The organism is Pseudomonas mediterranea CFBP 5447, from assembly GCF_000774145.1.
GTDB classification, from domain to species: Bacteria; Pseudomonadota; Gammaproteobacteria; order Pseudomonadales; family Pseudomonadaceae; genus Aquipseudomonas; species Aquipseudomonas mediterranea.
The window spans coordinates 1-57,671 of sequence record NZ_KN322985.1 but is presented as its reverse complement, the minus strand read 5'-3'; the positions used below and the strand labels follow the sequence as shown (position 1 = coordinate 57,671).

Genomic DNA, 57,671 nt, shown 5'->3' with positions numbered 1-57,671 from the left:
CGACTGCGGATCATCGTGGGCTTCGCCGGGCCAGGTGGAAATCAGGTAGTAGTTCAGCGCCGGGCGGCAGGTGGCGCAGCCGTTCGGGGTGCGCCAGTTCAGGTAGTTCATGGTGCCGGCGATGGTCAGCAGGTGCTCGTCGCGGATCGCCTGGCGGATCTGGCCGTGGTTGAGGTCGCTGCAGCCGCAGATGGCTTTTTCGCTTTTCGGTTTGACGTCGGCCGCGCCGCCGACGGTGTTGATGAGGATCTGCTCGACCAGACCGGCGCAGGAGCCGCAGGAACTGGCGGCCTTGGTGTGTTTTTTCACGTCATCGACGCTGAACAGGCCGTGCTCCTGGATCGCCTTGACGATGGTGCCCTTGCACACGCCGTTGCAGCCGCAGACTTCGGCGGAATCGGCCATGCTCATGGCTTTGTCCTGGCCCTGGTGGCCGACGTCGCCCAAGGCATTTTCACCGAACATCAGGTGATCGCGGATTTCGCCGATGGCGGCGTTCTCACGAATCTGGCGGAAATACCAGCCGCCATCTGCCGTATCGCCGTACAGGCAGGCGCCGACCAGCACGTCATCCTTGATCACCAGTTTCTTGTAGACGCCACCGATGGGGTCGGACAGGGTGATGGTCTCGGTGCCTTCGCCGCCCATGAAGTCGCCGGCGGAGAACAGGTCGATGCCGGTAACCTTGAGCTTGGTCGAGGTCACCGAGCCTTTATAGGTGGCAAAGCCCAGTTGCGCGAGGTGGTTGGCGCAGACCTTGGCCTGTTCGAACAGCGGGGCCACCAGGCCATAGGCGGTGCCGCGGTGGTTGGCGCACTCACCGATGGCGTAGATGCGTGGGTCATAGGTCTGCATGGTGTCGTTGACCAGGATCCCGCGGCTGCAGGGGATGCCGGCTTTTTCCGCCAGTTCGACGTTGGGGCGGATGCCGGCCGCCATCACCACCAGATCGGCGGGAATGATGTCGCCGTTCTTGAACTGCACGGAACCGACCCGGCCATTGCCGGCGTCGTGGAGGGCCTGGGTCTGCTCGTTGAGGCGGAATTTCAGGCCACGGTCTTCCAGGGCGGTTTGCAGCAGTTGACCGCTGGTTTTGTCCAGTTGGCGCTCCAGCAACCATTCACCGAGGTGCACCACGGTCACGTCCATGCCCCGTAGCTTCAGGCCGTTGGCGGCTTCCAGGCCCAGCAGGCCGCCGCCGATCACCACGGCATGCTTGTGGGTCTTGGCGGTTTCGATCATCGCCTGGGTGTCGGCGATGTCACGGTAGCCGATCACACCATCGAGCGTGTGGCCGGGGATCGGCAGGATGAATGGCGTGGAGCCGGTGGCGATCAGCAGGCGATCGTACTCGGCCTCGGTGCCGTCTTCGGCAATGACCCGGCGCTTGACCCTATCGATCTCCACCACTTTGCGATTGAGCAGCAGGCTGATGTGGTTGTCCTGGTACCAGCTCAAGTCGTTGAGGACGATTTCTTCGAAGGTTTGCTCGCCGGCGAGCACGGGGGAGAGCAGGATGCGGTTGTAGTTGGTGTGGGGCTCGGCGCCGAACACCGTGATGTCGTACAGCTCGTTGCTCAGCTTGAGCAGTTCCTCGAGGGTTCGAACCCCGGCCATGCCATTGCCGATCATCACCAGTTTGAGTTTTTTCATCAGGGTTCTCCGCAAGCCCAGGCCCGGTTTCGTCACGTTTCATCACGGCGATCGGACTGGCTCGGCAATTTTCGAAAACAAAAAAAGGCGTCCCGCTAGTGTGCTAGCGAGGACGCCTTTGTCCTGGTCCCGTTCTCTCGGGAAGCACCGCCTTCATCGTTGGAGGCGTTGCCTTATGTCTGTTGAGAGAGGCTATGCAGCGGTTGTGCCAAGTGGCTCCGGGGCGCGGTTTTATTGAGGGGAGGGGCCTATACAGGCGCTGGAGGGGGATTTGTTGCACTGAATCAAAGCGTGTTGCACGGTAATGGCGCGTGGGCCGATAGAGGGGAGTGGCCGACAGGCCGCCATCGCGAGCGGGCTCGCTCCCACAATGGATCGAAGGCGCGCACAAGGTAGGTGTACACAGCAGAACCTTGTGGGAGCGAGCCTGCTCGCGATGGGCGCAACCGGATCTCAGCTGTGGAACACCAGAAACAGCAGCACGATGTTCACCACCAACGACACCAACGCCAAGGTCCGCCAGACTTTCAGCGGCTCGCGCTCCAGCAACGGCCGGGGCCTGACGCTCAAGCTGCGGCGCTCGCCCTGTTCCAGCAACAACAGCCATTCCTCGGCGGTTTCAAAGCGCTCGTCCGGATCCGCCGCAACGGCGCGCTCCAGGCTTTGTCCGAGCCATTCGGGCAGGTCCGGCCGATAGCGGCTGGCGCTGACCGGCACGCCAAAGCGCGGTCGCTGGAAGGCCTCGACTTCGCCGTAGGGATAATGCCCGGTCAGCAGGAAATACAGGGTCACACCGACGGCATACAAGTCCTGTTGCGCCGTCGGTGCGACACCGCCGAAGGCTTCCGGTGCGATATAGCTGGGTGTGCCCGGCAACACGTTGGCCTGGTCTTCGGACAGGCCAGGGCAGTACGCCAACCCGAAATCCAATAGCCGCAGTTCGCCGTCGTCGCCCAGGTGCAGGTTTTCCGGCTTGATGTCGCGGTGGTAGATCTGCCGTCGATGCAACAACCCCACCGCCCGCACCAGCCCCTGCGCCAGGTCCAGCCATTGTGCCAAGGGCAAGGCGCCGGTCTGGTGGAACAGCTCGGCCAGGGTCATGCCCGGATATTCGCGCATCACGTAATACAGATGTTGACGCTGGGGAACGCCGTGGACCTCCGGAAACTGCCTGCCAGCGACCCGTTTGAGAAACCATTCTTCCGACAGCAATGCCTGGCCGGCGCGGCTGTCGTCCCGCAGCTGCACCGGCAGGGTTTTCAGCAGCCATGGCTGGCCCTGGCCGTCGTGTACCCGGTAGAGCAGCGATTGCTGGCTCTGGCCGAGCAGCCCTTCGACCTGCCAGCCTTCGAACATCTGGCCTGGCTTCAGCGCCGGTGGAAGAGGCCACTGCTGCAGTTGGATCAGCGCATCGCCGATGCTCGCTTCGCCCAGGGCATCGACCCGTACCAGCAAGGCACTGGCGTTGTCCTGGCTGCCGGCCAGGTGAGCGGCGTTGACCAGTGTCTGGGCGGCGAGGTTCAGGTCCGGCTGGTCCCGAAGGATGCCGGCAATGGCCGTGTCCCCCAGGACCGCCCAGACGCCATCGCTGAGCAGCACGAAGGTTTCATCAGTGCGCAATTCGCCATCGAGGAAATCCAGGATCAGATGTTGATCCAGCCCCAGGGCGCGCTTGAGCACATGTTGCATGCCCTGCTGCTCCCAGACGTGATCCTCGCTGACCCGCTGCAGATGATCGGCATGCCAGCGGTAGACCCGGCAGTCGCCCACGTGGGCGAGGGTGAAGCGCCGGCCACGCAGCACCAGGGCACTGACGGTGGTGAGCAACGGCTGCCCGCCACCGTTGGCCTGCAACCAGCGATTCTGTGCCAGCAACAGCCGATCCAGCGCTTGGGCCACGCCCCAGGTTTGCGGCGTGGCGTAATAGTCCAGGGCCAGGGCCTGCAAGGTCGAACGGGCGGCCAGCCCGCCGTCGGCGCATTGGCTCACGCCGTCGGCGATGGCGAACAGATAGCCTTTGCTGGCGGCCAGGGCCGGGGCCGGGGTGACCAGGCGCAGGGCATCCTGGTTTTCCTCCCGCGGGCCGATGGCCGTGGCTTCGGCGAAACTCAGTTGCAGGCTCATGGTTGTTGTTTATACCCGAGCCGCGGTGACGGCTGCCGAGCCCCAGGTGGTTCTCCAGCGACGCTTGACGCCGTGCAGGCCGAACCAGGCCAGCACGCCCAGGCTGGCGAACAACCACAACGCCAGTTGGTAACTGCCGGTGCTTTGCTTGATCGCGCCCATGCCCGCCGCCAGGGCGAAGCCACCGATGCCGCCGGCCATGCCGATCAACCCGGTCATCACGCCGATTTCGCGGCGGAAACGTTGTGGCACCAGTTGGAACACGGCGCCGTTGCCTGCACCGAGACCGAGCATGGTGCAAACGAACAGTGCCAGTGCCGCGTAGGAGTTCGGCAGGTTGAAGCCCACCGCCGCGATGCAGATGGCCGCCACGGTGTACATGCCCAGCAAGGTACGGATACCGCCGAAACGATCCGCCAGGGCACCGCCCAGCGGCCGCATCAGGCTGCCGCCGAAGACGCAGGCCGCGGTGTAGTAGCCGGCGGTCACGGGACTCAGGCCGTACTGGTCGTTGAAGTAGCCGGGCAGGGCGCTGGCCAGGCCGATGAAACCGCCGAAGGTTACGCTGTAGAAGAACATGAACCACCAGCTGTCACGGTCACCCAGGGCCTTGAGGTAGTCGGCCATGGATTTGGCTTTCGGCCGCTCAGGCGCGTTCTTGGCCAGCGAGGCGAAGACTACGAGGGTCAACACCAACGGGATCAAGGCGAAACCGAACACGTTGCCCCATCCGAAAGCGGCGGCCATCAGCGGCGCGATGATCGCGGCCAGCACGGTGCCCGAGTTGCCGGCACCGGCGATGCCCATGGCCTTGCCCTGGTGTTGTGGCGGATACCACTGGGAGGCCAATGGCAGGGCAACGGCAAACGACGCACCGGCCATGCCCAGGAACAGGCCCAGCAACAGCGCTTGCTCATAGCTGTGGATGCCCAGTTTCCAGGCGCAGAACAGCGCGCAGATCACGATCACCTGGCCCACCATGCCGGCGGTTTTCGGTGAGGTCCGGTCGGCCAGTAGACCCATGAATAGGCGCAGCACGGCACCGGCCAGGATCGGCGTGGCCACCATCAGGCCGCGTTGTTGAGTGGTCAGGTGCAGGTCGGTGGAGATCTGCACCGCCAGGGGACCGAGCAGGTACCAGACCATGAAGCTCAGGTCGAAGTAGAGAAAGGCCGCGAACAGGGTCGGGGTGTGGCCGGATTTCCAGAAGCTTGAATTCATCGCGCACCTCAGCTGTGAAAGTCTCGAAAAAAGTCAGTGCTTCGAAGTGGTGCGCCGCGACGGCGACCCCACCGACCCCGGACGGTGGGGCCAAAGCAAAAAAACGCCGCAACCCGAATCGCCGGTGGGCGAGCAGGGTGTGCGACGTCTTTGTCGTAGGTGGGGCAACCGCCGTTGGTTACCTGTGGGGTTGCTTAAGCGAGATCTGTGCCAACAGCGGGGATCGAGGGGAGGCTATCGCGAGCAGGCTCGCTCCCACAGTGGAGCGGGGTGACCTCGACCCCTTGTGGGAGCGAGCCTGCTCGCGATGACGTCGGGCCAGGCGCCGCGAGGCCGTCAGCCCAGAAGCTCATTCATCGCAATGATCTGCTCCGCCACCTGGATCAGCTTCTGCTGGCGGCTCATGGCCTGGCGGCGCATCAGGGTGTAGGCCTGCTCTTCGTTGCAATCCTTCATCTTCATCAGCATGCCCTTGGCCAGTTCGATGCGCTTGCGTTCGGCCAGTTGCTGGTCCCGGGCCAGCAATTGCGCGCGCAGGGCCTGGTCGCTTTCGAAGCGGGCCATGGCCACGTCGAGAATCGGTTGCAGGCGCGCGGCATGGATGCCTTCGACGATATAGGCACTCACCCCCGACTTGATCGCCTGGCGCATCACATCCGGATCGTGTTCGTCGGTGAACATGACGATCGGTCGTGGCTGGTCGCGGCTGACCAGTACCACTTGTTCCATGACATCCCGCCCGGGTGACTCGGTATCGATCAGGATCACGTCAGGACGCACTGTTTCGACGCGTTCCGGCAGGTCGATGGTCAGTCCGGATTCGTCAATGACGTCGAACCCGGCTTCCACCAGGGCGGCCTTCAGCCGGCCGACTTTTTTCGCGGTGTCGTTGATCAGCAGGATACGCAGCATGGTCGGGCTCCTGTCAGCGGCTGGCGAAAAGGGGAGCCGCATCGCTCAAGGCGTGCAGTTTGAAGCTGCGGGCATACCCGGCCGGATCCGAGCCGTCCCAGGTGGTGCCGTCGATCAACTGACTGCTGCGCATCGCTTGGAAGGTGGTTGAGATGCCCAGTGCCGCGCACGCCTGGCGATACAGCTCGAGTTGCTGGACCTCCTGCGCCACGGCCAGGTAGTCCGGGTCTTCCCGCAACAGGCCCCAGCGCCGGAATTGGGTCATGAACCACATGCCGTCGGACAGGTAGGGCACGTTCACCTCGCCGTCGCCATGAAAGCGCATGGCGTGGGGATCCTGCCAGCTGTTGCCCAGGCCATCGGCGTAGATTCCCAGCAGGCGCGGTTCGATGCAGTCCAGCGGAGCGTCGAGGTATTCGGGGGCGCTCAACAGTTGTGCGGTGCTGCGACGGTTCTCGGTGCTCTGCTCGATGAAACGACTGGCTTCGAGAATGGCCATCACCAGTGCCCGCGCCGTATTGGGGTACTGCTCGACGAACGCGCGGGTACAGCCCAGGACTTTTTCCGGGTGATCGGGCCAGATGGTCTGGGTCGTCGCCAGGGTGAAGCCGAGGTTCTGTTTCACCGCGCTGGCGCACCAGGGCTCGCCGACACAAAGCCCGTCGATACGCCCGGCCTGCAAGTGCGCAATCATCTGCGGCGGCGGAACCACTACGCTGTCGACATCTGACAAGGGGTGGATGCCCTGGGCGGCGAGCCAGTAATAAAGCCACATCGCGTGGGTGCCGGTAGGGAATGTCTGGGCAAAAGTCAGTTTCGGGCGAGTTTGGTGCACGTGGCGCTCCAGTGCCTCAGGACTGGTCACGCCCATCGCCTGCAAACCGTGGGAGAGGTTGATGCTCTGGCCGTTCTGGTTCAGCCCCATCAGCACCGCCATATCAGTCGGCGCGACGCCGCCGATGCCCAGGTGCACGGCGTAGATCAGGCCGTACAGGCTATGGGCTGCATCGATTTCACCGCTGACCAGCTTGTCCCGCAGGTTGGCCCAGGAGGTCTGCCGCTTGAGGTTCAAGGTCAGGCCGTAGGGTTGGGCGAAGCCCTGAGTGGCGGCCACCACGACCGGGGCGCAGTCACTCAAGGCCATGAAGCCCAGGTCGATCGCGCTTTTTTCCGGGGCGTCGCTGCCATTGACCCAGGCCAGGGGGTGGGCTGGAATTTCATTCATCGGGGCATCACCTTCCACATAAAAAAGCGCCGTACCCGGACGAATGCCAGAGCAAGGCCGGATGACGACGCCGTTGTCCTTCACACAAGTGGCACTCATTCCATCGTTGGCATGAGCGTCGATGACCAAAGGGGTGCAAGGCATATGCCATCGGCGCTGTTTTGTGCGGGCGCCTCGCTTGAACCGCCGTTGCGCGGCTATAATCGCCGCCTCATTTCGTCGCCCGAGTCAAAGCCGCCCATGTACACCCTGGCCCGTGAACTGCTGTTCAAACTCTCCCCGGAAACCTCCCACGATCTGTCCCTGGACCTGATCGGCGCGGGTGGACGTTTGGGCCTCAATGGTCTGTTGTGCAAGGCGCCGGCATCGTTGCCGGTGAGTGTGATGGGCCTGCAGTTCCCCAACCCGGTCGGGCTGGCGGCGGGCCTGGACAAGAACGGCGCGGCCATCGACGGCTTCGCGCAATTGGGGTTCGGCTTCGTGGAAATCGGCACCGTCACGCCACGGCCGCAACCGGGCAACCCCAAGCCACGGCTGTTTCGCCTGCCGCAGGCCGAGGCGATCATCAACCGCATGGGGTTCAACAACCTGGGTGTGGACAATCTGTTGGCCCGCGTGGCTGCCGCCAAATACAAAGGCGTGCTGGGCATCAACATCGGCAAGAATTTCGACACGCCGGTGGAGCGTGCCGTCGACGATTACCTGATCTGCCTGGACAAGGTCTACGCCCACGCCAGCTACGTGACCGTCAACGTCAGCTCCCCGAACACCCCGGGGCTGCGCAGCCTGCAGTTCGGTGACTCCCTCAAGCAACTGCTGGCCGACCTGGCCCGGCGTCGTGCCGAGCTGGCGATGACCCATGGCCGGCATGTGCCGTTGGCGATCAAGATCGCGCCGGACATGACCGACGAAGAAACCGCCCAGGTAGCCCAGGCCCTGGTCGAAACCGGCATGGACGCGGTGATCGCCACCAACACCACGCTGGGTCGCGAAGGGGTCGAAGGACTGGAGCACGGTGACGAAGCGGGTGGATTGTCCGGCGCGCCGGTGCGTGACAAGAGCACCCACACCGTGAAGGTGCTGGCCGGGGAGTTGGCGGGACGCTTGCCGATCATTGCGGCGGGTGGAATCACCGAAGGACGGCACGCTGCCGAGAAGATCACCGCAGGGGCAAGCCTGGTGCAGATTTACTCGGGCTTCATCTACAAGGGGCCGGCGTTGATTCGTGAGTCGGTGGATGCGATTGCGGCGTTGGGCTGATACAGCCACTGCCTGAAGGTTGTGCAAACCCTCTGTGGCGAGGGGATTTATCCCCGCTGGGCTGCGAAGCAGCCCCAAAATCACAAGACCGAAACACCTTTATCGATTCATACATCGAAGGGGGCTGCTTCGCACCCCAGCGGGGATAAATCCCCTCGCCACAACAGTGTTCGCAACTTGGGTTTCTGACGGGCATTAAAAAGGGCTCCTCGAAGGAGCCCCTGGGCCGTAGCCCGCCGTCCGGATGGGACGCGCGTGGTTAAATCGTCATGTGGATCGAAATTGTCGAGTTCCTGAGTATTGAGCCCTGTGTCAGCCGACGGCGTGAAGTTCGTTGAGTCTGTGGATACCCGCAGTGCCGGTCATACCGTCCCAGTTGTCGCCGCGTCCTTCTCGCCAGCCATTGATCCAGGCTTGACGTACCGACGGTAGAGTAAAGGGGCAAAGCTCACGGGATTTACCACCAACACCATATTGGTAACCGCGTAAAAATGCTCTTTCCAACGGATCACGCTTAAGTCTTCTCATAGGGTATTGCCCTCACTTGTTGACTGTTACTTCGCGTCGGCCTCGGTTGAGGCCGGGGCAGAATCATTCTGCCGTTGGTGGCTCGTTGCCGGCGTGACGAGCCAAGGTGTTGGCGCCGTTGTGGCGTCAACCTGTGTTGAGTTCTAACCAAAGCGTCACATGGATGGAATGATCGTTTTGTCATAAGCACGTAACATTAAAGATGTTAGGGCGATAAGTAACAGCGTGTTCGGCGTCCGCTTTTCAGCAAGACCCCTGTATGATCGGCCCTGCGTTGAAAGGCGCGGTCTTTTCCCGGATGAGAATGTCCCCCTGTTGCACTCGGGTACTATTCGACGAAAGGGGTGACTTTTTCACCATTTGTTACACCGAATTTTTTATCTGCCCCCGCATCTAAGCTCTTTTAACCTGAGCGGCGAGGGTGGGACGGCACACCTTCGTGCCACCGGGTGCTCTTGAGAAAAGCACCTGATTGAACCTGACCCGGCAATGCGTTGCCCCGGTCCACTTAGCCAAAGGCTCTGGAACTCCCCATGTCCGATCGTTTCGAACTCTTCCTCACTTGCCCCAAGGGCCTCGAAGGCCTGCTTCTCGAGGAAGCCATCGGGCTTGGCCTTGAAGAGGCGCGCGAGCACACCTCGGCCGTTCGCGGCATGGCCGACATGGAAACGGCCTATCGCCTGTGCCTGTGGTCACGCCTGGCCAACCGCGTGTTGCTGGTCCTCAAGCGTTTTCCCATGAAAAACGCCGAGGACCTGTACCACGGCGTGCTGGACGTCGATTGGCAAGACCACATGCTGGCCGATGGCACCCTGGCGGTAGAGTTCAGCGGTCACGGCTCCGGCATCGACAACACTCACTTCGGCGCCTTGAAGGTCAAGGACGCCATCGTCGACAAGCTGCGCACTCCTTCTGGCGAGCGGCCCTCCATCGACAAGCTCAACCCGGACCTGCGTATCCACCTGCGCCTGGACCGCGGCGAAGCGATCCTCTCCCTCGACTTGTCCGGCCACAGCCTGCACCAGCGTGGTTATCGCCTGCAGCAAGGTGCCGCGCCACTGAAGGAAAACCTCGCCGCCGCCATCCTGATCCGTGCCGGCTGGCCGCGCATTGCCGCTGAAGGCGGCGCCCTGGCCGACCCGATGTGCGGCGTCGGCACTTTCCTGGTGGAAGCGGGCATGATTGCCACCGACATGGCGCCGAACCTGCGTCGCCAACAGTGGGGTTTCACCGCGTGGCTGGGCCACGTGCCGGCGCTGTGGAAGAAGCTCCACGAAGAGGCCACTGCCCGCGCCGCCGCCGGGCTGGCCAAGCCACCCCTGTGGATTCGCGGTTATGAAGCCGATCCACGGCTGATCCAACCCGGTCGCAACAACGTCGAGCGTGCCGGCCTGAGCGAGTGGATCAAGATCTATCAAGGCGAGGTCGCCACGTTCGAGCCGCGTCCGGACCAGAACCAGAAAGGCCTGGTGATTTGCAACCCACCGTACGGCGAGCGTCTGGGCGATGAGGCCAGCCTGCTTTACCTCTACCAGAACCTCGGCGAGCGCCTGCGCCAGGCCTGCCTGAACTGGGAGGCGGCGGTATTCACCGGCGCCCCGGACCTGGGCAAGCGCATGGGCATCCGCAGCCACAAGCAGTATTCCTTCTGGAACGGCGCCTTGCCGTGCAAGTTGCTGCTGATCAAGGTGTTGCCGGACCAATTCGTCACCGGCGAGCGTCGCACGCCGGAACAGCGTCAAGCCGAGCGTGAGCAGGCCCGCCTTGACCAGGAAGAGCAGGGACAGGCGCCTGAGGTACCGCAAGAGCGCCAGTACAACAAGAATGGCAACCCGATCAAACCGACCCCGGCCCCCGCGCCAGTGGTCGAACAGGCGCGTTTGAGCGAAGGCGGGCAGATGTTCGCCAATCGCCTGCAAAAGAACCTCAAGCAACTGGGCAAATGGGTCAAGCGCGAAGGCGTGGACTGCTATCGGGTCTATGACGCCGACATGCCGGAATACTCCATGGCGATCGACCTCTATCACGACTGGGTGCACGTGCAGGAATATGCCGCGCCGAAATCCATCGATCCGGAAAAGGCTTCGGCCCGGTTGTTCGATGCCCTGGCGGCCATTCCCCAGGCGCTGAATGTCGACAAGGGTCGCGTGGTGATCAAGCGTCGCGAGCGCCAGAGCGGCACCAGGCAATACGAGCGCCAGAGCGCCCAGGGCAAGTTCACCGAAGTCAACGAAGGTGGCGTGAAGCTGCTGGTCAACCTGACCGACTACCTGGACACCGGGCTGTTCCTCGATCACCGGCCGATGCGCCTGCGAATCCAGAAGGAGGCGGCCGGCAAGCGTTTCCTCAACCTGTTCTGTTACACCGCGACCGCCAGCGTCCATGCCGCCAAGGGGGGCGCCCGCAGCACCACCAGCGTCGACTTGTCGAAAACCTACCTGGATTGGGCGCGACGCAACCTGTCGCTCAATGGTTTTTCCGACAAGAATCGTCTGGAGCAGGGCGATGTGATGGCCTGGCTTGAAGCCAGCCGTGAAGAATATGACCTGATCTTCATCGACCCGCCGACCTTCTCCAACTCCAAACGCATGGAAGGCGTGTTCGATGTGCAGCGCGATCATGTCCAGTTGCTGGACTTGGCCATGGCTCGCCTGGCGCCGGGTGGCGTGTTGTATTTCTCCAACAATTTCCGCAAGTTCCAGCTCGAGGACAACCTCGGCGAGCGCTACGCGGTGGAGGAAATCACCGCCGCTACCATCGATCCGGACTTCGCCCGCAACAACAAGATTCACCGAGCCTGGAAGATCATGGCTCGTTGAAATTGCCCGATTGGATCCACGGAGCCTTGTAGATCAAGGCTTCCAGCCTGATTTTAGGACTGGTCAAAGTGATGGCTAATAGCTATAACTGAGCCTGTGGCCAGGGCTGTACCGACGCCTGCCCCTTTTTCGAGTTGTGTCTATGGCATTGCATCCGGTGCGCCCCAGGATCCTGGGCTTTATCAGCGAAGATGTATCGGCCTGGCTGGTGGCTTCACTGGTGTTCCTGGCCGGGATATTCCTGACCGGTTTGCTGAGCTGGGCGATGATGAGCCTGTCCAGCCAGCAACTGCGCCAGCGCTTCGAGCTGCAAGCCGAGGAACGCTTCAGCCGTATCGAGGAAAGATTCCAGGAGCAGGAATTGCGCCTCGACAGCCTGAGGCGTTTCTTTGCCAATTCGGCGGCGGTTTCCGAAAAGGAGTTCCATGGGTATGCCGAAACGTTGCTGCGGCGTACCCAGGCTTTTGCTTGGGCACCACGGGTGCTGCGTGACGAGCGGCAGGCATTCGAACAACGGGAGCGGGATAAGCGAATCAATGCTTTCGCCATCCGTGACGCGGACAGTTCAGGCGTCTTGCGGCGGGCCGCGGAACGGGACGAGTACGTACCGATCCTCTATGTGCAGTGCCAGGGTTCGCAAGAGTCGACGCTGGGTTTCGATCTGCTTTCCCATCCATTGCGCCGCGCCGTGCTCGAACGGGCCCGGCGCCAGAACAGCGTGGCAGTATCGCAGCCGCTGGACCTGGTGGGTGTCGAGCCGGCCTTTGTCCGTGGCGTGTTGCTGGTGGCACCGGTTACCCGGGGACCCTCTACGGAGCCTTTCGGTTATGTGGTAGCGGCCATCAGCATGCGCCAACTGGTGGGCGATAGCCTGCCGTCGGCCAGCCATGACAATCTTTCGATGCGTGTCCTGGACCTGTCCGATGCCGATCAGGAGGAGGTGCTGTTCGATTCCCCCGAGCCCCCGGGCGACAGTGCCCTGGCGGCGACCCGTGTGGTGCGCCTGGCGGATCATGACTATCGGGTAGAGCTGCGGCCCAGTCGCACGTTCCTGTCGACCAACCACTCCGCGATGTCGGGCCTGGTGGTATTGGGCGGTTTGCTCAGTTTCCTGCTCAGTGCCTTGCTCTACGTTCTGGTCAGCCAGCGCCAACGGGCCCTGACCCTGGTGGAACAACGTACCCAGGAGTTGCGTGCCCGGGAGCAGGAGTTGCGGGGGACCCATGGCCAGTTGCGCGGCGTGCTGGATGCCGCGACCCAGGTCGCGATCATCGCCACCGATCTGCGCGGCGTCATTACCACGTTCAATGCCGGCGCCGAACAGATGCTGGGCTACCAGAGTTTCGAAGTCCTGCAGAGCATGACCCTCGAAAGCCTCCATGTGCCGCGGGAGCTCCAGGCCCGGGCCGCAGAGCTTGGCGCCCGATTCGGCAAGCCGATTCCTACCTGTCACGCGATGCTGCTCGAAGGTGGCGAGGCGGGCGGCCAGCAGGCCCGGGAATGGACCCTGGTACGGCGTGACGGCAGCCACTTGACCGTGAACATGCTGGCCACGCCCGTGCTCGACGATCAGGGGCTCTGGGTCGGGCACCTGGCGATCTGCATCGACATCACCGAACGCAAGCGCGTCCACGAGGCCCTGGCGGCCCGGGACTTGCTGCTGAAGAAGCTCAGTGCCCATGTGCCGGGTGGCATCTACCAGTTCAAAATGGATTTCAACGGCCGCTTCAGCGTGATCTACGCCAGCGATGGCATTCGTGACATCTACGAACTGGAGCCCAGCGAGCTGGTCCGGAACGCCGAAGCCGTTTTCTCCCGTATCCATTCACTGGACAACGCGCGGGTCCGTGCATCGATCCGTGCCTCGGCCGACACCCTGAGCCCATGGCGCGACGAATATCGGCTGCAACTACCACAGCGTGGCCTGCGCTGGGTGCGCGTCGAGGCCACGCCGGAGCCACTGCCGGGCGGTGGGGTGCTATGGCATGGCTATATCTCGGATATTTCCGATCTCAAGCGGGTGGAAGAAGAGCTGCGGGCACTGTCCGTGACCGATGCCTTGACCGGGATTCGCAACCGGCGTTATTTCCAGGAGCGCCTGAACTCGGAAATGACCCGGGTCGAACGCGGCTCCGGGGAGCTTTCGGTCATCATGCTCGACATCGATCACTTCAAGCGCATCAATGATCAGCACGGCCATGCCGTGGGTGACCGGGTGCTGCAGGCGGTTTGCCTGCGCGTCTCCCAGCGTCTGCGGCGTACAGATGTCTTCTGTCGGCTGGGTGGGGAAGAATTCGTGGTGCTGTGTCCCGACACCGATGGCGAAAGCGCCCATGCCTTGGCCACAGGCCTGTGGGAGGGTCTGCGCGGTGCGGAGATCGAGGATGTGGGCGTGGTCACCGCCAGCTTCGGCATCGCCAGCTGGCGCGCCGGGGAGGGCGCGGATGCCCTGCTGTTGCGGGCCGACTCAGGGGTGTACGCGGCGAAGCAGGCCGGACGGGATCGGGTCGAGATGCAGCCGGGGTAAACGAGCGGTGAACATGTGGGAGCGAGCTTGCTCGCGATAGCGGTGTATCAGTTGACGGCTGTTTGGACTGATCCACCGTCATCGCGAGCAGGCTCGCTCCCACCCTGACCCCGGGTGGACACAGAACCCATGCTTACCCTCAACCCCTGTGGGAGCGAGCTTGCTCGCGATAGCGGGCGTGTCAGTGGGCGGCTGTTTGGAGCTATACACCGTCATCGCGAGCAGGCTCGCTCCCACCCTGATCCCGGGCGGACACAGAATCGATGCTCACCCTCAACTCCCTTGTGGGAGCGAGCCTGCTCGCGATAGCGTCGGCTCAGCCTACGCATGCCCGTTGAATGACGGTTATCGCGAGCAGGCTTGGATCAAAGCACCGAAGCCGTCTGCGGCAGTTTCGGCTGGCGGTATAGGTCCAGCAGCACCTGGTCCAGCACCGACGAAGCACCCCATGGCTTCGGATCGTTGAGGATCGCGACTACCGCCCAGGTATTGCCGTTGACGTCACGACTGAACCCGGCGATGGCGCGCACGGTGTTCAGGGTGCCGGTCTTGATGTGGGCTTCGCCGGCCATGGCCGTGGTCTTCAGGCGTTTGCGCATGGTGCCGTCAGTGCCGACGATCGGCATCGAACTGATGTACTCGGCCGCATAGGGGCTGCGCCAGGCGGCTTGCAGCATCGCCGCCATTTCCCGGGCGCTGACCCGTTCGGCGCGGGACAGGCCGGAGCCGTTCTCCATCACCAGGTGCGGCGCGGTAATGCCTTTTTTGGCCAGCCATTGGCGCACGACCCGTTGCGCGGCCTTGGCGTCGTCACCGTCGGCTTCGTTGCGGAACTGCGCACCGAGGCTCAGGAACAACTGCTGGGCCATGGTGTTGTTACTGTATTTGTTGATGTCGCGGATGATCTCCGCCAGGTCCGGCGAGAACGCCCGGGCCAGCACTTTGGCGTTGCTCGGAGTGGCGGCCAGACGGTCCTTGCCCTGGATGCTGCCGCCCAGTTCCTTCCAGATTGCCCGCACCGCACCGGCGGTGTAGGTGGCGTGGTCCAGCAGTGACAGGTAGGTCTGGGAGCTGCAGCCATCGCCCAACTGCCCGCCGACGGTCACGGCCACGCTGCCGTCCGGCTGGGGTACCGGGTTGTAGCGCACGCCGCCGGCGCATTGCTTGGAGTTGACCGCCTTGACCTGGTTGTCGATATGGATGCTGGCAATCGGCGGCTCCACCGACACCAGCACCCGGCCGCCGTCATTGCGGGCAACGAAGCGCAGCGCCTTGAGGTTGACCAGCAGGGAGTCGGGCTTGACCAGGAAAGGCTTGTTTTCGTCGTTGCCGTCGTCGTTGAACTCGGGCAACTGCGGCTGGATGAAGAAACCGCGGTCGAGCACCAGGTCGCCGGTGACCTGCTGTACGCCGTTGGCGCGCAGGTCGCGCATCAGCAGCCAGAGCTTTTCCATGTTCAGCTTGGGGTCGCCGCCGCCCTTGAGGTACAGGTTGCCGTTGAGGATCCCGCCGCTGAGGGTGCCGTCGGTGTAGAACTCGGTCTTCCACTGGTGATTGGGGCCGAGCATTTCCAGGGCGGCGTAGGTGGTCACCAGTTTCATGGTGGAGGCAGGATTGACCGAGACGTCGGCGTTGTAGAGGGTCGGGGTGCCGGGGCCATTGAGTGGCACCATCACCAGGGACAGCGCGTCGTCTTGCAGCTTGCTGGTCTTGAGGGCCTTCTGCACATTGGGCGACAGGGCGGTGTTGATCGTGGCGGCGCTGGTGGAAGCGGGGAGGGCCAGGGGAAGAAAAAGGCTGGCCAGGAGCAGTGGACGCAAAGATTTGATCATGTGTAATAAAACCCTACGGGCGAGGGGGAAAAAACGAGGACATGAAAAATGAACGTCCTCAACGGTCAAGAAAGTGTCGGCATTATGCCCCAAGGCGCACCGGATGGGCCGTGCCTGAGCCGTTCATGAGGCAATTTTTTACCGACGGTAGGCCGATACACCCGATCAACCGGGCAATCGTCGCACCAAACTGGTAAAGTGCCGGCCGTTATTACTTATGAGGATTGTTCCAATGGCGACTAACCGTTCCCGGCGTCTGCGCAAAAAACTGTGTGTGGATGAATTTCAGGAGCTGGGTTTCGAACTGAACCTGGATCTCAAAGAAGATCTGGACGATGAGGCGATTGACGCTTTCCTCGACGCTTTCCTGAAAGAAGCCATGGAAGCCAATGGCCTGGGCTACGTCGGCGGCGACGACTACGGTCTGGTTTGCCTGCAGAAGCGTGGCTCGGTTTCCGAAGAACAACGTGCTGCCGTTGAAGCCTGGCTCAAGGGCCGCAGCGAACTGACCAACATGACCGTCAGCCCGCTGATCGACGTGTGGCACCCGGACATGCCGATCAACGCCAAGGCGTGATGTCCTGAACCGGCAGCCCGATTGGGCGCCGGTTTTTTTATGCCTGACGGTTGGGTATCTGGTGACCTTCAGGCCGCTATCGCGAGCAGGCTCGCTCCCACAATTGGATCGCATTTCCCTGTGGGAGCGAGCCTGCTCGCGATGCTTTCAAGCTTTGCGCCAGTTCAGGATCAGCAAGGTCAGCACCCCCGCCACAATCCCCCAGAACGCCGAGCCGACGGAAAACAGCGTCAGCCCCGACGCCGTGACCATGAAGGTGATCAGTGCCGCTTCCCGTTCCCTGGCTTCGCTCATGGCGATGCTCAAGCCGTTGATGATCGAGCCGAACAGCGCCAGTGCCGCGATGGACAGCACCAGTTCCTTGGGCAGCGCCGCGAACAACGCCGCCAGTGTGGCGCCGAATACCCCGGCAATCCCGTAGAAGATCCCGCACCACACCGCTGCCGTGTAGCGTTTGTTGCGATCTTCGTGGGCGTGGGGCCCGGTGCAGATGGCGGCGCTGATGGCCGCCAGGTTGATGCCATGGGAGCCGAACGGCGCCAGCAGCAGCGAGGCGATGCCGGTACTGGTGATCAGTGGCGAGGCCGGTACGTTGTAGCCGTCGGCCCGGAGCACGGCGATGCCCGGCATATTCTGGGAGGTCATTGCCACCACGAACAGCGGAATGCCGATGCTGATGGTGGCGGCCAGGGAAAAGTGCGGCGTGGTCCAGACCGGTGTCGCGACTTCAAGGGCAAAGCCGCTGAAGTCCAACAACCCCATCAGGCCTGACAGCGCGGTGCCGATCAGCAGTGCCGCCAGCACCGCGTAGCGAGGCGACAGGCGCTTGACGATCAGGTACGTGAAGAACATCCCCAGCACCAGGCCGGTGCGATGCTGGGCAGCGACGAAAATCTCGCTGCCGATCTTGAACAGGATGCCCGCCAGCAACGCCGCCGCCAGCGACGCCGGAATGCGCTTGACCAGGCGCTCGAAGCTGCCGGTCAGGCCGCAGATCGTCACCAGCACCGCGCAGGTGATGTAGGCGCCTATGGCCTCGCCATAGCTTACGCCGCCCAGGCTGGTGATCAGCAGTGCCGCGCCGGGTGTCGACCAGGCGATGGTGACCGGCGTGCGATAGCGCAACGACAGGCCGATGGAACACACTGCCATGCCGATGGAGATCGCCCAGATCCATGATGAAATCTGCCCGCTGGTCAGCCCCGCCGCCTGGCCGGCCTGGAACATCAACACCAGCGAACTGGTGTAGCCGGTCATCATGGCGATGAATCCGGCGACGATGGCCGAGGGCGAGGTATCGGCCAATGGGCGAAGTGGCATGGTTGTGACTTCGGTCATGGTGGGCGGTGATCCTTGAATAGATTATGTACCTGTAGGAGCAAGGCTTGCCCGCGATGAAGGTGCCTAGGTTTCAAGGCCCACCGCGTCAGCTTCATCGCGGGCAAGCCATGCTCCCACAGTGCCATAGGTGTCACAGATTGAGGGTTTAAGCCTAAACTCAACCCAGTAAGCAATTGCAATACAGCCAAGCCCGCAAACAGCCGTACAGTCGTGTTGCCATCAGAGGTTGTGTACAATCGCCGTGTTTTTTACGCGATACTTGCCAGCGACCCGCTGTGCCGTATTACAGTCACGGTCAATTCGCCGCAGTTCTCCCGACCCGAGTGCCCATGAACGAACAGTTGCAACCCCTCAAGAAACAACCGCGAGCAGGCAAAGCCGGCCGCAGCGGAACCCAGGACGATATCGTCTATGCACATATCTTCGAGGCCATCCTCGAACAGCGCCTGGCGCCCGGTACAAAGTTGAGCGAAGAGGCACTGGGGGAGATTTTCGGAGTCAGCCGCACCATCATCCGCCGTGCGCTGTCGCGCCTGGCCCATGAGGGCGTGGTGTTGTTGCGGCCTAATCGCGGCGCGGTCGTTGCCAGTCCGAGTGTCGATGAGGCGCGCCAGGTGTTCATGGCCCGGCGCTTGGTGGAGCGGGCGATCACCGAGCTGGCGGTGCAGCACGCCACCGCCGAGCAGCTTGCCGAATTGCGCCAGATGGTCAACGATGAACGCGAGAGTTTCTCCCGTGGCGACCGTGGTGCCGGCATCCGCCTGTCGGGTGAGTTCCATCTCAAACTGGCCGAGGCGGCGAAGAATGCCCCGCTGATCAGCTTCCAGCGCAGCCTGGTGTCCCAGACCTCGTTGATCATCGCCCAGTACGAAAGCGGCAACCGCTCCCACTGTTCCTACGACGAACACACCCAGTTGATCGACGCCATCGAAGCCCGGGACGCCACCCTGGCAGTGGACCTGATGATGCATCACATGGATCACATCGACAGCAAGCTCAACCTCGACGAAGAGGGCGCCTCGGACGATCTGCACGCGGTGTTTTCGCACCTGTTGCAGAGCAAGAAGCCTGGGCGGTCGACGGCCAAGCTCTGACCTCTGCTGAGTCAGTTATACCGAGTTGCCTTCATCGCGAGCAGGCTCGCTCCCACAGGGGATTTATGGCGTTCACATAATCTCTGTGGGAGCGAGCCTGCTCGCGATAGCGGTCTAGCGCTGATGCACCAACCTGCCAGCCGCATAGGTCTGCGCCACCGTCCGGTCATCCCCCAGCGTCATCAGCACGAACAATCTTTCGGCAATGTCCCGGGCCTGCTTGAGGCGATAGCTCAGCAGCGGCGTTGCGTTGTAATCCAGCACCAGGAAATCCGCATCGGTACCCGGCTGCAAGGTGCCGATGCGCTCTTCCAGGCGCAAGGCCCTGGCGCCGCCGAGGGTGGCCAGGTACAGCGATTTGAACGGGCTCAGCCGCGCGCCCTGCAACTGCATCACCTTGTAGGCTTCGTTCAGGGTTTGCAGCAGCGAAAAGCTGGTGCCGCCGCCGACGTCCGTGCCCAACCCCACGTTGACCTTGTGCTTCTCGGCCATCGGCAGGTTGAACAGGCCGCTGCCCAGGAACAGGTTCGAGGTCGGGCAGAAGGCGATGGCCGAACCGGTTTCGGCCAGGCGCGCACATTCGTCGTCGCACAGGTGCACACCGTGGGCGAACACCGAACGCTCGCCGAGCAACCGATAGTGATCGTATACATCCAGATAGCCCGTGCGCTCGGGAAACAGCGTCTTGACCCATTGCACTTCCTGCAGGTTTTCACTGATGTGGGTCTGCATGTACAGGTCCGGGTATTCCCCCAGCAACTGACCGGCCAGCGTCAACTGCTCGGGCGTGCTGGTGGGGGCGAAGCGCGGGGTCACGGCGTAGTGCAGGCGGCCCTTGCCGTGCCAACGCTCGATCAGCGCCTTGCTCTCGGTGTAGCTGGATTCGGCGGTGTCGGTCAGGTAGTCCGGGGCGTTGCGATCCATCATCACTTTACCGGCGATCATCCGCAGGTCGAGCTTCTCGGCCGCTTCAAAAAAGGCATTCACCGATTGTGGGTGCACACTGCCGAACACCAGGGCCGTGGTGGTGCCGTTGCGCAGCAGCTCCTTGATGAAAATATCGGCCACGGCTTCGGCGTGGGCGGGGTCGGCGAACTGGCGTTCACAAGGGAAAGTGTAGGTGTTGAGCCAGTCCAGCAGTTGTTCGCCGTAGGCGCCGACCATGCCGGTCTGCGGCAGGTGGATGTGGGTGTCGATGAAGCCGGGGGTGATCAGCGCGTCCGGGTAATGGTTGATCTCGATGTCCGCCGCCAATTTTGGCAGCAGGTCGTGGGCGTGGCCGATGGCGCTGATCTGGCCGTTTTCCACCACCAGCAGGCCGTCCTCGAAGTATTCATAAGAGGCTTCGATACCGACTTCGGCCGGGTCGGCGAGGCTGTGGAGCAGGGCGGCGCGGTAGGCTTTGCGTGTCATGGGCATGGGCAATCTCAGGAATTGGCCTGGCTGCGACGCGAGGCCGGCAGCAGTTTGGCGATGGGTTCGGCGCGGGCGGTGTGCTGGCCGAAATCCGCGTTATAGGTGGCGATGATTTCGCCGGCGATGGAGATGGCGATTTCCACAGGCAACTTACCTTTGACTTCGCCGATGCCCATCGGGCAACGCATGCGTTGCAAGGTGCCGCTGTCGAAGCCGCGATCGCGCAAACGGTGCTCGAACTTGACCCGCTTGGTCTTCGAGCCGATCAGGCCGAAGTAGGCGAAATCGTTGCGCTTGAGGATCGCCGCGCTCAGCTCCAGATCGAGCTGGTGATTGTGGGTCATGACGATGCAGTAGCTGCCGGCGGGCAAATCATCGACTTCATCCAGCGGGTCTTCGCTGACGATTTTCTGCACGCCGTGGGGCAGTTGCTCGGGGAACTCGGCTTCCCGCGAGTCAATCCAGCGCACCCGACAAGGCAGGCTCGCCAGCAACGGCACCAGGGCCCTGCCGACATGACCGGCACCGAACACGGCAATCTGCGCTTGCACCTGGCCCATGGGTTCGAACAGCAGCACGGTCACGCCGCCACAGCACTGGCCCAGGCTGGCGCCGAGGCTGAAGCGCTCCAGATGCGTACCTTGCTGGCCGCTGGCGAGCATCTGCCGGGCGATCTCCATGGCCTTGTATTCCAGGTGCCCGCCACCGATGGTGTCGAATGTCTGGCTGGCGCTGATGACCATCTTCGAACCGGCGTTGCGCGGGGTCGAGCCGAGTTCTTCGATGATCGTCACCAACACGCAGGGTTCGCCGCGGGTTTGCAGGTCGGCGAGGGCGCTGATCCAGTTGTACATGTTCACCTCGACTGATCGTTCCCTCGCTCTGCGTGGGAACGCATCTCTGGACGCTCCGCGTCCGCTTTTCAACATTCTTTGGCGTCTGTTGCGGCCTCTTCGCGAGCAGGCTCGCTCCCACAGGGATTTGTGAACACTGACCCACTGTGGGAGCGAGCCTGCTCGCGATTGGCCGCGACGCGGTCCTAAAGCGAAGCCAACTCGGCTTCAGGCTCTACCACCTTTGCCTTCAACGAGCGCATCTGCTCACAGCCCCACAACACCCGCTCCGGTGTCGCCGGCGCGTCGATCTTCGGCTGGTGCCGGTAATCCCCCAGGCTCGCCACGGCATCCTTGATCGCGCACCACGCGGCGATGCCGAGCATGAATGGCGGCTCGCCCACGGCCTTGGAGTGGAACACCGTGTCTTCGGGGTTCTTGCGGTTCTCCACCAGCTTGACCCGCAGGTCCAGCGGCATGTCGGCCACGGCCGGGATCTTGTAGCTGGCCGGGCCGTTGGTCATCAGCTTGCCCTTGTCGTTCCACACCAGCTCTTCCATGGTCAGCCAGCCCATGCCCTGGATGAAGCCGCCCTCGACCTGGCCGGTGTCGATGGCCGGGTTCAGCGAGGCACCGACGTCGTGGAGGATGTCGGTGCGCAGCATCTTGTACTCGCCGGTGAGGGTGTCGACGATCACCTCGGCACACGCCGCGCCGTAGGCGTAGTAGTAGAACGGCCGGCCGCGGGCCTGGCTGCGGTCGTAGTAGATTTTCGGGGTCTTGTAGAACCCGGTGCTCGACAGCGAGACCTGGGCGAAATACGCCTGTTGCACCAGTGCCTCGAAAGTCAGGATGTGATCGCGGACCCGCACATGGCCGTTGTGGAATTCGACGTCTTCTTCACTGACCTTGTACTGACGCGCGGCGAATTCCACCAGGCGCCGCTTGATGGTTTCGGCGGCATTCTGCGCGGCCTTGCCGTTCAGGTCGGCGCCGCTGGAGGCGGCGGTGGGGGAGGTGTTCGGCACTTTGTCGGTGTTGGTCGCGGTGATCTGCACCCGGTCCATTTCCACCTGGAACACCTCGGCCACCACCTGCGCGACCTTGGTGTTCAGGCCCTGGCCCATTTCGGTGCCGCCATGGTTCAGGTGGATGCTGCCGTCGGTGTAGACGTGGATCAGCGCACCCGCCTGGTTGAGGAAGCTGGCGGTGAACGAGATGCCGAACTTGACTGGCGTCAGCGCCAGGCCTTTTTTCAGGATCGGGCTGCCTGCGTTGTAGCGACGGATCGCTTCGCGCCGCTCGGCGTACTGGCTGCTTTCTTCCAGCTCGGCGGTCATTTCCTCGAGCATGTTGTGCTCGACGGTCTGGTAGTAGTGGGTGACGTTACGCTCGGTCTTGCCGTAATAGTTGGCCTTGCGCACCGCCAGTGGATCGAGCCCCAGGTGCCGGGCGATGGCGTCCATGACTTCTTCGATGGCCACCATCCCTTGCGGGCCGCCGAAGCCACGGTAAGCGGTGTTCGACGCGGTGTTGGTCTTGCAGCGGTGGCCGTTGATGGTCGCATCGCCCAAGTAGTAGGCGTTGTCGGCATGGAACATCGCCCGGTCGACAATCGACGCCGACAGGTCCGGCGAGCAGCCGCAGTTGCCGGCCAGTTCTAGGGCGATGCCGTGCAGGCGTCCGCGGCTGTCGAAGCCCACGTCGTATTCGATGTAGAAGGGGTGGCGCTTGCCGGTCATCAGCATGTCTTCGACCCGGGGCAGGCGCATCTTGGTCGGCTGGCCGGTGAGGTGCGCGATCACTGCGCACAAGCAGGCCGGGCTGGCGGCCTGGGTTTCCTTGCCGCCGAAGCCGCCGCCCATGCGGCGCATGTCCACCACCACCTTGTTCATCGACACGCCCAGCACTTCGGCCACCAGTTTCTGCACTTCGGTGGGGTTCTGAGTGGAGCAGTAGACGATCATGCCGCCGTCTTCGGTGGGCATCACCGAGGAAATCTGGGTTTCCAGGTAGAAGTGTTCCTGGCCGCCGATGTGCAGCGAGCCCTGGATGCGATGTTCGGCACTCGCCAGCGCGGTGGCGGAATCGCCCCGTTGGTGGGTGTGGCTGTCGAGCACGAAATGCCGTTTGCGCAGGGCTTCGACCACATCCAGCACCGGCTCCAGGTCTTCATATTCGATGATCGCAGCCATCGCCGCCTGGCGTGCGGTTTCCAGGTCCCTGGCGGCAACGGCCAGCACCGGTTGGCCGACAAACTGCACATCGTCAATCGCCAGCAGCGGGTCGCCGGGCAGCAATGGGCCGATGTCCTTGAGGCCGGGAATGTCGGCGTGGGTGATGGCGATGCGCACGCCTTCGAAGGCATAGCACGGCGTGGTATCGATGCGCAGGATCCGGGCGTGGGCGCGGTCCGATAGTCGCGCGTACACGTGCAGTTGGTTAGGAAATTCAAGACGGTCGTCGATGTACTGCGCTTCACCGGTCACATGCTTGGCGGCGCTGTCGTGCTTGACGCTGCGACCGACGCCGGTGGTCAGGTCGCGGGCGAACAGCTCGGCCAGTTCGGCTTGGGTCTTTTCTACGGCGTGATGGTTAGACATAAGCGGTCACCCGAGTCTCGATGTGCGGCGTTTGCAGTTCGATGAAGTATTTGCGCAGCAGGTTGCGAGCGCTGAGCAGGCGGTACTCCTTGCTGGCGCGGAAGTCCGACAAAGGCGTGAAGTCTTCGGCCAGGGCGGCGCAGGCGCGTTCGAGGGTGCTGTCGTTCCACGGCGCACCGATCAATGCGGCTTCACAATGCGTGGCCCGCTTGGGGATGGCAGCCATGCCGCCGAACGCCACGCGCGCATCGCGAACCACGCCGTTGTCGATGCGCAGGTTGAACGCTGCGCACACCGCGGAGATGTCATCGTCCAGGCGCTTGGACACCTTGTAGGCACGGAACGCCTGTTCGGCGCTGGCCCGGGGTACGATGATCTTCTCGATGAATTCGCTTTCCTGACGGGCGGTGACCCGGTATTCGATGAAGTAATCCTCCAGCGCCAGGGTGCGACGGACTTGACCCTTGCACAGCACGATCTGCGCGCCGAGGGCGATCAGCAGGGGCGGCGAGTCACCGATGGGCGAGGCGTTGCCGATGTTGCCGCCCAAGGTGCCCTGATTGCGGATCTGCAGCGAGGCGAAGCGTTGCAGCAGTTCGCCGAAGTCCGGGTACTCGGCTTTCAGGGCCTCGTAGCAATCGGACAACGCGGTGGCGGCACCGATTTCCAGACGGTCGTCGAAACGCTCGATGCGTTTGAGTTCGGCGACGTTACCCACGTAGATCATCACCGGCAGGGTGCGATGGAACTGGGTGACTTCCAGGGCTAGGTCAGTGCCGCCGGCCAGCAGGCGCGCCTGGGGATAGGCGTCGTAGAGATCGGCCAGGTCGGCCACGGTCAGTGGCACCAGGCAGCGTTTGTCGCCGCAATTGAGCTCGCCGGTTTCCTTGGGGGCGATGGCTTGGAGGCGGGCAATGGTCTCGGCCTCGCGGGCGTCGAACTGGTCCGGCTGTTTGCCGCAGCAGGCCTGGTCGGCGGCCGCGAGGATCGGCCGGTAGCCGGTGCAACGACACAGATTGCCGGCCAGGGCCTCGTGGGCCTTGTGGGGGTCGGGTTGATCGCTGTTCTTTTGCAGGGCGAACAGCGACATGACGAAACCCGGCGTGCAGAAGCCGCATTGCGAGCCATGGCAGTCGACCATCGCCTGCTGGACGCTGTGCAATTGGCCCTGGTGCTTGAGGCCTTCGACGCTGATCAGTTGTTTACCGTGCAGGGACGAGACGAAGGTCAGGCACGCGTTGAGGCTGCGATAGCGAATGCGCGAGTGGCCGCTCTCGTCCGTGTCCAATTCGCCCACCACCACGGTACAGGCACCGCAGTCGCCGCTGGCACAACCCTCTTTGGTGCCGGATTTACCAACATGCTCGCGCAGGTAATTGAGCACGGTCAGGTTCGGGTCCAGGGTGTGCTCGCTACGGAGTTCCTGGTTGAGTAAAAACTGGATCACGGAAGGCCTCGCAGATTCATTATTGTTGTATCGACGTAGACCGAATTTAGCAGGTCTGACTTTTCGGTCAATATTTTTCTGACTTAAAGGTCAAGAAAATCGTTTTGTCGATCAACAACAGGTGTATTCAGTATTGACCTGTGGGAGCGAGCCTGCTCGCGATTGCGGTGTGTCAGTCGATATTCATGTTGGCTGATCGATCTGATCGCGAGCAGGCTCGCTCCCACAGGTTTCGCTTGCTGGCTGACCGGCGGCATGTTCTATTTTTTTTTGCTTGAATCGTGCCAAAAACCTGGTGCAGGCCCTGCGCCATGACGTATCGAGTGCGCTACACTGCGCCGCTTGTGCAGATCGAAGAGTTTGAAGGACAACCATGACGTTCAAGGCCCCGGACAGCCTCGCCGAGCAAATCGCCCATCATCTCGCCGAACGCATCATTCGCGGCGAAATGAAGCCGGGGGAGCGTATCCAGGAGCAGAAGGTCACGCTGGCGCTCAATGTCAGCCGCGGCTCGGTCCGCGAGGCCTTGCTGATCCTGGAACGACGCCATCTGATCGCGATCCTGCCGCGCCGTGGCGCCCACGTCACCGAACTCACCGAACATAACGTGCGCAGCCTCTGTACGCTGATGAGCGAGTTGTACATCCTGCTGGGCAACGCCGTGGCCCATGGTTGGCGGGATTCGGCCGACATGGCGCCGTTCCTGCAGATCCAGCAGCGCCTCAAGGAGGCCTTCGCGCGGCAGGACATCCGCATGTTCGTCGACGAAAGCTTCAGCGTGATGCGTGCGGCCTATCCATTCGCCAACAACCCATACTTGCAGGAAACCGTCGAGAACCTGCAGCCGGCCATGAGCCGTGCCTATTTCCTCGCCCTGGAACAGCGCAAGGCCGAGATGAGCGAGTTCCTCGACCTGTTCCAGCGCCTGCTCGTCGCGGTGCTGGCCCGTGACCTGCCGCAGATCCGCATTGTGCTGACGGCCTACTGCCAGCGCAGTTGCGATCTGGTGGTTGCCGCCCTGACGAAGGCCTGAACGTGCGCCTCAAGTGCATCAAGCTGGCGGGGTTCAAGTCCTTCGTCGACCCGACCACGGTGAACTTCCCCAGTAACATGGCGGCGGTGGTCGGGCCCAACGGTTGCGGCAAGTCCAACATCATCGACGCCGTGCGCTGGGTAATGGGCGAGAGTTCGGCGAAGAACCTGCGCGGCGAATCGATGACCGACGTCATCTTCAACGGCTCCACCAGCCGCAAGCCGGTCAGCCAGGCGAGCATCGAGTTGGTATTCGATAACTCCGACGGCACTCTGATCGGCGAATACGCGGCCTACGCGGAAATCTCCATCCGTCGCAAAGTGACCCGCGACAGCCAGAACAGTTACTTCCTCAACGGCGCCAAGTGCCGGCGTCGCGACATCACTGACATCTTCCTCGGCACCGGCCTGGGGCCGCGCAGCTATTCGATCATCGAACAGGGCATGATCTCCAAGCTGATCGAGGCCAAGCCCGAAGACCTGCGCAACTTCATCGAAGAGGCCGCCGGTATCTCCAAGTACAAGGAGCGCCGGCGCGAGACGGAGAACCGCATCCGTCGCACCCACGAAAACCTGGCGCGCCTGACCGACCTGCGCGAAGAGCTCGACCGTCAGCTCGAACGCCTGCACCGCCAGTCCGAGGCTGCACGCAAATACCAGGAATACAAAGGCGAGGAGCGCCAGCTCAAGGCCCAGCTCTCGGCCCTGCGCTGGCAGGCGTTGAACGAGCAGGTCGGCCAGCGCGAAGCGATCATCGGCAACCAGGAAGTCAGCTTCGAAGCCCTGGTGGCCGAACAGCGCAACGCCGATGCGGCCATCGAGCGCTTGCGTGACGGGCACCACGAACTGTCCGAACGCTTCAACCTGGTGCAAGGGCGCTTCTATTCGGTCGGTGGCGACATCGCCAGGGTCGAGCAGAGCATCCAGCACGGCCAGCAACGGCTGCGCCAGTTACAGGACGACTTGAAGGAAGCCGAGCGCGCGCGCCTGGAAACCGAGTCTCACCTGGGCCATGACCGCACTTTGCTGCTGACCCTGGGCGAAGAGCTTGACAGGCTTACGCCAGAGCAGGAGATCACCAGCGCCGCTGCCGAGGAGGCTGCTGCGGCCCTGGAAGAAGCCGAGCTGACCATGCACGGTTGGCAGGAGCAGTGGGACCGTTTCAACCTGACCTCTGCCGAACCACGGCGGCAGGCCGAGGTCCAGCAGTCGCGCATCCAGCAACTGGAAACCAGCATGGAGCGCCTGGCCGAGCGCCAGCGTCGTCTGGCCGAAGAGCGGGCCCTGCTTGCGGCGGACCCGGAAGACGCGGCGATCCTCGACCTGAGCGAGCAGTTGGCCGCCAGCGAAGCCACCCTCGAAGACTTGCAGGCCAGCGAAGATGCCCAGGTCGAGCGGCTCGAACAGCTGCGCCAGGCCTTGCAACTGGCCCTTCAGAATCAGCAGCAGGCCCAGGGCGAGCTGCAACGGCTCAACGGGCGTCTGGCCTCGCTGGAAGCCTTGCAGCAGGCCGCGCTGGATCCGGGCACCGGCACCGCCGAATGGCTACGCGACCAGCATCTGGCCGAGCGCCCGCGTCTGGCCGAAGGCCTGAAGGTCGACGCCGGTTGGGAGCTGGCGGTGGAAACCGTGCTGGGTGCCGATCTGCAAGCGGTGCTGGTGGATGATTTCGCCGGCTTCGACCTTTCGGGCTTCACCCAGGGCGACCTGCGCCTGCTCAGCCCGGCCGGTGACGGCGTGCGAATGCCGGGCAGTCTGCTGGACAAGGTCGAGGCCCAGGTCGATCTGTCGCCCTGGCTCGGGCAGGTCAGGCCGGTGGAAAACCTCGAACAGGCCCTGGCGTTGCGCGGGCAACTGGCGCCGGGCGAGAGCCTGATCAGTCGTGACGGCTATTGGCTCGGCCGGCATTTCCTGCGGGTGCGCCGGGCCAGCGAAGCCGAGAGTGGCATGCTCGCCCGGGGACAGGAGATCCAGCGTCTGAGCGCCGAGCGCGACGAACGCGAAGCCAGCGTCGAGGCCCTGGAAACCGAATTGCAGAATCTGCGGGCGCAGCAGCGTCAACAGGAAAACGGCCGCGAACACCTGCGCCGGCTGCTGCAGGACGAGGCACGCCAGCAGGGCGAACTCAAGGCACAGCTCTCGGCCGGCAAGGCCAAGGCCGAACAGTTGGCCTTGCGTCGCACCCGCCTGGAAGAAGAGATCGCCGAGCTGGGCGAGCAACGGGCGCTGGAGCACGAACAGATCGGCGAGGCGCGCCTGCAACTGCAGGAGGCCCTCGATGCCATGGCCCTGGACACCGAGCAGCGTGAGCTGTTGCTGGCCCAGCGCGACAGCCTGCGCGAACGTCTCGACCGGGTGCGCCAGGAAGCGCGTCAGCACAAGGACCATGCCCATCAGTTGGCGGTGCGCCTGGGCTCGCTCAAGGCGCAGTACGACTCCACACGCCAGGCCCTCGAGCGCCTGGAAATGCAGTCCGAACGCCTGACCGAAAAACGCGAACAGTTGAGCCTGAACCTGGAGGAGGGCGAGGCGCCGCTGGAAGAGCTGCGTCTCAAGCTCGAGGAGCTGCTCGACAAGCGGATGAGTGTCGACGAGGAGCTCAAGACCGCGCAAATCGCCCTGGAAGACGCCGACCGCGAGCTGCGCGATGCCGAGAAGCGCCGTAGCCAGGCCGAGCAGCAGTCCCAGCTGATTCGCGGGCAGATGGAACAGCAACGCCTGGAATGGCAGGCCCTGACCGTGCGCCGCAAGGCCCTGCAGGACCAGTTGCTGGAGGATGGCTACGATCCTAACGGGGTGCTCGCCACCCTGGTGGCCGGGGCCAATGAGAAAGATGCCGAGGAAGAGCTGGAGCGCATCGCTGCGCGGATCCAGCGCCTGGGTGCGATCAACCTGGCGGCCATCGACGAATACGAGCAGCAGTCCGAGCGCAAGCGTTACCTGGACGCCCAGGACGCTGACCTGGTGGAAGCGCTGGAAACCCTGGAAAACGTCATTCGCAAGATCGACAAGGAAACCCGCAACCGCTTCAAGGATACCTTTGATCAGATCAATGGCGGTTTGCAGGCGCTTTTCCCAAAAGTTTTCGGTGGCGGCAGCGCTTACTTGGAACTGACGGGCGAAGATCTACTCGATACTGGGGTGACGATCATGGCGCGTCCTCCCGGAAAGAAGAACAGCACCATTCATTTGCTCTCCGGTGGTGAAAAGGCGCTGACCGCGTTGGCCCTGGTATTTGCCATCTTCAAGTTGAATCCGGCGCCGTTCTGCATGCTTGACGAAGTCGACGCGCCGCTGGACGACGCGAACGTGGGCCGTTACGCGCGCCTGGTAAAGGAAATGTCTGAAACGGTGCAGTTCATCTACATCACCCATAACAAGATCGCCATGGAAATGGCCGATCAGTTGATGGGCGTGACGATGCACGAACCGGGCTGTTCGCGGCTGGTGGCGGTGGATGTCGAGGAGGCCATGGCGATGGTGGATGCCTGAAGCGGGATCTCTCGAGCAACTTCTTGACGAGTTGCCGGGACTTTTATCCCCGCCGAAGGCCGTTCAAATCACAGATTGGCACAAGCCTATGCGACAGACGGTGTAAAGTTATCTTTGGTCGTGCTAGTTTAATGTCAATTTTTCGTGTGCGTGGGCAAAACGCCATTCAGAACATAGAGTTGGCGCCACGTTTTAAAGCGGTTTGCAAATAGCTAAGCCCCTTATTTTTCAGCATTTTTATAGAGGCACGGGATTACATGGAAATCGGTCTGCGCGAGTGGCTGATCGTCATCGGCATCATTGTCATTGCCGGTATTCTTTTCGATGGCTGGCGCCGCATGCGCGGCGGCAAGGGGAAACTCAAGTTCCGCCTTGATCGCAGCCTGTCGAACCTGCCGGACGACGATGACAATACCGAGCTGCTGGGCCCCCCCCGGGTGCTGGACACCCACAAGGAGCCGCAGCTGGACGAGCATGACCTGCCGTCGGTGAGCGCGCCGGTGCGCGAACCCCGTGAGTCGGGTTCCAAGCGTGGCAAACGCAACAACGAACCGTCCCAGGGTGACCTGAACCTCAACCTCGACCTGGATGGCGGCCCGAGCTTCAGCAGCCGCGACGATTTCCCGGACGAGAACAAGGCGTCGGGCAGCGACAAGGAACAGGCCCAGGCTGAAGAAGTCCTGGTGATCAGCGTGATCTGCCGCGATCCGGCCGGCTTCAAGGGCCCTGCGTTGCTGCAGAATATTCTGGAAAGCGGCCTGCGTTTCGGCGAGATGGACATTTTCCATCGCCACGAAAGCATGGCCGGCAACGGTGAAGTGCTGTTCTCCATGGCCAACGCCGTCAAGCCAGGGGTGTTCGACCTGGACGACATCGATCATTTCAGCACGCCGGCGGTGAGTTTCTTCCTCGGCCTGCCAGGCCCGCGTCATCCCAAGCAGGCCTTTGACGTGATGGTGGCGGCGGCTCGCAAGTTGTCCCAGGAACTCAATGGCGAATTGAAGGATGACCAGCGCAGCGTGCTGACCGCCCAGACCATCGAGCACTACCGCCAGCGCATCGTCGAGTTTGAACGCCGGGCATTGACCCAGAAGCGCTGATCAGAGCGCCTCTGGTAGCCGCTTGTGGCAAACCGCTTTTGTGGCGAGGGGATTTATCCCCGCTGGGCTGCCAGGCAGCCCTCAAAATGTTGTGTTGCCACAGAGTTTGCGAGTGCTGCGCACTCGAGCGGGGATAAATCCCCTCGCCACAGGTTCTCTGCCGAGCGTTACTTGACTGATTGAAATGAGCAGCCTCGGCTGCTCTTTTGCTTTATGAGAGAACACCCATGAATGCCGTCGAAACCCGCATCCTAGAGCTGCGAACCGAACTGGATCAGCACAACTATCGCTATCACGTCCTCGATGAACCGACCATCCCGGACGCTGAGTACGACCGCCTGTTCCACGAGCTCAAGGCCCTGGAGGCGCAGCACCCGGAGCTGGTGACCAGCGACTCACCGACCCAACGGGTTGGCAGCGTGGCGCTGTCGGCGTTCAGCCAGGTCCGTCACGAAATCCCGATGCTCAGCCTGGGCAACGCCTTCGATGAAACCACCATGCGTGAGTTCGACCGCCGGGTGACCGAGGGCCTCGACCTGCCGGTGGGGGACCTGCTGGGCGGCGGCGCGGCGGTGGAATACAGCTGCGAGCCGAAACTCGATGGCCTGGCGGTCAGCCTGTTGTACCAGGACGGCCTGTTGGTCCGCGGTGCTACCCGCGGCGACGGCACCACTGGCGAAGACATCAGTGTCAACGTGCGCACCGTGCGCAACATTCCCCTCAAGCTGCAGGGCAGCGGCTGGCCACCCGTGCTGGAAGTGCGCGGCGAGGTGTACATGTCCAAGGCCGGTTTCGAACGCCTCAACGCCACGCAGTTGGAGGCCGGCGGCAAGACCTTCGCCAACCCGCGCAACGCGGCGGCCGGCAGCCTGCGACAGCTCGATTCCAAAATCACCGCCAACCGCCCGCTGGAATTCTGCTGCTACGGCATTGGCCAGGTGACGGCGGACATTGCCGATACCCACATTGGCAATCTCAAGCAACTCAAGGCCTGGGGCATGCCCATCAGTCGCGAGTTGAAGTTGGCCCATGGCATCGACGAATGCCTGGATTACTACCGGGACATCGGCGAACGACGCAACGCGTTGCCCTATGAAATCGACGGCGTGGTGTTCAAGGTCAACAGAGTTGCTTCCCAGCGTGAACTCGGCTTCCGTGCTCGCGAGCCGCGCTGGGCCATCGCCCATAAATTCCCGGCCAGCGAGGAGCTCACCGAGCTGCTCGACGTCGAGTTCCAGGTCGGCCGTACCGGGGCGGTGACGCCTGTTGCGCGGCTCAAGCCGGTCAAGGTGGCTGGCGTGACCGTGGCCAATGCCACGTTGCACAACATGGACGAAGTAGCGCGCCTTGGGTTGATGATCGGCGACACAGTGATCATCCGCCGCGCCGGGGACGTGATTCCGCAGGTGGTGCAAGTCGTCACCGAGCGCCGCCCGCAAAATGCCCGCCCGGTGGAAGTGCCCCAGCAGTGTCCGGTGTGTGGCTCCCACGTGGAGCGCACGCAACTGATCAAGCGCAGCAAGGGTCGTGAAACTGTCAGCGAGGGCGCGGTGTATCGCTGCGTCGGGCGCCTGGCCTGCGGGGCGCAGCTCAAGCAGGCGATCATTCACTTCGTCTCGCGCCGGGCCATGGACATCGAAGGGCTGGGGGAGAAGAGCATCGAGCAACTGGTGGACGAGGGCCTGGTGGGCTCGCCTGCCGATCTGTACGCCCTGACCTTCGAACAAGTGGTCGACCTGGAAGGCTTTGCCGAACTGTCGAGCCGCAAGTTGCTGGCGGCCATCGTCGACAGCAAGAAGCCCAGCCTGGCGCGCTTCATCTACGCCCTCGGCATCCCGGATGTCGGCGAGGAAACCGCCAAGGTCCTGGCGCGCTCCCTCGGCTCGCTGGAGCGCGTGCAGGCGGCGTTGCCCCAGGTGCTCACCTATCTGCCGGACGTCGGCCTGGAAGTGGCGCATGAGATCCACAGTTTCTTCGAGGACCCGCACAACCGCCAGGTGATCGCGGACCTGCTGCGCCACGGTCTCGATATCCAGGACCAGGGGGCGCTGGGCGCCGAGTTCTCCGCCAGTACTACCCTGGGCGGTTTTCTCGACAAGCTGCACATCCCTTCGGTCGGACCGGGTGGTGCGCAGAAACTGGCGGACAAGTTCGGCTCCCTCGAGGCAGTGATGAACGCGGACTGGCTGGACATGCGCCAGGCCCTGCCGGAAAAGCAGGCCAACGCCGTACGGGAATTCTTCGCCATCACCGAAAACCGCCAGCAGGCCGAGGCCGCGGAACAGCAGTTGCGGGACTTCGGCATGCACTGGCAGAGCGAGAAGAAAGTCGTCGAGGGCTTGCCCGAGGCGGGTCATACCTGGGTGCTCACCGGTTCGCTGGAACTGATGAGCCGCGACGTCGCCAAGGACAAGCTGGAGAGCCTGGGGGCGAAGGTCGCCGGTTCCGTGTCGGCGAAAACCCATTGCGTCGTGGCCGGCCCGGGCGCGGGCTCGAAGCTGACCAAGGCCAATGAGCTGGGGCTCAAGGTGTTGGACGAAGAGGCGTTCGTGGCATTCCTTGGCAAGCATGGCATCACGGTCTAGCCGCGAGTGAATGGTGGGGGGGTTCAGGCTCTTGTGGCGAGGGAGCTTGCTCCCGCTGGGTGGCGCAGCCGCCCCAATCGGAGCGACGCAGCTGCCCTGGCAGACTGCGCCAGCCAGTCTACGACGGCTACGCCGCCGAGCNATAAAACCCGGCCCCAAGGCGCACAAGCCGGCGGATTCTGGCGTAGTTGTAGGCAGCGGCGCAAGGCAGTGTAGCCGGGACCTACACCTGGAGAAGTGGAATAAACAGGGGGCTTTTGTGGCGAGGGAGCTTGCTCCCGCTGGGTGGCGCAGCCGCCCCAATCGGAGCGACGCAGCTGCCCTGGCAGACTGCGCCAGCCAGTCTACGACGGCTACGCCGCCGAGCGGGAGCAAGCTCCCTCGCCACGGAACGATCGGAGTCAGGGGATGATCTAGTGTTGCAGGCTCCAGGGAGAGATCGCCATGTACCGCTTCTTCGAACAACTGAGCTCACGCATCGCCGCGCCGTTCCTGGGCGACCGTTCGCGCAACAGCAAAGTCTGGCCGTGTCGCTGCGGCCAGTCACTGTTTTTTCGCAACAGTCAGTGCCTGGCCTGTCTGGCGGTGTTGGGCTACCAGCCTGAGCAGAGTCGTCTCTCGTCCCTGCAACCCGGTGACCTGCCCGACACCTGGACCCTGGACGCCGACCCGCAAGCCGGTGTGTTCCGTCGCTGCGCCAACCTCGATACCGCGGCGGCGTGCAATTGGCTGCTGCCGGCTGGCGGTCCCGACACCTTGTGCATCGCCTGCCGGCTGAACCGCACCATCCCTGACCTGTCGATCCCGGAGAACCCTGAACGCTGGCGCAAGGTCGAGACCGCCAAGCGCAGGCTGGTGGCGCAACTGATCACCCTCGGCCTGCCGGTCGTCCCGAAAAGCGTCGACGAAACCACAGGCCTGGCTTTCGACTTCATCGGCGTCGATCCCGATGGCAAACCACCGACCACTGGCCATGCCAGCGGTTTGATCACCCTCGACATCAAGGAGGCCGACGACGCCCACCGTGAGGCCGTGCGCCAGCAGATGCACGAACCCTATCGCACCTTGCTCGGGCACTTTCGCCACGAGGTGGGGCATTACTACTGGGACCGACTGATTGCCAACAGCCACTGGCTCGAAGCATTCCGCGGATTGTTCGGCGATGAGCGCGCCAGCTATTCCGACGCGCTGGAGCGACACTACCAGCAAGGGGCTCCGTTGGACTGGCAGACCCGTTACGTCAGTGCCTATGCCACCATGCACCCCTGGGAGGATTGGGCTGAAACCTGGGCCCATTACCTGCACATGATGGACGCCGTGGACACCGCGCTGGGCTTCGGCATGAGCGCCCAGGACATGGACTTCGACTATCAGCCGTTTCCCCCCGAGACCCTCTTCGATCCCGAGCACACCGGCGGCACTGCATTCCTGTCGTTCGTCAACGCCTGGATCGAACTGGCCGGCATGCTCAACGAACTGTCCCGCAGCATGGGCCAGCCGGATTTCTACCCGTTCGTCGTGCCGGCGGCCGTCATCACCAAACTGCATTTCATCCATCTGGTGATCCAGGAGGAGGGCGGCCGGGCGGATGAGGTGCTGCTGTAGCGATCGGGTTTGTCAGATTGGCCGCTCACTCAGCCCACCCCCGATCCACCGTGGGAGCGAGCCTGCTCGCGATGGCGGCAGTTCATTCAGCCCTGAAGCAAGCTGACCCACCGCTTTCGCGAGCAGGCTCGCTCCCACAGGGTTCCTCGATATGGCTGCAAATTGCATATCCACCCCCATAGCAAGTGCTTGAACACCTTCGCTTTTTTAATCCGCTGCGAACGGTTGTAACTTCCCGTCAGATAGGTACAATGGCGCGGCTCGCCGTCAGGCGGGCGTCGTTATGGTGACCCCATCGGTCCCCCCGCAACGATTACCCGTGAACCTGGTCAGATCCGGAAGGAAGCAGCCACAGCGGGAACATTGTGTGCCGGGGTGTGGCTGGTGGGGTTGCCTCCATAACGCCCCAGGCCTTCATTCGCAAGGCTTGTCAGATTTTCTCTTATCTTTCTTGTCCTGACCGAATTCGGTCGATGCTTTCTGCTGCCCGCATTATTACCGTTGATCGCCACTGTCATTTCTGACAGTAGAATTTCGTGTCATGCCTTTCTAGGGTTCGCGTAACCGACCGGAGGGCAACGTGATGAACAACGACACGGTGTTGACGCAAAGCAGAGGGGCGACTGCCGTGAAGGTCGCGGCAGCGCTGGGATGGTTTGCATTGCTTCTCCAGCTTTACCTGATCCTGGCTTCACGTTGGCAGGCCGAGAAGAGCCTGTTGGGTGGCGTGGAGATCTTTTTCAGCTACTTCACGGTGCTGACCAATATTCTGGTGGCGATCGTGCTGACCTGCGCGGCGACGACAGGCGACTCGGCGCTGCGGCGTTTCTTTCTCCGGCCCTCGACCCAAACGGGGGTGGCGGCTGCCATCGTGTTGGTCGGAGTGGCGTACAACCTGTTGTTACGCCAGACCTGGAACCCTCAAGGCTGGCAGTGGCTGGCGGATGAACTGCTGCATGACGTGATGCCGGTGCTGTTCATGATCTATTGGTGGTTCTGCGTACCGAAGGGAACCCTGCACTGGCGGAATGTGTGGACATGGCTGATCTATCCACTGGTTTATTTCATTTACGCCCTGATACGTGGTGAGGTGATCGGCACTTATTCCTATCCGTTCATCGAGGTGGACAGGTTGGGTTATTCACAGGTGCTGGTCAACGCGGTGCTGGTGTTGGTGGGGTTCGTGGTGATTTCACTGGTGCTGGTTGCGGTGGATCGGGCGAAGGGTGGGCGCTGAAGGAATGAGCAAATAAACCCCATCAGGTAGTTGCTCTCACTGATCCCGGAATATCCATGAATTCAATTTCAGCGCAGATCCCTTGTGGGAGCGAGCCTGCTCGCGATGGCGGTGGGTCGGCTTGCATTGATGTGCCTGATATCCGCTATCGCGAGCAAGCTCGGCTCCACAGGTTTTATGTACCAAGTCCTGATAGTTGGAGCGATCACGCCTCGGCTCAAGGCTTGGACAGCGCCTGGTCAACCGCCGCGATCAGCTTGCCCAAGTCCTTCGGCGTGGCCTTGTGTATGACACCGAACAGATAGGCGCGCTGTTCGTCTTCGTCGTTCATGTCGGCGAAAAAGGCTTTCAGTTGCACGTCCAACACGTTGGCGAGCAGGAACAGGGCTTCGATGCTGGGCATGTAGGTGCCGGTTTCGAAACGGCTGATGGTCTTGGGGTCAAAACCGGTTTTTTCGCCAAGTTCAGCCTGAGTCAGCCCCGCTACTTTGCGGTAGCGTCTGATGGCTGCACCCAAACTTGAAATTTGCATCGCTCAATTCCCATTTAGAATCAAGAACTTAACGATAGATTTTCGCATTAGGCAACCGCACGATCCATCACCTTGCTTTGCAAAATGTGATGTGTTTCGTAGAATCAGCGTTTGGGACGGGCATTTGGTGACCTGCTTCAGATACCAAAAGATGCAAAAAGAAATGGGTCGCGGGTTCATGGTCGTGGCACAGGGCAGGCGTTCTGGGCTTTCGAGCGGCACCGACAAAGCCGTGCTCCCACTTCTCTCACGGTATTTGAGCCTAGTTGATTTTCGCCTGTCCGAAGGCGGTGCAACCGCGCGCGATAAATGAGCCTGACTCATGGATGACTGCTTCGATGGATAAGAAGTACCGCAGAGCCGTTGACGCCGCCGCGATGTTTTCCGAGACCGATGCGAGCGGGCGTATCACCTACGTCAACGACCAGTTCTGTAACCTCTTTGGCTACCGGCGCGAAGAACTGCTGGGGGCGAACCATCGCCTGCTCAATTCCGGTCATCACCCCGGGGAGTTCTTCAGTGCCATGTGGCACACCATCTCGCTGGGACAGGTCTGGAAGGGCGATATCTGTAATCGCGCCAAGGACGGTACGTTGCATTGGGTCGACACTACCCTGGTGCCGGTGATGGACGACGCGACGGGCCAGGTCGAGCGCTACCTGGCCATCCGTTTCGACGTCAGCGACAAGCGCCGACAGTTGCATTCCCTGCAGTGGCGAGTCGGGCACGATGTGCTGACCGGGCTGCCCAACCGCACCTATTTGTCTGAGCTGCTGGACCAGGCTCTGGCGTTCTCCCAGGTGGAAAACTTCCCCTTGGCGGTCTGCATGCTCGACCTTGATGGCTTCAAGGCGGTCAATGACGGTCACGGCCATGCCAGTGGCGATCAGTTGCTGATCGAGGTCGCGAGACGACTGCGCAGCATCGTCCGAGGCGAGGATGTGGTTGCGCGGCTGGCGGGGGACGAGTTCGTGCTGGTGTTGCGTCATGTGCCTGGGATGGATGAGTTGCATGGGGCTTTGAACCGGGTGTTGGTTGCTGTTTCCACGCCCTATGCCATTGACGGTAAAAGCATCAAGGTTTTTGCAAGTATCGGCGTCACGCTGTTCCCCTGGGACAACGAAAACGCCGAGACGTTGCTGCGCCATGCCGACCAGGCGATGTACATGGCCAAGCAGAGCGGTCGCAATCGCTTCCATCTGTTCGATGTATCCCGGGACCAGGAGGTGCGGGCCACCTACCAGAGCGTCGAGCGGGTTCGGCAGGCGTTGGCCGCCCATGAGCTGCGGTTGCATTTCCAACCCAAGGTCAACATGCGCAGCGGCGCCGTGGTGGGGCTCGAGGCGCTGCTGCGCTGGAAGCACCCGCAACGTGGCCTGGTGCCGCCTCGTGAGTTCCTGCCGCTGGCGGAGGAGACTGACCTGATCGTCGAGATCGACGAGTGGGTCATGGAGCAGGTCATGACTCAGCTGCAGCTGTGGCAGCAAGCGGGGCAGGGGTGGCCGGTCAGCATCAATATCTCGGCTCGGCATTTCCAGCGGGCGGACTTCGTCGAGCGGCTGCGGCAGATGTTGGGACGGCACCCGGACGTGGCGCCGCGGATGCTCGACCTGCAAATCGTCGAATCCGTCGCGGTGGAAAATCTCCAGCATGTCAGCGCTTGCCTGCAGGCTTGCCAGGCCTTGGGGGTGGGGTTTTCCCTGGGCGGCTTCGGGACGGGCTACTGCTCTCTCAACGACCTCAAGCATTTGCGCACCCAGACCATCAAGATCGACAAGACCTTTATCCGCGACATTCTTGTGAACCGGGATGACCTGGCCTTGACCAAGGCCGTGATCGGTCTGGCCCAGGCATTCGATCGACAGGTCGTCGCCGAAGGGCTGGACAGCCTTGAGCATGGGCAATTGCTGCTGCGCCTGGGCTGTGAAGTCGCCCAGGGCTATTTCATCGCCCGACCCATGCCACCGGAGCAGATACCGGGCTGGGTGACGGGGTTTGTCCCACCGCCGCAATGGCAGCAACGTCCGGACATTCAGGGGGAGCCGGTTTCAGCGTCCGATTCCGTGTTGCGACCGGTGTAGAGCTGGATGATCGCGTCGATCTCCCCTGATGCTTTCATGTGCTGCAAGGTGCGCAGGATCCGTTGTACCGGGATTTTCGGATCATTGCGCAGGTAGCAGCCCAGCTGCTGTTCCTGAAGCACGGCCACCCCATGCAATTGGTGGTCAGCGGTGTGCCGTTGGTTAAACCAGTCCAGTGCCCATTGGTTGCTCACCCCGTAGCGATAGCGCCCGGCAAGCAATTTCGCCAGCACCTGTTCCTGGCTTCGTGCGTCGTCGCGCCGTAATTGGCCACTGTCGAACAGCGGCTGCAAGGTCGGGTAGCTATAGCTGAGCACCGTGCCTATGGACTGTTGCCCCAACGTCGCCGGCGCCACCTGCGTGGGAGCACTGGCCGTGCCGACGAGCAGGTCGCGCTGGAAAAACAGCGGGACGCTCCATAGGAAATCTCCCCCTTTGTCCTTTACCCAGTCGGGGCTGACATAACAGCGCACGTCGACTTCGTCGTGTTGCATGGCACCGTCGAGCCGGGCCCGGGAGAGGACGTGGAACTCGGCCGGCATGCCCACCTGAGTCGCCAGGCTGGTCATGATGTCGGGGAGTATGCCCTGGGTCGGGCGACCCCGTTCGATCTGCACCATGGGCATGGCCCAGCCGTCGGTCACGGCAAAACGCAAGGGTAGTTCGGCGGCGGAACATTCTGTCCCTAATAACAGCAAAGCCCCCATGGCCAAGCGCATAAGCTCTCCTGACGGTATAAAACGTGTCGACAACCGAGTCCCTGATATCAGCTTAGTCAGATTAGAACGGCGCACCGGATGCAATTTCGCCCCTGCTCCGCTAGCATTAGCCGCTTATGTTCCTTCGTTGCGATGGTTTTCGATGAGTTATCAGGTTCTTGCACGTAAATGGCGTCCGCGCTCGTTCCGCGAAATGGTCGGCCAGACCCATGTGCTCAAGGCTCTGATCAACGCCTTGGACAGCCAGCGGCTGCACCACGCCTACCTGTTCACCGGGACCCGCGGCGTGGGCAAGACTACCATCGCGCGGATCATCGCCAAGTGCCTGAATTGTGAAACCGGTATCACTTCGACACCCTGCGGCGAGTGTTCGGTCTGCCGGGAAATCGACGAAGGTCGTTTCGTCGACCTGATCGAGATCGACGCCGCCAGTCGCACCAAGGTCGAGGACACCCGCGAGCTGCTCGACAACGTGCAGTACGCCCCGAGCCGTGGTCGCTTCAAGGTCTACCTGATCGACGAAGTGCACATGCTCTCCAGTCATTCCTTCAATGCGCTGCTCAAGACCCTCGAAGAGCCGCCGCCCTACGTCAAGTTCATCCTGGCGACCACCGATCCGCAGAAGCTTCCTGCAACGATTTTGTCCCGCTGCCTGCAGTTCTCCCTGAAGAACATGACGCCGGAACGGGTCGTCGAGCACCTGAGCCACGTGCTGGGTGTCGAGAATGTGCCGTTCGAAGACGATGCGCTGTGGCTGTTGGGCCGCGCCGCCGATGGTTCGATGCGTGACGCCATGAGCCTGACCGACCAGGCCATCGCCTTTGGTGAAGGCAAGGTCATGGCTGCCGATGTGCGGGCCATGCTCGGTACGCTCGATCATGGCCAGGTCTATGACGTGTTGCATGCCTTGATCGATGGCGACGCGAAGGCGTTGCTCGAAGCGGTGCGCCACCTGGCCGAACAGGGGCCGGACTGGAACGGTGTGCTGTCGGAAATCCTCAATGTATTGCACCGCGTCGCCATCGCCCAGGCCTTGCCTGACGGCGTCGACAATGGTCATGGCGACCGTGACCGCGTGCTGGCGCTGGCCCAGGCCTTGCCCGCCGAAGACGTGCAGTTCTATTACCAGATGGGCCTGATCGGTCGTCGCGACCTGCCCTTGGCCCCGGATCCACGCGGTGGCTTCGAAATGGTGCTGCTGCGAATGCTGGCATTCCGACCTGCCGACACGGCGGACGCGCCGAGGCAGGCGCTAAAGCCAGTGGGGATCAGCCAGGCCACAGCTGATTCCGTCAAGCCAGTGGCTGCCGCGCCTGCTGTTGCGCCGGCAGCGGCTCCCGCTCCCGCTCCGGCTGCGGTGGCGCCCGTCGTGGAACCGGTTCCTGCGCCTGTCGCCGAGCCTGAGCCCGAACCGTTGCCTGAGCCAGTCGCCGAAACCGTCATCGATCTGCCCTGGAACGATCCGGTCGAGCCCGAGATCGTCCAGCAGCCTGTCGTTGAGCCTGTGCTGGAAACCGTTGCCGAGCAGCCCGAGCTGCCGCCGATGCCCCTGCCGACGCCTGACAGCGTGGTGCCTGAGGCGCCCGAGTGGGTCGCCGCGCCGATGCCCGAGCCGACAGCCGCCGAGGTCGATGTGGCCACGCCGGGCATGGACCTGGACGATGAGCCTCCGCTGGATGAGGATTACATCGAGCCGGACATGGATTCGGCCTATAGCTACCTGGACGATCTGGCGAGCGAGCACGCCGCCGAGCCGGCACCTGAGCCTGAGCCGGAGCCCGCGGCGATGCCGGCCACCGGGCTGGCGCTGCAATGGCTGGAACTGTTCCCGAAATTGCCGATCACCGGCATGACCGGTAGCATCGCCGCCAACTGCACGCTGATCGCGGTGGAAGGCGACCACTGGCTGTTGCACCTGGATCCGGCCCATAGCGCCCTGTTCAACGCGACCCAGCAGCGGCGCCTCAACGATGCGCTGAACCAGTATCACCAGCGTACCCTGACGCTGAGCATCGAACTGATCAAGCCCGAGCAGGAAACCCCGGCCCAGGCCGCGTCCCGGCGCCGTGCCGACCGCCAGCGCGAGGCCGAGGAATCGATCCACAGCGATCCGTTCATCCAGCAGATGATGCAACAGTTCGGTGCGGTGGTCCGTCACGATACTATCGAACCTGTCGAGGCCCCGGTCACCCAGGGCTCATAATTGAAGGCGCCGGGCCGAAAGGGTCGGGCGCGGTGTTTATCCAAGTACTTTCGAGGTGATTCCCATGATGAAAGGTGGCATGGCCGGCCTGATGAAGCAGGCGCAGCAAATGCAGGAAAAAATGGCCAAGATGCAGGAAGAGCTGGCCAACGCCGAAGTCACCGGCAAGTCCGGCGGCGACATGGTGACCGTGGTCATGACCGGTCGCCACGACATCAAGCGCGTCAGCATCGACCCGAGCGTGGTCGAAGGCCTGAGCGAAGACGACAAGGAAATGCTCGAAGCCCTGTTCGCCGCTGCCGTCAATGACGCGGTGCGCAAGATCGAAGCCAACAGCCAGGACAAAATGTCCGGCATGACCGCCGGCATGCAACTGCCGCCAGGCATGAAGCTGCCATTCTGATTCGCCATCCCGGTCGGGATGGGCTACACCCAATGCCAGGCATCGCGCCTGGCATTTTTGTTTCTGGTGCATGGCTGTGATGACGGAACCCTTGTGGGAGCAAAGCTTGCTCGCGATAGGCGCCGGAGCCTCCTGAAAGACCGCGTTGAATTCATCGCGGGCAAGCCTTGCTCCTACAGCGATAAACATCGAACGCCCGACCCCAGGCTATGGTCTGCTCCCTATACGTCCCATCAACGATCAAGGAGACGCTTCCATGTCACAAGCATCGACCTCCAACCAGCGCATCGTCCTCGCTTCCCGTCCCAAGGGCGCTCCCACCGCGGAGAATTTCCGCGTTGAGCAGGTGACCCTGCCAGAGCTGACGGACGGACAGATCCTGCTCAAGACATTGTTCCTGTCCCTGGATCCCTACATGCGCGGACGCATGAGCGATGCGCCTTCCTACGCTGCGCCGGTGGAAATCGATGAGGTAATGACCGGTGGAGCTGTCAGTCGCGTGGTGCGTTCGAAGCACCCGAAATTCCACGAGGGCGATCTGGTAGTGGGTGTCACGGGCTGGCAGAGCCACAGCATCAGCGATGGCCGCAACGTCACCCCCATCCCATCCGGTTTGCCCAGCCCGTCGATGGCCTTGGGGGTGCTGGGCATGCCGGGCATGACCGCCTACATGGGCCTGATGGACATCGGCCAACCCAAGGCCGGGGAAACCCTGGTGGTGGCCGCCGCCTCGGGCGCCGTGGGGTCCGTGGTCGGCCAGGTGGCGAAGATCAAGGGGCTGCGGGTCGTCGGGGTAGCTGGCGGCCGTGAGAAATGCCAATACGTGGTCGATGAGTTGGGATTCGACGCCTGCATCGACCACAAGAGCGAGCACTTTGCCGAAGAGCTGGCCCGGGCGTGCGACAAAGGCATCGACATCTATTACGAAAATGTCGGCGGCAAAGTCTTCGACGCAGTGGTACCGCTGCTCAACGCCAAGGCCCGCGTCCCGCTCTGTGGCCTGATCGCATCCTACAACGAACAACACGCCCCGAGCGGGCCGGATCGCTTGCCGCTATTGCAGCGCACTCTATTGACCAAGCGGGTGCGCATGCAGGGGTTTATCGTGTTTGACGACTACGGTGACCGTCAGCCGGAATTCATCAGTGCCATGGCGCCGTGGGTGCGTGATGGCCGGGTCAAGTTCCGCGAAGACGTGGTCGATGGCCTGGAGAATGCGCCGCAGGCATTTATCGGGCTGCTGGAAGGGCGCAACTTCGGCAAGCTGGTGGTGCGGGTGGCGCAGGATTGAGTATTTGACGCTGGTCAGAGGCGCGGGTATAAACCGCGTCTCGTTGTCATGTCGGACATTTCCTCGATGAGCTTCAGCCCTTTGATTCGCCAACTGATCGATGCCCTGCGAACCTTGCCGGGTGTGGGTCAGAAAACTGCCCAGCGCATGGCGTTGCAATTGCTCGAGCGTGATCGCAGCGGCGGTTCGCGCCTGGCCCAGGCCCTGAGCCAGGCCATGGAAGGGGTGGGGCATTGCCGTTTATGCCGGACCCTGACCGAAGACGACCTGTGCCCGCAATGTGCCGATTCGCGTCGGGACGACACGCTACTGTGCGTCGTGGAAGGGCCGATGGACGTGTATGCGGTGGAACAGACCGGTTTCCGTGGGCGGTATTTCGTGCTCAAGGGACATCTCTCGCCCCTCGATGGCCTGGGACCGGAGGCCATCGGCATTCCCGAACTGATGGCGCGGATCGAAGAGGCGGGGACTTTCACCGAAGTCATCCTCGCCACCAACCCGACGGTAGAGGGCGAAGCCACCGCCCACTACATCGCCCAGTTGCTGAGCAACAAAGGCTTGGTGGCTTCCCGCATCGCCCATGGCGTGCCACTGGGGGGCGAGCTGGAGCTGGTCGATGGCGGGACGCTGGCGCACTCGTTTGCCGGACGCAAGCCGATTACGTTGTAACCCCCACACAAATCCCCTGTGGGAGCGATGATGGCCGGGCGGTTATCGTTCGCTCAGGGAAAACTGCGTCAGGCAGAACGTGGGAATCCCCATGTCCTCCAGTCGCTGGGAGCCCAGCAATTCCGGCAAGTCGATGATCGCCGCGGCTTCGTGGACCTTGGCGCCCATGCGGCGGATCAGGTTGGCGGCGGCGATCAGGGTGCCGCCGGTGGCGATCAGGTCATCGAACATCACCACCGAGTCGCCTTCGCACAGGCTGTCGGCATGCACTTCCAGGAAGGCTTCGCCGTACTCGGTCTGGTAACCCTCGGCCAACACATCGGCCGGCAGCTTGCCTTGCTTGCGGAACAGCACCAGTGGCTTGTTCAACTGGTAGGCGAGGATCGAACCGATCAGGAAGCCCCGGGCATCCATTGCGCCAATGTGGGTGAAGTCGGCCTCGACATAGCGGTGGGCGAAGCTGTCCATCACCAGCCGCAGGGCTGTGGGAGACTGGAACAGCGGGGTAATGTCGCGGAAGATCACGCCGGGTTTGGGGAAGTCGATTACGGGGCGGATCAGGGATTTGATGTCGAAGGAGTCGAAGACCATCGTCGAAGTGTCCTGGCAGGGCTGCAAACGCGGCAGTATAGCGCGGCCAGGGGAATCCCTCAGCCGCGCACGTTCATCAGCCTTCGATCGAGCCGCCGGCCAGGGCGCAGAGCTGGATCGGGTCGAGGATGTGGATTTCCTTGCCTTCGGCAGCGATCAACTCATTTTGCTGGAAACGGGTGAACACCCGGGACACGGTCTCCACGGCCAGGCCCAGGTAGTTGCCGATTTCATTGCGTGACATGCTCAGGCGGAACTGGTTGGCCGAGAATCCACGGGCACGGAAGCGGGCGGAGAGGTTGACCAGGAAGGTCGCGATGCGTTCGTCGGCGGTCTTTTTCGAGAGCAGCAGCATCATCTGCTGATCGTCACGGATCTCCCGGCTCATCACCCGCATCAATTGGCGGCGCAACTGCGGGAGTTGCAGCGCGAGTTCATCGAGACGGTCGAAGGGAATCTCGCACACCGATGTGGTCTCCAATGCCTGGGCCGAGACCGGATGGCTTTCGGTGTCCATGCCGGACAGTCCCACCAGCTCGCTGGGCAGGTGGAAACCGGTGAGTTGTTCCTCGCCGCCATCGCTCAGGTTGAAGGTTTTCAACGCGCCCGAGCGCACGGCATAGACGGAGTCGAAGGTGTCGCCCTGGCGAAACAGGAACTCACCTTTTTTCAACGGACGGCCCCGTTTGACGATTTCATCCAGCGCATCCATGTCCTCCAGGTTCAGCGACAATGGCAGGCAGAGAGGGGCCAGGCTGCAATCCTTGCAATGTGCCTGGCTGTGGGCGCGCAGTTTGACTGGCTCGGACATTTCTTTAATCCTTGTGGGAAAACACACATAAGGCGTAAGGGTAACCCAGCTCTGGAGCCCCGGCCAGTGCGCGTTCGTCGTCAAATTGTCGCGCTCAGATGACGCGGGAGAAGCGTTGCCGGTTTTGCTGCTCCAGATAGGCATCGAACACCATGCATACCGAACGCACCAGCAGGCGCCCGGCAGGCAATACTTTTATGTGAGTATTATCCAGCTCGATCAGCCCGTCCTCGGCCATGGCCTGCAACTGCGGCCACAACGCCGCGAAATAGCCCTGGAAATCGATATTGAAAGCCTGCTCGATCTCGGCGAAAGCCAGGTTGAAATGGCAGATCAATTGCTGGATCACCGCCCGCCGGAGTCGGTCGTCGGCGTTGCACAGCAGCCCGCGACTGGTCGCCAGTTGTCCGTCGGCAAGGATGTTCTGGTACTGGTTCAGATCGCTGCTGTTCTGGCAGTACAGGTCGCCGATCTGGCTGATGGCTGAAACGCCGAGGCCGATCAGGTCGCAATGCCCATGGGTGGTATAGCCTTGGAAGTTGCGCTGCAGGGTGGCCTCTTCCTGGGCGATGGCCAGGTCGTCGTCGGGCAGGGCGAAGTGATCCATGCCGATGTAGCGATAACCGGCGGCGGTCAGTTGTTCGATGGTGCCTTGCAGCATCGCCAGTTTTTGCTCCGGATTCGGCAGCTCCTGGCCGTTGATGCGCCGCTGGGCCATGAAACGCTCCGGCAGGTGGGCGTAGTTGAACACCGACAGGCGGTCTGGTTGCAGGTCGATGACCTCTTCGACGGTGCGGGCGAAGTTGTCCGGGGTCTGCTTGGGCAGGCCGTAGATCAGGTCGATGTTGATCGAACGGAACTGCAGGGTCCGGGCGGCTTCGATCACTGCACGGGTTTCGTCCAGGCTTTGCAGGCGGTTGACGGCGCGCTGCACGGTCGGATCGAAGTCTTGCACGCCGATACTGACCCGGTTGAAGCCCAGTTCCCGCAGCAGGCCCATGGTCGACCAGTCGGCTTCCCGGGGATCGATTTCGATGCTGTAGTCACCGGAGTCGTCATCCAGCAGGTTCAAATGCTTGCGCAGCTTGGCCATCAACTGGCGCAGCTCGTCGTGGCTGAGGAAGGTCGGAGTGCCGCCGCCCAGGTGCAACTGTTCCACGCGCTGGGTCGGGTCCAGGTGGCAGCCGATCAGTTGGATTTCCTGTTCCAGGCGCTGCAGGTAGGCATGGGCCCGACCACGGTCCTTGGTGATGACCTTGTTGCAGGCGCAGTAGTAGCAGATGTTCGCGCAGAACGGCACGTGCACGTACAGCGACAGCGGACGCATGGCCTTGCGGCTGTCGCGCAGGGCGTGGAGCAGGTCGAACGTGCCGACTTGGCCGGCAAATTGCGCCGCAGTCGGGTACGAGGTGTAGCGAGGCCCCGCCACGTCGTAGCGGCGGATCAGGTCAGAGTCCCAACGAATGGCGTCGAGCATGCGGGCGTTCCCCGGATAGGCTGGCATGGGCGCGAGTCTAGGGGGGCGGACGTCGGGGCGTGTTGATTTGCATCAACGGGGCGTGGTGCTGTGCCCGCAGTCGCTCATCGGGCATTTGTGAGCCTCCACTCCCCATTGTGGGAGCGAGCCTGCTCGCGATGGCGTTGGGTCAGTTTGCATCAATGTTGAATGTGATGCCGTCTTCGCGAGCAGGCTCGCTCCCACAGAGAATCCCAGTCAGTGCCCCATGAGCCAGTGCTGGTGCGGCCCCGGTAAGGTCCAGATGCCGAAGATAATCACCAGCAGGCCGCCGGCCATGCGCACGCTGCGTTTGCGCAGCAGGGCGGTGACGCGTTCGGCCGCCAGGCCGGTGGCGAGCAGGACCGGCCAGGTACCGAGGCCGAAAGCCAGCATCAGCAGCGCGCTGTCCAGGGCGTTGCCCTGGCTGGCGGACCACAGCAGGGTGCTGTAGACCAGGCCGCAGGGCAGCCAGCCCCACAGCGCGCCAAGCAGCAAGGCCCGGGGCAAGCTCGATACGGGCAGCAAGCGGTTGGCGACCGGTTGGATATGTCGCCACAAGCCCCGGCCGACGCCTTCAATGCGGGTCAGCCCGCTCCACCAGCCCGCCAGGTACAGGCCCATGGCGATCAGCAGCAACCCGGCCAATACCCGCATGATCATCGCCGCCGGGCTGTTGGCGACGGCCCAGCCGGCCAGGCCGATCAACAGCCCGGCGGTGGCATAACTCAGGATTCGCCCCAGGTTGTACGCCAGCAACAGCCGGAAGCGCCGGCTGCGTTGTTCCTTGGGGATGGCCAGGGTGAGGGCGCCCATCAGGCCGCCGCACATGCCCAGGCAATGGCCACCGCCCAGCAGGCCGAGGATTACCGCCGAAACCAGTAACGGCGCCAGATCAAGCATGGGGCGGGGCCTTGTCGTCCGGTCGTTGGGTCTGGCCGTCGGCTTCGTCCACGGCGGCCTTGTGGTTGGGGTCCTGATCGTCGAACAGGATGCTGTGGGCCGGGCCGTCGAGGTCGTCGTACTGGCCGCTGTCCACGGCCCAGAAGAATATGTACACGGCGATGGCCACGATCAGCAGCGCGGCCGGGATCATCACGTAGAGAGCTGGCATCTCGGAACTCCAGGCCCGCGCGGCTCAGGCCGGCAGCGGGCGGGTATCGGGCATGGTGTTGAAAATCTGCAGCTTGGGCTGGCGAGTCAGCCTCAGCGCATTCAACACCACGGTCAACGAACTGATAGACATGCCGACTGCGGCCCATACCGGGGTAATCCAGCCGAGGGCGGCGAACGGCAACATGAGGCCATTGTACAGCGCCGCCCACACCAGGTTCTCGATGATTACCCGACGGGTGCGCCGGGCCAGGTCGAAGGCGTGGATCAAGGCATCGAGGCGGTTGGACAGCAACACCGCGTCGGCGCTGGTCTTGGCCAGGTCGGTGGCCGAGCCCATGGCAACGCTGATGTCCGCTGCCGCCAGCACCGGCACATCGTTGACCCCATCGCCGAGCATCAGCACCTTGCGGCCTTGCTGGTGCCACTGCTGCAGCACCGCCAGTTTGTCATCCGGGCGCAGACCGCCCCGGGCCTCGTCGATGCCCAATTCGGCGGCGACACTGGCCACCATCGGCGAGCTGTCGCCCGATAGCAGGAGGGTGCGCCAGCCGCGCGCCTTGCAGGCCGCCAGCAAGGCCGGGGCGTCAGCGCGCAGACGGTCGTCGAGGACGAACCAGGCCAAGGGCCCACGGGTATCGCCCAGCAATAACCATTGACCGGCTTCGTCCGGCATCGGCGGCGTTGCCGCGCCGCTTAACTCGCAGACGAAACCGGGTTGGCCGATGCGCAGGCGCTGTTCGCCCACTTGGCCTTCCAGCCCCAGCCCGGGTGTGCTCTGTACCTGCTCGGCGGCCAGTGGTGCGCGGCCAAAGGCCCGTGCGATAGGGTGTTCGGAGCGGTTTTCCAGGGCCGCGGCCAGCGCCAGGCATTGATCGCTGTCGAGGCCCGCCAGGGGGCGAATGGTGCGCAAGGCCAGGCGACCTTCGGTGAGGGTGCCGGTCTTGTCGAAAATCACCGTATCGATCTGGTTCAGGCCTTCCAGCACGTGCCCCCGGGTCAGCAGCAGACCGAGCTTGTGCAGGGTGCCAGTGGCGGCAGTGAGCGCGGTCGGCGTGGCGAGGGACAACGCGCAAGGACAGGTGGCGACCAGCATCGACAGGACAATCCAGAAGGCGCGGGACGCATCCAGCTGCCACCACAACAGACCGATGGCAGCAACGGCGACCAGGGAAAACAACAGGAACCATTGGGCTGCCCGGTCGGCGACTTCCGCCAGACGTGGCTTTTCGGCCTGGGCTCGCTCCAGCAACCGCACGATGGCGGACAACCGGGTGTCTTGCCCCAACGCCTGCACCTCGACGGTCAAGGCACCTTCGACGTTCAATGTGCCCGCGGTAACCGCGTCGCCCGCCTGGCGGGGGTGCGGCAGGTATTCACCGGTCAGCAGGGATTCGTCGATGCTGGACTGGCCGTCGAGGATCCTGCCGTCGGCCGGCAACACCGACCCCGGATGCACCAGGACCCGGTCGCCGGTCCGCAACTCGCTGAGCAGGATACGTTCGCTCTGGCCGTCGCTTGCCAGGCGCAGGCACGAGGCCGGCAACAGATTGACCAGTTGTGCCGTGGCCGCAGCGGTGCGCTCCCTGGCCCGTCGCTCCAGATAGCGGCCGGCCAGCAGGAACAGCGCGAACATGCCCACGGCATCGAAATACAGCTCGCCCACGCCGGTGACGGAGGTCCAGATCCCGGCGATATAGGCGCTGCCGATCGCCAGGGACACGGAAACGTCCATGGTCAGGTGGCGGGTGCGCAGGTCGCGCATCGCCCCTTTGAAAAAAGGTGCGCAGCTATAGAAGACGATGGGGGTGGTGAGAAACAGCGCAACCCAGCGCAGGATGGTGTGCATCTCCGGGCTCAGGTCGATATTGAATTCCGGCCACGTCGCCATGGTCGCCATCATGGCCTGGAACCACAGCAGCCCGGCCACGCCCAGTTGGCGCAGGGCCAGGCGGTTTTGCGCCGCCAGTTGTTCACTGGCCTGGTCGGCCTGGTACGGGTGGGCGACATAGCCGATCTGGCGCAATTCGGCGAGCAGGGTGCTCAGTGGCAGTTCTGCGTCGGCCCAGCGCACTTGCAAGCGATGGTTGGACAGGTTCAACCGCGCTTCGGCCACGGCCGGCAGGCTGCGCAATTGTTTCTCGATCAACCAGCCACAGGCAGCGCAACTGATGCCTTCCATCAACAGGGTGGTCTCGGCCAGCTCGCCTTCGTGGCGCACGAACGATTGCTGCACGTCGGGACGGTCGTACAACGCCAGCTCATCGGTCAATTGGACGGGCAGGGTCTCGGGGTTGGCCGATGCTTCGCTGCGATGCTGGTAATAGCTCTCCAGCCCACCGGCTACAATCGCTTCGGCCACTGCCTGGCAGCCCGGACAGCACAGCTCGCGGGTTTCACCCAGGACAACGGCGGTGAAGCGGCTGCCGGGAGGGACGGGCAGGGCGCAGTGGTAGCAGGGCTGGGGCGTGGTCATTGCATTTTCACAGAACGTTGTCCAATGATCGTTCCCATGCTCTGCGTGGGAACGCATCCTGTGACGCTCCGCGTCACGCTTGCGAGGGGACGCGGAGCGTCCCGGGCTGTGTTCCCACGCGGAGCGTGGGAACAATCAGAACGACAGAAAGACGAGCTACTTCTTCAGGTCCTCGGCACCTTGCAGCGGCTCATCGCCCAGCAGGATGGCCTGGTCGTGGTCAACCTGCTCTTCTTCGAACAGTCTCCACGTCTTGTCGTTTTCCACCCCCAGCAATTCGACAAAGCGCCGGCCTTCGATCTTGTCCGTCAACTGGCCGATGTAGCGCCCCGGCTCGCTGTCGTTGCGGGTCAGGACGATCTTGCGGTCCTTCTCCGGCTGGGTCGGCGAAATCAGACTCAACTCCAGGGTCTGGGGCCGGCTGTTGCCGCTCAGGCGCAGGTTCACCTCGCCAGTGACATCATCCATCTGCACATTGGCATGCAACTGCAGGGTCTGGGCCAGCAGTTCGCGCTCCAGCGAGCGGTTGATGCCCTTGCCGGCTTCGTAGTAGTTGTCGTTGACCAGGTTGTCCGGGTTCTTCACCGCAATGGTCACCATCGTCAGGCTCAAGGTCACCGAACAGGTCAGGATCCCGATAATGATCCACGGCCAGAGGTGCTTGTACCAGGGGCTGGTGGCGGTTGCTGCAGGCATGTTCAGTTCTCTCAACGAATTTGTGGGCCGATGAACCGGCTCTTGGCTTCGACATGAACGCTGTCGTCATCGGCATCCTTGAGGATGAAGGTCACCTCGTTGGTGCTCGACGGCAGTTGGTCCGGCGCACTGGACAATTCCACCGGCTGGCTGAAGATATCCCCGGCCGCGACCTTGATTTCCCGTCGGCCTTGCAGCTTCAGGTCGGGCAAACCGGTGGCCTCCAGCACATAGGTGTGATCGCGCTGGTCCTTGTTCATGATCTTCAGGCTGTAGACGTTCTCGATCCGGCCTTCGGCGTTTTCGCGGAACAGCACGCGGTCCTTGCTGACGTCGAAACCCACCAGCGAACGCATGAAGAACGCGGTCACCAGCAGGCTGATCATCGCCAGCAGCACCAGGGCATAGCCGATCAGGCGCGGGCGCAGTTTATGGGTTTTCTGCCCCGACAGGTTGTGTTCGGTGGTGTAGCTGATCAGGCCGCGCGGATAATCCATCTTGTCCATGATGTTGTCGCAGGCATCGATGCAGGCGGCGCAGCCGATGCACTCGATCTGCAGGCCGTCGCGGATGTCGATGCCGGTGGGGCAGACCTGGACGCACATGGTGCAATCAATGCAATCCCCCAGGCCCAAGGCCTTGTAGTCGATACCTTTCTTGCGCGGGCCACGGCCTTCGCCACGACGCGGATCGTAGGACACGATCAGTGTGTCCTTGTCGAACATCACGCTCTGGAAGCGGGCATAAGGGCACATGTAGATACACACTTGCTCACGCAGCCAGCCGGCGTTGCCGTAGGTGGCGAGGGTGAAGAAGCCGACCCAGAAATACGACCAGCCATCGGCCTCGCCGGTAAAGAACTCGAACACCAGTTCGCGGATCGGTGTGAAGTAGCCGACGAAGGTCATGCCGGTGACGAAGCCGATCAACAGCCAGAGGCTGTGCTTGGCGAATTTGCGCAGGAACTTGTTCGCCCCCATGGGCGCCTTGTCCAGCTTGATGCGCTGGTTGCGGTCGCCTTCGGTGATTTTTTCGCACCACATGAAGATCCAGGTCCACACGCTCTGTGGGCAGGTGTAGCCACACCACACCCGTCCGGCGTAGACCGTAATGAAAAACAGGCCGAAGGCGGCAATGATCAGCAGCCCGGACAACAGGATGAAATCCTGGGGCCAGAAGGTCGCGCCAAAAATAAAGAACTTGCGTTCCGGCAGGTTCCACCAGACGGCCTGGTGACCGCCCCAGTTCAACCAGACGGTACCGAAGTACAGCAGGAACAAAAAGGCTCCGCCCACCATCCGCAGATTACGGAACAGACCGGTGAAGGCGCGGGTGTAGATTTTTTCCCGAGAGGCATACAAGTCGACGCTCTTGTTGGCGTCCTTGGCAGGCGGGGTAACGTCGTGTACCGGAATCTGGTTGCTCATCAAATGCATCCCACGGCAGTGGAAAAGTGCCGGGGCCAGTGCGTGCCGACCACGGTCAGAAAGGGTGCTGCAATGGCGCAATGATACGCCTGTCGCTCTAGCTCAAGGGTGCGACCTTTGGTCGCGTTGGGAGTCAAGGTCGAATGGTGTAGCGGATGTAACAAGTCATGACTCAGATCAATTGACTTGTTGAGTATAGTCGTCCAGCCAAAGCGGGCGATTGGAGGAGGTGGAGTCCGCCTTCGGCGGATTGGGTGTGGCCTTGAACATGATTTCTGGCGTAGTCGTAGGTAAAGACGCAAGGTTGCGTAGCCTGGACGAGCGCGGTAGCCAGGGTGTCGGGACGCTCTGAAGGTTGCCTGCACTTTGTGGCGAGGGGATTTATCCCCGCTCGGCTGCGCAGCAGCCGTAGTCAGGTTTATGCGTCTTCCAGAAAACCTCAGTGCATGGTTGTTGGGGCTGCTGCGCAGCCCAGCGGGGCGGTGCGACGCTTCGCTAAATCCCCTCGCCACAGGATTGTGTTCTTGAATCCGCGTTTTGTACTTCGATGGTTCACGCTTCGTCCAAATCCTCCTCGTCGATCAAGCCTTGGACGAATCGAAGGAAATTCGAGCATACAAGTTTTTCGGACTCGGCCTGATTCTCTTCAGGGCTGAGGTCGCTGTCGAAAGTATCGGTGGTGAAGTAACTGATGGCTCCTGAATCAAGGTTCAAGCAAAAAAAGTTGCCGCCCAGGTCGTCTGCAAAAGGAAGGAGGTGTGTAGGAAGAACTTGTTTCTTCAGCATGAGTTGATAGGTGGATAGAAGCGTGGGCTCCCCATAGGCAATCGGCCTGAAGGAGGCTACTTCGATTGGATCGTAAAAATCTTCGCTGACCCAGTAAGCCCGTTCCGGCATGCCTCCGTTGTACTTGAGGTAGTGGTTTCTGAAAGTAACGGGCAGTTTCTTACCAATGATGGTCTCCAGGTGGTCCAGATCGGTAGAGGTAATAGCCGTTTCGCAATCTGAGAACTTGTTTTCAAGCATCGAAATCTCCAGTCATGAGCAGCGCCCAGGTTTGACTTTGCTGTTGGGAATTTTGTTGGCCAGCCAGCCCTTTTTTGAGGCTGCGAGGACTGACTCACTGCTGTCGTAATTAACCTTGAAATGTTTTTCATACTGAGCAACCGAGCCGCCGTGAGGGTATGTGGCCTCATGGGCGGATTTTTTGACAAGCTGCATTGTTGTATGACCCGTTTTCGGGTCGAAGTCATCAACGTGGTGCCAGGTGTAGTCCTTCTTGGCACTTCTGGGAATACCTGCTTCTTTGAAGGCTTGAGTAAAATCGCGCGACCTGGAACCTTGCATCTTGATCGTCACGATATTTCTTTGTGAGCCCGTTATCGGATAAAGATCACTGCTTCCGGTGAAGTCGACCCCGGCATACGCCCAGCCCCATGGATCCGCCCATCCGATCGGGTTCGGCGCGTATTGGTAAAGATTGAGTCCACCTTCCAACCCAATCGGATCCGGCGTCGTAAACCTTCCGACATCCGGATCGTAAAACCTGAACGTATTGAAATGCAGCCCCGTCTCCCGGTCCAGGTACTGCCCCTGGAACCGCAGGTTCTGCTCTTCGATGTAATACGGCTCGCGCACTTCCGACAGGGTGTTTCCCCAGACCCGGTACGTTGCCTGCCAAACGTTGTGCCCATCGGCTTCGGTGAGTTGTTCCGGCAGGCCGTTGAGGTCATTGTGGTAATAGCGGATCTTTTGCAGCGGGCCGGTGCCGTCGACGCGGGCGAGGGGTTCGTAGCTGTTATCGTCGTAGAGGTACAGGCTGGTCTGCAGGTGGCGATGCTCCTGCAACAGGCGCAGGCCGTCCCAGGTGAAGCGGGTTTCGCCGAGCGGATAACCGTTATTGTCATGCTCGGTTTTGGCGATGCGTCGGCCCAGGGGGTCGTAGGTCATGCGCACGACGCTGCCATGCTCGTTGCGCACTTCGATCAGGCGGCTCTCGGCATCGTAGGCGAAGCGTTGCCGACCTCGTTTGGCGCTGCGTTTTTCGATCATCCGGCCGAACGCGTCGTAGCGGTAACGCTTGTCCTCATACGTCAGCAGTTTGTTGTGCACCACCCGGCCGGCACCGGCTTGCGGGCCGTCCAGCAGGTTAGCGGCGGCGTCGTAGACAAAGGTTTCGCGTTGGCCGTGAAGGCTGTCCTGGCTGGCGATAATGCGGCCGGTGGCGTCGTAGTGCAGCAGTTGGCGGTGCTGCGCGGCCGGTTGCTGGTCGAGTTTGCCGATCAGGTTGTCGGCGGGGTCGTACTCGAAGTGTTTTTGCACCGCCGCCGGCAGTAGCGACGGTTGGCTGGTGTGGCGGCGTTGGCGCGAGCGAAGGCGGCCGCTGCGGTCATATTCGCTGCGGGTGCTGATCTGCCCTTGGGTGCGCAGTACTTCACGGTGCAGGCGGTCGCGTTCGAAGTCGCTGATGACCTGGCCGTCGAGGTTGATCTGGTGCAGGTGCCCGCTGCCGTAGTACAGCCGGTTGAGCCAGCGGCCATCGGGCAGTTGGGTCTGGATCAGGTTGCCGAGTTCGTCGTAGCGGTGTTGCAAGTTGCCGGCGGCGCTGTTTTCGGTCAGCAACTGGCCGAGAGCGTCGTAGGCGAAGCTCAGGCTTTGGGCGTTGCCCTGGTGGTCCGTGAAGGTGACGGCGGTGAGCTGGTCCAGCGGGTCGTAGGCGTATTCAGTGCGGCCATCGTCGGTGATTTTGGCGATCAGCCGACCCACGGCGTCGCGCTCCAGTCGATGGACGATGGGCGGCGGTGGCGCTTCGGAGACGACTGCCAGGCCGGTGCCGTGAGGGGCCGGAACGGCCGTCAGCGCCGCGACGTTATCTAGTCGGTCGTAGGCGTAGCGCTTGGCGCTGCCATCCAGATCCTGCTGTTCGGTCAATCGGTCGCCAGCATCCCAGGCAAACCGATAGCTTTCACCATTCTCATTGACCAGGGCCTGCAGTCGTCCATAGCTGTCATACGCAAACTGCACCTGCCGGCCCTGGGCGTCGGTGCGCTGGCGGACCTGGCCGCGGCGGTTGTGTTGGTAGAGCGTGGTGTGCCCGGCCGGGTCGGTGTAGCCGGTCAACTGGCCGGCGACGTCGCGCTGGTAAAGCTCGCTGCGGCCGTCCGGCAACTGGCTGCCGAGCAAGCGGCCTTGGGCGTCGTAGCTGAACTGGGTACGCTCGCCGAGGGCATCGGTGATGGTTTGCAGGTAGCCGCGCGGGTCGTAGCTGAACCGCGTCGGATAACCCGAACAATCGACATGCTCCACCAGTTGTCCGAACGGGTTCCAGCGCAGCATCTTGCTCTTGCCGGTGGCGTCGATGATCTCCACGACCTGGCCGTGGGCGTCGTAGCGGTAGCGGGTGACGTGGCCCAACGGATCGGTTTCAGCGATGCAATTGCCGCGCTGATCGTAGCGGTACGTCCAGCTGTGGCCGGCGGCATTGGTGTCGGTCAGCGGCAAGGACCAGTGTTCCAACCAGAGGGTGGTGTTGCTGCGGCCCAGCGGGTCGGTTTCGCTGATCAGATTGCCGGCTTCGTCGTAGCTGTAGGCGTAGTGCCCGCCCTGTGGGTCGGTAGCGGCCAGCATCTGGCGCTCGTCGTTCCACTCGAACGACCAGGTCTGGCCAAGGGTGTCGGTGAATTGGGTGATCTGATGCTGGCTGTTCCAGTGGCGGGTGCTGACCCGCTGCAAGCCGTCGCGGATGCGGGTGATGCCGGCCGTGAGGTCATAGTCGAACTGGTAGGTATCGCCCTCGTCGGTCCAGTGCCGGACCACGCGCCATTCCTGGTCTTCGATCAAGGCCCAGTCGTAGAAACAGTGAAGGCCCGTCGGTAACTGGTGTTCCACCATGCGCCGACCGGCGTCGTAGGCGAAGCGTCGTTGCACCTGGCCGGTGGCGTCGCGTACTTCGGCCAGGTTGCCCGCCGCGTCGTAGGCGTAGCCGGCCAGCACTTCGCGTTGCTGGTCGGGGTACAGGCGTTCGATCTGGCTGACACGTTCACGTTCGTAAACCAGTTCGACCTGCACCAGGTCGAACGTATCGCGCAGGCGTACCAGGCGTCCGGTTTCGTTGTAGTCAAGATGGATGCGGTTGTCGTTGCGGTCGCCCAATTGATTCAGGCGCAGCAAAGCCGCGTTCCCCGGCGCCGGTTCGAACAGGCGATACAGGCCATCCGCGCTTTCGATCAGCAATTGCCCGTTGGCATGGCGCCGCACGGCGAGACCTTCGCCGGGGCTGAACACTGCACCACCCAGGGGAATCGAGCCCATGTCGATGGGCCGGCCCTGTTCGTCGGTATAGACCAGGGTTTCACCGCCCTCGGGATGGGGCCGGATCTCGACGCACACCTCATAGGGCACGCTCCAGCCGATGCCAAACAGCCCTTCGCCGCGTTCGTCACGGCTGTTGTAGAAGCGCTGCCAGTCGATGGGCAGGATGCCGGGCAAGACGAAATCCAGCTCTTCATCGCCGCCCAGGACCTTGGCCCCGGTCGCCGCATGCACCGGGTTCGACGAACCCATGGCCGCATTGGCCGCCGCGCTCATGGCGCTGCTGACCGCCATCGACGCCGCTGCCCCGGCGAGCATGCACGGCAGTTTGCTGAAGAACTTGCCCTTGCCGCCCTTGAGCATCAGCAACGCGGTGACCGCCAGCCCCAC

The 57,671-nt window shown here is 62.5% G+C and carries 40 protein-coding genes and 1 other RNA gene (1 of these 41 running past the window's edge); 17 read left to right on the top strand and 24 right to left on the bottom strand.

All coding sequences use genetic code 11. The features are described 5' to 3' along the window. From nirB to N005_RS12465, 5 genes are all read right to left on the bottom strand, one after another. On the bottom strand, positions 1-1,653 hold the 5' portion of the coding sequence (gene nirB, locus N005_RS12485; RefSeq protein ID WP_047701486.1) for a nitrite reductase large subunit NirB. 801 nt of this gene lie to the left of the window's left edge; 1,653 of the gene's 2,454 nt are visible here — the first part of the coding sequence; the start codon lies at positions 1,651-1,653; the stop codon falls past the left edge of the window. Positions 1,654-2,106: 453 nt separating this feature from the next. Further along, a complete protein-coding gene (locus N005_RS12480; protein WP_047701485.1) occupies positions 2,107-3,777 on the bottom strand; it encodes a bifunctional protein-serine/threonine kinase/phosphatase in 1,671 nt (556 codons plus the stop codon). Between the two features lie 9 nt (positions 3,778-3,786). Beyond that, a complete protein-coding gene (locus N005_RS12475) occupies positions 3,787-4,998 on the bottom strand; it encodes a nitrate/nitrite transporter (RefSeq protein ID WP_047701484.1) in 1,212 nt (403 codons plus the stop codon). A gap of 336 nt (positions 4,999-5,334) precedes the next feature. Continuing rightward, complete coding sequence (locus N005_RS12470) at positions 5,335-5,910, bottom strand: ANTAR domain-containing response regulator (RefSeq protein ID WP_024776757.1); 576 nt, start codon at positions 5,908-5,910, stop codon at positions 5,335-5,337. 13 nt (positions 5,911-5,923) lie between these two features. Then, entirely contained in the window at positions 5,924-7,135 is a 1,212-nt protein-coding gene (locus tag N005_RS12465; RefSeq protein ID WP_047702210.1) for a CmpA/NrtA family ABC transporter substrate-binding protein, read from the bottom strand. 240 nt (positions 7,136-7,375) lie between these two features. Here N005_RS12465 and N005_RS12460 point away from each other — a divergent pair, with 240 nt between their 5' ends. Continuing rightward, positions 7,376-8,395, top strand: a complete 1,020-nt coding sequence (locus N005_RS12460; RefSeq protein WP_047702209.1) for a quinone-dependent dihydroorotate dehydrogenase — start codon at positions 7,376-7,378, stop codon at positions 8,393-8,395. Between the two features lie 312 nt (positions 8,396-8,707). Here the strand turns inward: N005_RS12460 and rmf are convergent, their stop codons facing one another. Next, on the bottom strand, positions 8,708-8,923 hold the full coding sequence (rmf, locus tag N005_RS28195) for a ribosome modulation factor (RefSeq protein ID WP_003223300.1): 216 nt from the start codon (positions 8,921-8,923) through the stop codon (positions 8,708-8,710). Between the two features lie 533 nt (positions 8,924-9,456). Here rmf and rlmKL point away from each other — a divergent pair. Further along, complete coding sequence (gene rlmKL, locus N005_RS12455; RefSeq protein WP_047701483.1) at positions 9,457-11,742, top strand: bifunctional 23S rRNA (guanine(2069)-N(7))-methyltransferase RlmK/23S rRNA (guanine(2445)-N(2))-methyltransferase RlmL; 2,286 nt, start codon at positions 9,457-9,459, stop codon at positions 11,740-11,742. Between the two features lie 142 nt (positions 11,743-11,884). After that, complete coding sequence (locus N005_RS12450) at positions 11,885-14,269, top strand: sensor domain-containing diguanylate cyclase (protein ID WP_047701482.1); 2,385 nt, start codon at positions 11,885-11,887, stop codon at positions 14,267-14,269. 365 nt (positions 14,270-14,634) lie between these two features. Here N005_RS12450 and dacB read toward each other — a convergent pair whose 3' ends face one another. Further along, on the bottom strand, positions 14,635-16,101 hold the full coding sequence (dacB, locus tag N005_RS12445) for a D-alanyl-D-alanine carboxypeptidase/D-alanyl-D-alanine endopeptidase (protein WP_047701481.1): 1,467 nt from the start codon (positions 16,099-16,101) through the stop codon (positions 14,635-14,637). Between the two features lie 232 nt (positions 16,102-16,333). Here dacB and N005_RS12440 point away from each other — a divergent pair, with 232 nt between their 5' ends. Next, entirely contained in the window at positions 16,334-16,678 is a 345-nt protein-coding gene (locus N005_RS12440; RefSeq protein WP_024776763.1) for a YggL family protein, read from the top strand. Positions 16,679-16,825: 147 nt separating this feature from the next. On the opposite strand, the gene N005_RS12435 is transcribed toward N005_RS12440, so the two are convergent. Next, positions 16,826-18,016, bottom strand: a complete 1,191-nt coding sequence (locus N005_RS12435) for a benzoate/H(+) symporter BenE family transporter (RefSeq protein ID WP_047701480.1) — start codon at positions 18,014-18,016, stop codon at positions 16,826-16,828. 332 nt (positions 18,017-18,348) lie between these two features. Here N005_RS12435 and N005_RS12430 point away from each other — a divergent pair, with 332 nt between their 5' ends. Then, on the top strand, positions 18,349-19,113 hold the full coding sequence (locus tag N005_RS12430) for a GntR family transcriptional regulator (RefSeq protein WP_047701479.1): 765 nt from the start codon (positions 18,349-18,351) through the stop codon (positions 19,111-19,113). Positions 19,114-19,227: 114 nt separating this feature from the next. On the opposite strand, the gene guaD is transcribed toward N005_RS12430, so the two are convergent. The 4 genes from guaD to xdhA all read right to left on the bottom strand — a co-directional run bounded on the left by guaD (position 19,228) and on the right by xdhA (position 25,412). Next, a complete protein-coding gene (guaD, locus tag N005_RS12425) occupies positions 19,228-20,526 on the bottom strand; it encodes a guanine deaminase (protein ID WP_193754005.1) in 1,299 nt (432 codons plus the stop codon). A 14-nt stretch (positions 20,527-20,540) separates the two neighbouring features. Beyond that, positions 20,541-21,383, bottom strand: a complete 843-nt coding sequence (gene xdhC, locus N005_RS12420; protein ID WP_047701477.1) for a xanthine dehydrogenase accessory protein XdhC — start codon at positions 21,381-21,383, stop codon at positions 20,541-20,543. Positions 21,384-21,568: 185 nt separating this feature from the next. Next, a complete protein-coding gene (gene xdhB, locus N005_RS12415; protein WP_047701476.1) occupies positions 21,569-23,965 on the bottom strand; it encodes a xanthine dehydrogenase molybdopterin binding subunit in 2,397 nt (798 codons plus the stop codon). Beyond that, on the bottom strand, positions 23,958-25,412 hold the full coding sequence (xdhA, locus tag N005_RS12410) for a xanthine dehydrogenase small subunit (RefSeq protein ID WP_047701475.1): 1,455 nt from the start codon (positions 25,410-25,412) through the stop codon (positions 23,958-23,960). The genes xdhB and xdhA overlap by 8 nt, the downstream gene beginning before the upstream one ends. A 373-nt stretch (positions 25,413-25,785) precedes the next feature. On the opposite strand from xdhA, the gene N005_RS12405 reads away from it, so the two are divergent. The 7 genes from N005_RS12405 (at position 25,786) to N005_RS12380 (ending at position 36,463) form a co-directional block, all read left to right on the top strand. Continuing rightward, positions 25,786-26,445: a GntR family transcriptional regulator gene (locus N005_RS12405; protein ID WP_047701474.1), complete on the top strand. Its 660-nt coding sequence runs from the start codon at positions 25,786-25,788 to the stop codon at positions 26,443-26,445. 2 nt (positions 26,446-26,447) lie between these two features. Further along, positions 26,448-29,936: a chromosome segregation protein SMC gene (smc, locus tag N005_RS12400; RefSeq protein ID WP_047701473.1), complete on the top strand. Its 3,489-nt coding sequence runs from the start codon at positions 26,448-26,450 to the stop codon at positions 29,934-29,936. Between the two features lie 257 nt (positions 29,937-30,193). Continuing rightward, complete coding sequence (gene zipA, locus N005_RS12395) at positions 30,194-31,036, top strand: cell division protein ZipA (protein ID WP_047701472.1); 843 nt, start codon at positions 30,194-30,196, stop codon at positions 31,034-31,036. A 227-nt stretch (positions 31,037-31,263) separates the two neighbouring features. Further along, entirely contained in the window at positions 31,264-33,621 is a 2,358-nt protein-coding gene (ligA, locus tag N005_RS12390; RefSeq protein ID WP_047701471.1) for an NAD-dependent DNA ligase LigA, read from the top strand. A gap of 444 nt (positions 33,622-34,065) precedes the next feature. Further along, complete coding sequence (locus N005_RS12385; protein WP_047701470.1) at positions 34,066-35,226, top strand: zinc-binding metallopeptidase family protein; 1,161 nt, start codon at positions 34,066-34,068, stop codon at positions 35,224-35,226. A 293-nt stretch (positions 35,227-35,519) separates the two neighbouring features. After that, positions 35,520-35,616, top strand: an RNA gene (gene ffs / locus N005_RS28190) — signal recognition particle sRNA small type. 193 nt (positions 35,617-35,809) lie between these two features. After that, positions 35,810-36,463, top strand: coding sequence for a Pr6Pr family membrane protein (locus N005_RS12380; protein ID WP_052126388.1), 654 nt, complete (start codon positions 35,810-35,812; stop codon positions 36,461-36,463). Positions 36,464-36,680: 217 nt separating this feature from the next. Here N005_RS12380 and N005_RS12375 read toward each other — a convergent pair whose 3' ends face one another. Continuing rightward, entirely contained in the window at positions 36,681-36,995 is a 315-nt protein-coding gene (locus N005_RS12375) for a helix-turn-helix domain-containing protein (protein WP_041023788.1), read from the bottom strand. 338 nt (positions 36,996-37,333) lie between these two features. Between N005_RS12375 and N005_RS12370 the strand changes: the two genes are divergently transcribed. After that, complete coding sequence (locus tag N005_RS12370; protein ID WP_047701469.1) at positions 37,334-39,076, top strand: putative bifunctional diguanylate cyclase/phosphodiesterase; 1,743 nt, start codon at positions 37,334-37,336, stop codon at positions 39,074-39,076. On the opposite strand, the gene N005_RS12365 is transcribed toward N005_RS12370, so the two are convergent. Continuing rightward, positions 39,028-39,795, bottom strand: coding sequence for a substrate-binding periplasmic protein (locus N005_RS12365; protein WP_047701468.1), 768 nt, complete (start codon positions 39,793-39,795; stop codon positions 39,028-39,030). The genes N005_RS12370 and N005_RS12365 overlap by 49 nt on opposite strands. Before the next feature lie 142 nt (positions 39,796-39,937). On the opposite strand from N005_RS12365, the gene dnaX reads away from it, so the two are divergent. The 4 genes from dnaX (at position 39,938) to recR (ending at position 44,361) form a co-directional block, all read left to right on the top strand. After that, the gene (gene dnaX / locus N005_RS12360) at positions 39,938-41,998 is read left to right on the top strand and encodes a DNA polymerase III subunit gamma/tau (protein WP_047701467.1); all 2,061 of its coding nucleotides are present in this window, start codon (positions 39,938-39,940) and stop codon (positions 41,996-41,998) included. Positions 41,999-42,062: 64 nt separating this feature from the next. Further along, a complete protein-coding gene (locus N005_RS12355) occupies positions 42,063-42,401 on the top strand; it encodes a YbaB/EbfC family nucleoid-associated protein (protein ID WP_003183512.1) in 339 nt (112 codons plus the stop codon). A 256-nt stretch (positions 42,402-42,657) separates the two neighbouring features. Beyond that, entirely contained in the window at positions 42,658-43,692 is a 1,035-nt protein-coding gene (locus N005_RS12350) for an NADP-dependent oxidoreductase (protein ID WP_047701466.1), read from the top strand. A gap of 66 nt (positions 43,693-43,758) precedes the next feature. Then, positions 43,759-44,361, top strand: a complete 603-nt coding sequence (gene recR, locus N005_RS12345; protein WP_041020490.1) for a recombination mediator RecR — start codon at positions 43,759-43,761, stop codon at positions 44,359-44,361. A gap of 42 nt (positions 44,362-44,403) precedes the next feature. Here recR and N005_RS12340 read toward each other — a convergent pair whose 3' ends face one another. The 10 genes from N005_RS12340 to N005_RS12295 all read right to left on the bottom strand — a co-directional run. Further along, the gene (locus tag N005_RS12340; RefSeq protein ID WP_047701465.1) at positions 44,404-44,952 is read right to left on the bottom strand and encodes an adenine phosphoribosyltransferase; all 549 of its coding nucleotides are present in this window, start codon (positions 44,950-44,952) and stop codon (positions 44,404-44,406) included. A 76-nt stretch (positions 44,953-45,028) separates the two neighbouring features. Further along, on the bottom strand, positions 45,029-45,763 hold the full coding sequence (gene fnr / locus N005_RS12335) for a fumarate/nitrate reduction transcriptional regulator Fnr (protein WP_047701464.1): 735 nt from the start codon (positions 45,761-45,763) through the stop codon (positions 45,029-45,031). Positions 45,764-45,857: 94 nt separating this feature from the next. Next, on the bottom strand, positions 45,858-47,240 hold the full coding sequence (gene hemN, locus N005_RS12330; RefSeq protein WP_047701463.1) for an oxygen-independent coproporphyrinogen III oxidase: 1,383 nt from the start codon (positions 47,238-47,240) through the stop codon (positions 45,858-45,860). Between the two features lie 237 nt (positions 47,241-47,477). Beyond that, positions 47,478-48,161: a sulfite exporter TauE/SafE family protein gene (locus N005_RS12325; protein ID WP_047701462.1), complete on the bottom strand. Its 684-nt coding sequence runs from the start codon at positions 48,159-48,161 to the stop codon at positions 47,478-47,480. Further along, positions 48,154-48,372, bottom strand: coding sequence for a cbb3-type cytochrome oxidase assembly protein CcoS (ccoS, locus tag N005_RS12320; RefSeq protein WP_041020485.1), 219 nt, complete (start codon positions 48,370-48,372; stop codon positions 48,154-48,156). Before ccoS ends, N005_RS12325 begins: the two co-directional genes overlap by 8 nt. A gap of 24 nt (positions 48,373-48,396) precedes the next feature. After that, positions 48,397-50,847 carry a heavy metal translocating P-type ATPase gene (locus tag N005_RS12315; RefSeq protein ID WP_047701461.1) on the bottom strand — a complete coding sequence of 817 codons (2,451 nt, stop codon included), beginning with the start codon at positions 50,845-50,847 and terminating at the stop codon, positions 48,397-48,399. A gap of 156 nt (positions 50,848-51,003) precedes the next feature. Next, entirely contained in the window at positions 51,004-51,543 is a 540-nt protein-coding gene (locus N005_RS12310; protein WP_047701460.1) for a FixH family protein, read from the bottom strand. Between the two features lie 11 nt (positions 51,544-51,554). Continuing rightward, entirely contained in the window at positions 51,555-52,970 is a 1,416-nt protein-coding gene (gene ccoG, locus N005_RS12305) for a cytochrome c oxidase accessory protein CcoG (RefSeq protein WP_047701459.1), read from the bottom strand. A 552-nt stretch (positions 52,971-53,522) separates the two neighbouring features. Then, complete coding sequence (locus tag N005_RS12300; protein WP_047701458.1) at positions 53,523-53,996, bottom strand: SMI1/KNR4 family protein; 474 nt, start codon at positions 53,994-53,996, stop codon at positions 53,523-53,525. Positions 53,997-54,008: 12 nt separating this feature from the next. Beyond that, positions 54,009-57,671: RHS repeat-associated core domain-containing protein (locus N005_RS12295; RefSeq protein ID WP_047701457.1), on the bottom strand; the 3,663-nt coding region annotated here is incomplete at its 5' end.

Coding starts and splice junctions, on each gene's coding strand:
- rlmKL (WP_047701483.1), top strand. CDS start 9,457: ATGTCCGATCGTTTCGAACTCTTCCTCACTTGCCCCAAGGGCCTCGAA.
- N005_RS12355 (WP_003183512.1), top strand. CDS start 42,063: ATGATGAAAGGTGGCATGGCCGGCCTGATGAAGCAGGCGCAGCAAATG.
- N005_RS12440 (WP_024776763.1), top strand. CDS start 16,334: ATGGCGACTAACCGTTCCCGGCGTCTGCGCAAAAAACTGTGTGTGGAT.
- N005_RS12475 (WP_047701484.1), bottom strand. CDS start 4,998: ATGAATTCAAGCTTCTGGAAATCCGGCCACACCCCGACCCTGTTCGCG.
- N005_RS12310 (WP_047701460.1), bottom strand. CDS start 51,543: ATGCCTGCAGCAACCGCCACCAGCCCCTGGTACAAGCACCTCTGGCCG.
- N005_RS12480 (WP_047701485.1), bottom strand. CDS start 3,777: ATGAGCCTGCAACTGAGTTTCGCCGAAGCCACGGCCATCGGCCCGCGG.
- N005_RS12405 (WP_047701474.1), top strand. CDS start 25,786: ATGACGTTCAAGGCCCCGGACAGCCTCGCCGAGCAAATCGCCCATCAT.
- N005_RS12380 (WP_052126388.1), top strand. CDS start 35,810: ATGAACAACGACACGGTGTTGACGCAAAGCAGAGGGGCGACTGCCGTG.
- N005_RS12365 (WP_047701468.1), bottom strand. CDS start 39,795: ATGCGCTTGGCCATGGGGGCTTTGCTGTTATTAGGGACAGAATGTTCC.
- ccoG (WP_047701459.1), bottom strand. CDS start 52,970: ATGAGCAACCAGATTCCGGTACACGACGTTACCCCGCCTGCCAAGGAC.
- xdhB (WP_047701476.1), bottom strand. CDS start 23,965: ATGTCTAACCATCACGCCGTAGAAAAGACCCAAGCCGAACTGGCCGAG.
- N005_RS12300 (WP_047701458.1), bottom strand. CDS start 53,996: ATGCTTGAAAACAAGTTCTCAGATTGCGAAACGGCTATTACCTCTACC.
- guaD (WP_193754005.1), bottom strand. CDS start 20,526: ATGACACGCAAAGCCTACCGCGCCGCCCTGCTCCACAGCCTCGCCGAC.
- N005_RS12385 (WP_047701470.1), top strand. CDS start 34,066: ATGTACCGCTTCTTCGAACAACTGAGCTCACGCATCGCCGCGCCGTTC.
- N005_RS12325 (WP_047701462.1), bottom strand. CDS start 48,161: ATGCTTGATCTGGCGCCGTTACTGGTTTCGGCGGTAATCCTCGGCCTG.
- recR (WP_041020490.1), top strand. CDS start 43,759: ATGAGCTTCAGCCCTTTGATTCGCCAACTGATCGATGCCCTGCGAACC.
- ligA (WP_047701471.1), top strand. CDS start 31,264: ATGAATGCCGTCGAAACCCGCATCCTAGAGCTGCGAACCGAACTGGAT.
- N005_RS12375 (WP_041023788.1), bottom strand. CDS start 36,995: ATGCAAATTTCAAGTTTGGGTGCAGCCATCAGACGCTACCGCAAAGTA.
- dacB (WP_047701481.1), bottom strand. CDS start 16,101: ATGATCAAATCTTTGCGTCCACTGCTCCTGGCCAGCCTTTTTCTTCCC.
- N005_RS12370 (WP_047701469.1), top strand. CDS start 37,334: ATGGATAAGAAGTACCGCAGAGCCGTTGACGCCGCCGCGATGTTTTCC.
- zipA (WP_047701472.1), top strand. CDS start 30,194: ATGGAAATCGGTCTGCGCGAGTGGCTGATCGTCATCGGCATCATTGTC.
- N005_RS12435 (WP_047701480.1), bottom strand. CDS start 18,016: ATGACCGAAGTCACAACCATGCCACTTCGCCCATTGGCCGATACCTCG.
- N005_RS12460 (WP_047702209.1), top strand. CDS start 7,376: ATGTACACCCTGGCCCGTGAACTGCTGTTCAAACTCTCCCCGGAAACC.
- N005_RS12465 (WP_047702210.1), bottom strand. CDS start 7,135: ATGAATGAAATTCCAGCCCACCCCCTGGCCTGGGTCAATGGCAGCGAC.
- xdhC (WP_047701477.1), bottom strand. CDS start 21,383: ATGTACAACTGGATCAGCGCCCTCGCCGACCTGCAAACCCGCGGCGAA.
- rmf (WP_003223300.1), bottom strand. CDS start 8,923: ATGAGAAGACTTAAGCGTGATCCGTTGGAAAGAGCATTTTTACGCGGT.
- N005_RS12315 (WP_047701461.1), bottom strand. CDS start 50,847: ATGACCACGCCCCAGCCCTGCTACCACTGCGCCCTGCCCGTCCCTCCC.
- hemN (WP_047701463.1), bottom strand. CDS start 47,240: ATGCTCGACGCCATTCGTTGGGACTCTGACCTGATCCGCCGCTACGAC.
- dnaX (WP_047701467.1), top strand. CDS start 39,938: ATGAGTTATCAGGTTCTTGCACGTAAATGGCGTCCGCGCTCGTTCCGC.
- N005_RS12430 (WP_047701479.1), top strand. CDS start 18,349: ATGAACGAACAGTTGCAACCCCTCAAGAAACAACCGCGAGCAGGCAAA.
- N005_RS12470 (WP_024776757.1), bottom strand. CDS start 5,910: ATGCTGCGTATCCTGCTGATCAACGACACCGCGAAAAAAGTCGGCCGG.
- fnr (WP_047701464.1), bottom strand. CDS start 45,763: ATGTCCGAGCCAGTCAAACTGCGCGCCCACAGCCAGGCACATTGCAAG.
- N005_RS12450 (WP_047701482.1), top strand. CDS start 11,885: ATGGCATTGCATCCGGTGCGCCCCAGGATCCTGGGCTTTATCAGCGAA.
- N005_RS12340 (WP_047701465.1), bottom strand. CDS start 44,952: ATGGTCTTCGACTCCTTCGACATCAAATCCCTGATCCGCCCCGTAATC.
- N005_RS12350 (WP_047701466.1), top strand. CDS start 42,658: ATGTCACAAGCATCGACCTCCAACCAGCGCATCGTCCTCGCTTCCCGT.
- ccoS (WP_041020485.1), bottom strand. CDS start 48,372: ATGCCAGCTCTCTACGTGATGATCCCGGCCGCGCTGCTGATCGTGGCC.